Here is a 57671-nt window from a genome sequence, read left to right on the forward strand (position 1 = left end):
CCCGCTTTCTGTTGTTCCTCTTGGTGTGAGTGTGCTTGTGTTTGCCTTTGGCGGCGAAGAGTACTTTGTGCCAATTGCTATGATCATCCTCGCCATAACCGTTGGCTCCTGGGGGGCGATTGCCTCTGCTGTTTTGGCAGAACTTTATGGAACAGCTCATCTGGGGTCTATCCGTGCAGTGTATTCGGCGATGATGGTCTTCGCATCCGCGCTGGCTCCCGGACTGATGGGCGTTCTTCTGGATAACGGTATTGAGCTGGACACTCAGTTTGCATTCTCCAGCCTTTATTGCTTCGGCCTGGGCTTGGTTTTGTTTGCTGTAAAGCCACAGCTGATGCTGGTTCGTTCTCCAGCTTGAATTCAGCAAAAGCCGGTAACAGAACCTAAAACCCGAGATATTCCGTAGGTATCGGAGATTGGCTGGTTGACCCGTACCGGCCAACGCGATACCCGAGTGTCAAACTTGTTTATTGATGAGAAGGCTCAGCCATGAGTGTTACTGTTCGCTTCGCGCCATCTCCGACTGGTCACATCCATATCGGCAATGTGCGCCCGGCGCTTTTCAACTATCTCTTTGCTAAGAAGCAGGGCGGCAATTTCGTTCTGCGCTATGACGATACTGACGTGCAACGCTCTAAAGAAGAGTATGCAGTTGGTATTGCTGAAGACTTGAAGTGGCTGGGTATCAACCCTGATCGCGTGGAAAAACAATCCGAGCGTTTTGCATTGTATGATGCAGCAGCTGCCAAGCTGAAAGACGCAGGCCTCCTTTACCCATGCTATGAAACGCCGGAAGAGCTGGAACGCCGCCGTAACCGTGCGCGTGCTCTGGGTCGTCCTCCTGTTTATGACCGTGCGGGCCTGAAGCTTACTGATGAGCAGATTGCTGCATATGAAGCAGAAGGCCGCAAACCACACTGGCGCTTCAAACTGCCAAACCACGCAGAAGGCGATGCGTTCTCCACTGTCAGAACAGACGTGCATTGGAATGATGTGATCCGTGGTCGTCAGACCGTTGATCTTGCCTCCCTGTCTGATCCTGTGCTGATCCGTGCAGATGGCACGTACCTCTACACGCTGCCATCCATCGTGGATGATGCGGATATGGGCATCACGCACGTCATTCGCGGGGAAGACCACATTGCCAACACTGGTGTTCAGATTGCCATATTCCAGGCATTGGGGGCACAAGTTCCTGAGTTTGGTCACCATAACCTGCTGACCACTGCATCAGGTGAGGGGCTTTCCAAACGCTCTGGCGCCCTGTCTATCCGCTCACTGCGGGAAGAAGGCTATGAGCCAATGGCAGTCTGCTCCCTTGCAGTGCTGACAGGTACAAGTCACGCAGTTGAACCAGCTCCAACCATGGAAGCTCTGGCAGACATGCTCGACTTCTCCGGCATCTCCAAGTCTGCTGCAAAGTTTGACCCGGAAGATGTGGGCCACCTGACTGCAAAACTCGTCCATGCCATGAGCTTTGCCGATGTCGCCGACCGCCTGAAAGCAGATGGCGTTGAAGGGGATGAAGCGTTCTGGACTGCGATTAAAGAAAATTGCTCCACCGTAAGCGATGCGAAAACATGGTGGGAGCTGATCGTTGGGTCTGCCACGCCAGACATTGCCGAGGAAGACAAGGACTTCATCACTCAGGCCACAGCTCTGCTTCCGCAAGAGCCATGGACCGAGGAAACATGGGGCGAGTGGACCAAAGCTGTCAAAGCTGAAACAGGCCGCAAAGGCAAAGGTCTGTTCATGCCACTGCGCAAAGCAATTACAGGTCTGGCACACGGTCCAGACCTGAAGAACATGCTACCTCTTATCGGTCGGGAAAAAACTTTGGCCCGACTTTCCTGATAGGGCCTGTGCGGGGTTCAACCTCGCGCGGCACAAATTTCTTCTGAACAAGTGGAGGCTCAGAGATATCACTCTGGGCCTCTGTTGCATCTACGGTCTGACGCAGCTCACTCTGGTTCGGAATGGCAGGGTAGGTCGCTGTTGCGCCCGGTGTCAGATCTTCCAGCTGATTACCCGGAAGGGCCTGCTCCAGAGGTGGGATCGCAGGTGATGGCTCCAGATTGCCAAGCTGTCCACCTGCTGCATCACAGGAACAAGCCGGGTTGTTCTGCTGTCTGAACAGATAGGCATTGGCAAGGGACGTATAAGGCGCACCAGACAACGAGCGCATCTGCGCAGGTGTTTCCTGAGGAACCTGGAAGACATAAAGCTCAGTGTCCTGACTTGGACACAGCGCCTGACAAATCTCTCCATCTTCCGTCAGATCTTCTGCACTAGAATTCGGATTGATCGGGAAGTAGTAGCCATCACACTTGCGCACACACATGGTCGCATATTGCTGACCACCGGAGGAGAAACCAGCGGTAGAACGTGGCTCCAGCTGCAAAGGCTGATTGGCCTGTGCCGGCGTCAGTGGCTGGACTCGCTGGTCAGAACGATCTGAACAGTTCAGATCAACCAGCGCCTGCTTCACTTCAGTAAGCCGGTCCTGCAACACGCTGGAATACAGTTCCTGTTGTCTCTGACTGTCCAGATAGGTCAGATTCTCATTCATCTGCTGCAAAGAAGAGCTCAGTTGCTGGCACTGTGGAGGGCCAAAGGAACCATCACAGCCAAAATTGGACATCTGAGACTGTACGTTGCGGATATGAACCAGCTGCTCTTCATAGGCTGTTTGCCAACTGTTAGAGCTGCCATTGCTTTCGACCTGCTCAGAAAGCTCGATAAACTCCGTCTCAAGCCTGTCGCACACCTGAGGGCGCGCAAACGCACTCCCGGTCCAAATAAGGGAGGCGCCAAGGGCAAGAGCCACGGCTGCGCATGAGTGCGCGAAGGGGAGTCTGGAAATGGTCATAGCCCGCAATACTGGTTTCCTCAGAGAAGTCTTAGAGATAAGCTATTCTATGGCCTTATTGGGGCAAAACCAACGGATTCCGGTAGGTTTTACAAAAATCTCTGGTTCTCTTGCTGGTAGTTGCCAAAAAACCTCCTATATCGGGAGTGATTTGATTTGTTCTTTTGAAAATGGAGGGGAGCCGTGCAGATCTCTGCGCTTGGAAAAACAGTCCTGAAAATAGTGAGCAACGTGACTGTGGTACTTGGAGTAACGCTGGGGATGCTTGGCACCACTGCGCAGGCACAGGAGCCGGACCTGATCTTCAAGAAGTCAACCGTCTGGAAGCTCTTGAGCCCGGACCACAAGCTGGCGACCTATGCACTGGATGACCCGGAAGTCGAAGGCGTTGCCTGTCACTTCACAGTGCCTGAAAAAGGTGGCATCTCTGGATGGCTCGGACTGGAAGAAGAAACCTCCGATGTCTCATTGGCTTGTCGTCAGGTTGGACCCATCAAGTTCAAAAGCAAGTTTGAGCAAGGCGATGAAGTCTACCGCCAGAGCCGCTCCCTGTTCTTCAAAAAAATGCGCATCGTCCGTGGCTGTGATGCAAAGCGGAACGTGCTGGTCTATCTGGTGTACTCCGACAAGCTCGTAGAAGGCAGCCCGAAGAACTCGACGTCTACCGTGCCGATCATGCCGTGGGGCGATCAGGTTCCGGAAAAGTGTGCTGACTATCTGGATGACTAAAGCCTGTTCCTGAAAAGTGGCTCCGGTTTTCGGATAAGAATACGCGTAGATTTGACATCTGCGCCTCAAGCACTTTGAGCACCGCTGGGCTATCCCGGCGGTGTTTGTGTTTGAGGATCCCGTTTAACGGGTGGAGCAAGGCGAACAGGCTTTGCCTGCGCTACTTGTAAATAATGTTTCTTCGGCAATGGCTGCTCGCCTCGCCCGGGCCTTTTATCATGAACGCGCGGGCTCCTTCTCGGACAGACGTGAATGACACGTCCCCGTGTCACTGACAGGTTTCCCTGTCATCGACAATTTCTTGTCACCACCGGACGCCCTCCGGAACGACCCCAAACTCCCTATACCACTGTGGCCTCAAAAGGGTATGGCGCTTCACCGGACCTCCCGACACAATACGTTACCTCATGCCGGCAGCCCAACCCCACCCACGCCGCGGAATGGACGGTCCACTCCTGCCCGAATGCGTGGGCACAAGACACAGAGTAAGGCAGCTTTTAGGTGAGGGGGATAAGTTTTGTAAGGCGTAGGCGGTTACCCCAAGTCGTCATCCCGTGCAAGCGAAGCGCGATGCGGGAACCAGCTTCCCACCTCGTCACGTATAGCACTGAATACCGGATCTCCGCGTCGCTCCATCCGGCATGACGGCAAGAGGCACTGCCGCTTGAAGTGCTGCCCCACAGAACCGCCACCGTCATCCCAACATCACCTTGCCAAAAACACAAAACGACCAGCTTGCCGATTTAACTCTTTTAGATGAGTGATATTCACGCAAAGAAAAAGGCAGCGCGAAACGCTGCCCTAAGATTCTCGGGAACTCTCAATTTTGTCAGCACCATCTGAAGAGATGGCTTTGAACTCATGCAGAGTTCATAAACAGGTAAACCGCAAGGAAAATGATCGGGCTTGAGATAGCACTTGCCACAATCATTGCACCCATAGCCTGCTTCAGCATAATCAACCCCCGTTTGAATTATGAAATGCAGCTCTATCGGGGATATGTTAGCACAGCTAATTCAAATATGCACTATTAACCATATCCCTCATAAGAAGCGTGGCAATTTGTGCAGATTTGTCAGGTCAGTAGGTTGAGGCTATCTTTATCTTGAAGGCATCCTGAGAGGTAAGCAGAGCCTCCAGAATCGCTTTGTCCTGCTTGTAAATGTCTTCCCGGAACTGAAGTTCCCCATCATCTCCGGCAAAAGCTGTGTAGTAGCGCAGATGCACTGGCACGGTCTCTTTCAGTTTCAGGCGAACGGTTTTGCCCCGGGCGCGCAGCTTTTCCATTTTGGCGCGGCTGTGGCCGGAACCGGAGAGCAGCACTTCCCCGAATGTAAATGGATCCTGCACCCGGATGCAGCCATGGCTAAACGCACGCTGATCCTTGTTAAACAAGCGCTTGGACGGTGTGTCGTGCAGGTAGATATTATGCTTGTTCGGGAACATGTACTTCACCGCACCGAGAGCGTTTTTCCGCCCAGCCTTCTGGCGGAGTTGATACCCGAACCTGCGTTTGCTGACAGCATTCCAGTTGATCGCCGTCGGATCGACCCGCCGACCATTCTTGTAAACGTTGATCCCGCTGCCAGACAAGGCAGAAGCATTCTTGCGCAGCTTGGGCAGATACTCGTTGGTGGCAATGGACCATGGCACCCCCCAGGTGGGATTGATCTCTGCATACTCAAAAGTGTCAGAGAACAAAGGCGTGGCATGGCGAGGCTTACCTACCACCGTGCGGGTCTCATAAAGCACGTTCGTGCCTTCCATCACCCGCACAATCTGTTCAGCCACGTTGACTTTCACATAGCGGCCAGAAGGAAGCGGATCATCCCAGCGCATGCGTTCCAGATTAACTAGGATTTGATCGCGGCGGTCTGTGAGTGAGGCATTCAGCGCTGCCCGGGTCTTCTTGCCAACAACGCCGTCCACGCTCAAACCATGACGTTTCTGGAAGCTTTTTACGAGCGCAACCATATCCTCATTGTAAAAGGCGGGCGCCACGTCTTGCTCTGTGGTGCCGGAGTATCCGGAATAATAGGGCGCATAGCCCTCGGCTTGTAGGCGTTTCTCCAGCTGCGAAATCCGTGCGCCTGTGTCACCGGGCCGGATGCTCGGGCCATCTTCGATGTAGACAGGGTAATCAGAGGTGAGGGCCGCGTTATATCGGGCCAGCTGGTCTTTCAAAAGATCGTAGGACGGGGCCTCTGGCTCAAGGCTGGCAAACAACTGCTCAACAGACCGGGTTTCTTCCAGCTGAGTAAGCATGTCATTCAGCTTTGGAACCTGCGGGGTGATAAATACATTCTTCAGCACCTTAGTCGGGCGCACAACGCCGCCAGCAAGGTGGGCGCCGTAACTGGCAAAAACGTGGGTCAGCTGCAGTTCAACAACAGCGATCTCACGTAAAGTGGCCGTTGCGTTGGACGCTTCCATCACATCCAGAATGGAAGCCAGCTGCCGGACACCATAGGCTTGCGGATCAAGCCCATGGGTTGGGGCCTTGCGAATCTCGTCAATCAAACGGTTGGCAAGCGGCGTCAAAGACTGGTCTTCAAACCAGACAGGGCGGAAGTTGCGTAAGGAGTAAGCCTCTGCCAGGGCATCCACTTGCCGCGAACTAAAACCAGCTTGCTCGATTTCATCTTCAGAAAAGATCAGATCCCGGATGGTTTGCTCCAACTCAGACAGCTCTGACAGGGATGGATCCAGAACCTGTCCGGCAGGTCCGGTGAGATCCGGAGCTTGCAGCTCGTTTTCTGGCAGGACTAAGGGATCAATATCTGGCAGCACAAGGCCGTCCGGGGAAGGCGTGTCAGCTGATGGTGAGGCCGCAGTCTCATTAAAATTCAACGGGTCTATAGGGTTCACAGAGGAGGTGGCATTACCGGTCGCACTTGAAGGCGAACTCATTCCAATCAGACTTGCAGCGACAACGGTGGCACAGATACTCTTGTGAGACACGTTTTACTTCCCTGTTTTTTCTTGGCTTTCCCTTAGAATTGCATCTTCGGGTAGAAATTTTGTATTTAACTTAGTTAGAAATGTGGGTGATCTGGTGAGACTAAGACTTGACCTGTAAGCAACAATCAGCGAAAAGCAACATATGAAAACGGCGATGCACACTTCTTCTTGCACCATCATTATTTGCAGCTAGCGACAACGCTGGCTGTGGCCGTTCTATCCTGCCTTGATTCTGCGTGAGATGAACGCCCGGCCAGCTGGCCAGGAGACGAACCATTATGAGCGCAGACACAGCCCAGGGCGGCAAGGGACTTCTGCTCACCAATACTTTGACACGCACAAAAGAAGCTTTTGTGCCAATGGATGCGTCCAACGTGCGCATGTATGTGTGTGGTCCCACCGTTTATGACTACGCCCATATTGGTAATGCGCGCCCAGTCGTAGTTTTTGACGTTTTGGCCAGATTGCTGCGTCAACTCTATGGCAAAGAGCATGTCACATATGTGCGAAACATCACAGACGTTGAAGATAAAATCAACGAGCGCGCAGCAAACGAAGGTATTTCCATTCGCGAGCTGACCAACAAAACCGCAGCGCAATATCAGGCTGATATGGCTGCGCTGGGGGCACAAACGCCGGATATTGAGCCGCGGGCGACCGAGCACATCGAAGAGATGAAAACGATGATTGAGACACTCGTCGACAAAGGCCATGCCTATGTCGCGGACGAGCATGTCCTCTTCAATGTGCCAAGCATGCCCGAGTACGGCAAACTCTCCAACCGCACACTGGACGAGATGATCGCCGGTGCGCGTGTGGAAGTCGCATCCTACAAAAAAGACCCGACCGACTTCGTGCTTTGGAAGCCATCCAAAGCGGGTGAACCGGGTTGGGAAAGCCCATGCGGCATCAAAACACCAGGTCGTCCGGGCTGGCACATCGAATGTTCCGCAATGTCTGAAAAGCATCTGGGCAAGACCTTTGATATTCATGGCGGCGGTGTCGATCTGACGTTCCCGCATCATGAAAACGAGATTGCACAGTCCAGATGTGCTCACGGCACGAATGCCATGGCAAATGTGTGGATGCACAACGGCTTCCTGCAGGTGGAAGGCGAGAAGATGTCCAAGTCTCTGGGCAACTTCTTCACCGTCCACCAGCTGCTGGACACGGAAGAAGGCGATGGACGCAAATGGTCTGGTCAGGCCATCCGTTATGCTCTGCTTCAAACACAGTATCGTCAGCCAATCGACTTTACATTCAAAAGTCTGGCAGAAGGCGAAAAGCAGCTCACCCGCTGGATTGAGCTGATGAAGAAGCACGGTGTCACAGCACAGGAAAATGGCGCACTGGATGAAGGTGTTCTGGAAGGCCTGAAAGACGACCTGAACACACCACGCGCCTTTGCCGCTCTTCACAAACTGGCCCGCGATGCACGCGGGGGAGATGCAGACGCAGCACAGAAATTAGCTAATTCTATCAAGTTCTTGGGCTTTGATCTTGAATCATTTTCCAAAGTACAGGAAGAAGAAAAAGCTGAAGCAGATGCCTCTCCGGAGCTGAAGGCCAAAGTGGAAGAGCTGATTGCAAAACGTCTGGATGCCCGCAAGGCAAAAGACTTTGCTGAAAGCGACCGCATCCGCGATGAGCTGGCAGCCGACGGCATTGTGCTCAAAGACATGAAAAACAAGGAAACAGGTGAGATCGAGACCACCTGGTCCTGCGCTTAACGGCAACTAAGGCCATGGACTACGCAGATACCACAAGGAAACTTGAAGTCTGCTCCATGGTTCTGTTCGGGATAACCCGTTAGGCTTGCTAAGTTTTCTCAAGGCGCCTGCAATACGTGCCTTGAGAAATCCTACGGAGATAAAAGGGAAACCTCCGTCACATGAGGGGAGCCTGAGGTTGAACTCAGGACAATAAGCAGGGTAGGCATACTATGACGAAAGAGCGTCTGTATCTTTTCGACACGACATTGCGCGATGGGGCTCAGACCTCCGGCATTGATTTCTCCGTGGACGAAAAAATTGCCATTACCGACTTATTGGAGAGACTGGGTGTCGACTATATTGAAGGCGGTTACCCAGGTGCAAACCCAACAGATACAAAGTTCTTCTCCGAAAAAAGAACAAAGAAAGCGACCTTCACCGCGTTCGGCATGACCAAGCGCGCTGGGCGCTCTGTCAGCAATGACCCAGGCGTTCAGATGGTCCTCCAGTCCGCTGCGGATGCCACATGTTATGTGGCAAAAAGCTGGGATTACCACGTTGATGTTGCCCTGAAGTGTACCAACGAGGAAAATCTGGAAAGCATCGCAGACACGGTCAAAGCCTCCGTTGAGGCGGGCAAAGAAGCCATGATCGACTGTGAGCACTTCTTTGACGGTTACAAAGCAAATCCAGACTACGCTCTGGCCTGCGCACAAACTGCTTTTGAAGCTGGTGCGCGCTGGGTGGTTCTGTGCGACACCAATGGTGGCACGCTTCCACACGAAGTCACGCAGATCGTCAATGCAGTGATGCAAGTGGTGCCGGGCAGCAATCTGGGCATCCACGCCCATGATGACACCGGCCACGCTGTCGCAAACACACTGGCTGCTGTTGTTGCGGGTGTCCGTCAGGTGCAGGGAACGCTCAACGGCATCGGTGAGCGCTGCGGCAATGCCAATATCATCACTCTGATCCCGAATATGCTGCTGAAGAAGCCGTATCGTGATCTGGTTGAACTTGGCATCCAAGTTGAAGACCTGACAGAATTAACTGCAATATCAAGGAGTTTTGACGAGATCTTGAATCGATCTTCCAACGTCCACGCTCCTTATGTCGGCGCCAATGCCTTCGCCACCAAAGCAGGCATTCACGCCTCTGCCATCCTCAAGAATCCAGATACCTACGAGCACATCCCGCCAGAAATGGTCGGCAATCAGCGCCGTGTACTTGTCTCCGATCAGGCTGGAAAGTCCAACCTGCTTAACGAGCTGAAACGCCTCGGCGTTGAAGCTGACAAAGCCGATCCACGTCTCGATCGTCTGTTGGCTGAAGTGAAAGAACTGGAAGCTCAGGGCTTTGCCTATGAAGCCGCAGACGCCTCCTTCGAGCTGCTTGCCCGCAGACGACTGCATTCCGTGCCAGACTACTTCGACGTCCTGTCCTTCCGCACTGGCGTCGAGCGCCGTTATAATGCGCTGGGCGAGCGTGTCACCGTCTCTGAAGCGGTCGTGAAGGTGGAAGTGGATGGTGAGAATTTCATGTCTGTCGCAGAGGGTAATGGTCCGGTCAACGCGCTCGACCTGTCGCTGCGCAAGGACCTTGGCAAATACCAAAGCCTGATAGCTGACCTTGAGCTAATAGACTATAAAGTGCGAATATTGAACGGTGGCACCAGCGCGATTACACGTGTTCTCATAGAAAGCCAGAACAAGAAAACCGGCAAACGCTGGTTCACAGTCGGCGTCTCTGAAAACATCGTAGATGCATCCTTCCAGGCTCTGGTCGATTCCGTTCGTTATTGCATTTTCAAAGCGAATGAGCTGGAAACAGTCTGATAAAGACTGCCAAAGGCTTTTGAGCACGAAACGATTTGTGGTCGCGGATGCGCGGCCACGCCTTCCTTTTTTAACTGGCGTCAGGATCTCTGGCGCCTGTTTACGTTGTAATATGAGGGTTGAATGAGCCAGTCAGCGTCCGCTGCTGATCCGCTAAGCACGCCAGAAGCGTTCAAGGCTGGACTGATCGCAGCAGTATCTGCTTATCTCATGTGGGGCTTTGCTCCCATGTATTACAAGCTCACAGCAGACATGCCGGCGATCATCGTGATCTGCTATCGCGTGATTGGCTCCGTGCTGTTTCTTGGCGCCTTTCTGGTCATGAGCAAACTGCGTAAGGAGATCCTGGCGATCTTCTGCGACTTCTCTCGCCTGCGATACCTGCTGGTCTCGGCCTCAGTCATCAGCATCAACTGGACCATCTTTATCTGGTCGGTGGAAACGGGCAGGGTGCTGGATGCCAGCCTCGGCTACTTCATCAATCCGCTCGTCAGCGTAGGCCTGGGCGTTGTGCTGTTGTCCGAGCGCTTGTCCAAAGCACAGCTTGCAGCGCTGGCGATCACCATCTTTGCCGTGCTCTACAAAACCTTTGAGGTGGGTGAACTGCCGTGGGTGTCTGTTGTGTTGGCCCTCAGCTTTGCGCTCTACGGCTATGTGCGCAAGCAAGCACCTGTAAGCGCTGTGGCTGGCCAGTTGGTGGAAGTTCTGCTCGTCCTGCCATTTGCACTTGTCGGCATCTGGTACTTCGCGCAGGCTGGCACCGGTGGCATCTATCCAGCAATTCCAGTGGAGCACCCGTGGTTCTTGTCTCTGCTGCTGTTCACAGGCGTGATCACAGCAGTCCCATTGGTGGTCTTCGCCTTTTCAGCGCGCCGCTTGCCTATGATTTACATTGGCTTCTTGCAATACATAGCGCCATCCATCCACTTCCTCAGCGCCATTTGGTTGTTTGGTGAAGAGCTGTCGATTGAGGGCTTGTTTGCGTTTGGAATGATCTGGTTCTCACTCGTCATCTTCTCGGTCGACGGTGTGATGGCAAGGCGCCGCGTTGCGAAGCTGGCGTAACAGTGAGTTGGACAATAATTAAAAAAGGCCGCTGAATACTCAGCGGCCTTTTTGTTACATATCCTTCAAATCAGGATGTTCAACTTTGCAGCCCTCAATGGCCTTGCAAAGAATATCGACGCTTTGACCAACATCCTCGGTGATCTCGTAGGTGATGTCGCTGTCCGGGCGAATAAAGCCAAGACTACGCATGTGGTCGAGCAATTCCACCAAAGGCGTCCAGAACTGGTCAAGATTGAGAAGCAGCATGGGCTTGTCATGGCGGCCAAGCTGAGCCCAGGTCAGCATCTCCACAAGTTCCTCAAGAGTGCCGATCCCACCGGGCAGCGCGATAAACGCATCAGCTTTTTCAAACATGGTGCGTTTGCGCTCATGCATGTCCTGAGTAACGATCAGCTCATGAGCATCTTCCAGCATCACCTCTCGTTCCATCAGGAACTTGGGAATGACACCGGTGACTTCTCCGCCATTTTCAAGAACAGTTTTCGCAACAGCTCCCATAAGTCCAATGGATCCGCCACCATAAACGAGTCGAATCCCTTCACGGGCTAATAATTCACCAAGCTGAATCGCCGCTTTTTCAAACAGCGGCTGACTTCCAGCATTGGAGCCGCAATATACGCAGATGCTTTTCAAGGTTTTCATAGGTATTCTGTCGCATTAGGCTAGGGGGAACGTCAAGCAAGGCTCGTAAAATGAGGTTAACTTCACCATATGCGCAACTTGCCTGACATGGTGCACCTTGCCCCTCGGGTTAAACATGTATAACAAACACGATTAAAGTCTGTCCTTTTTGCCTAAAGCTAAGGAAAAGAGACAGCCGGATAAACTGATATCCGGACAATCTGATATAATGTCAAAGCATACCATGTCGAGTGAACTATGGTCTGCTTGAGGAGCAATTGAGAACCATGTCGAAATCGGGGATGAACTGGTTGCTGACAGTTGCTGTGGCTGTTGCTGCAGGCGCAATCGGTGCGGGGGCGTACTACCTGAGCAAGGAAGATACTTCGGTTGTTGCAGAAGCTGAAAAGGCTGTTGCAAAGCTGGAGGCTGCTGCAAATGGCAAAGTACAGCTCAACTCGTCGGGCACTCAGACGGACAAGGCAGAAGCTGGCAAAGCCCCTGAAGTGACCACTCAGCTGGATACCGCCGCTGTTACCACCGACAATGTTCCAAGTTTTGATGTGATGCGCGTTGAGCCGTCAGGCGATGCCGTTGTCGCTGGCCGTGCTGAAGCTGGTTCCATTGTTGCACTCATCTCCAACGGGGATGTGGTCGGCAAAGGCATTGCGAACAACAGCGGTGAATTTGCAATTGTTCTGGAAAGACCGCTGAAGCCGGGTGACCACGATGTCAGCCTTGAAGCGACCAATCAGGAAACTCAGGAAAAGAGCGGCTCGCAGCAACACATCGCAGTATCTGTGCCTGAAGACGAAAGCGGTGAGGTTCTGGTTGTTCTGAATGAACCAGACGCACCATCGAAAATTCTCCAGCTGCCAGAAACACCTGTGACTGCAGAGCCCGTTGCAACAGCGAATGCAGATTCACCTGAAACGACTGCTCCTGCTGACGTTGCAGCTGCACAGAGCCCTGGCGCAAAGGAAAAAGCACCAGCTCCGGTTAATGCAGCGGCTGAAACGCCAGCACAGGCACCTGCTAATACTGAAGTTGCCGTCACTGAGACGCCTGCACCTGTAAATACAACATCTGCACCAGCAGCAGAAGCAGCCACACAGACCGCTGACGCACCTGTTGAAGTTGCAGCGCAAACTCCGGCGCCTGCAGAAACACCTGCAGCACCGGTTGCAGCGGCAACTGAAGAGCCGCAGCTGACTGTCAAAGCCGTTGAAACTGAGAAAGGTAAGGTCTTCGTTGCTGGCGAAAGTGAGCCAGGCGCGCAAGTTCGTGTTTATGTAGGCGAAGAGTTTGTTGGCGAAGCACAGGCAGGCACCGAAGGTCGCTGGCTCGTGGAAGCTGAAAAAACAATCCCTGCTGGCAATGTGGAAGTCAGAGCTGACAAAGTCGAGAACACCAACGGTAAAGTGGAAGCCCGTGCACAGGTCGTCTTCACCAAAGGTGAAAATGACGTTGCCATGATCCCGGTTCGCCTTGTTGCGGAAGGGTCTGGTTCAAAAGGAGCCTCTGCTACCGTTGGCATTGGCGAATTGCCGAACGTTATCATCCGCCGCGGTGATAACCTTTGGACCATTTCCCGTCGTCTCTATGGCAAGGGCACACGCTACACCACCATCTATCAGGCCAACAGCCAGCAGATCCAAAATCCGGATATGATCTTCCCGGGGCAGGTGTTCATGTTGCCTGTGGCTGACCTGAATTGGAAAACAATTAATAACTGATCTGGATTCTTCTCTTCGAACGTCCTATTTAAGAAGAGAAAGCTTTCCAGATTGATCTTTAGGAAAGCGCTGGATGAGCAATCCAGCGCTTTCTCTGGTTTGCGATCCTACTGCGTACTCCCGAAAAGTGGTTCCGGTTTTCGGATAAGGGTACGCTCCAAAAGAGGGCGAAAGACTCTCTCCAATCTGATGGCAATGAACGCGTTCTGGATCATTGCTCTTCTGATATGACATTCCAAATTCGCCAACCGCTTCTGCGTTTTAAGAAGCGCGCCGGGCAACAAGGCACTAGCATGACTGCAACAAGCAAAAAACAGCAGGCAAAATCCGCCCCTGCTTTGGATGCAGACGATAAAGGCTTGCTTCGTTCACTGAAAACTCTTTGGGTTTACATGTGGCCAGATGCAAGGCCGGAGCTTAAAAAGCGTGTCGTTCTGGCCCTCGCGGCGTTGATTGTCGCAAAAATTATTACCGTTTTCGCACCCTATCTTTATGCATGGGCAACAGATGCCCTGACTGACGCCAGCGTTTTGCCAAAATGGTTGCCGCCAATTCTTGTCGCGCCAATCATGTTGGTCCTGGCCTACAACGTCGCCAGAACAATGGCTGTCGGGTTTAACCAGATCCGTGATGCGATTTTTTCAAGCGTTGGCCTCCACGCCGTTCGCGAACTCGCCAATCTGACCTTCCAGCACCTTCACGCCTTGTCTCTCCGCTATCACCTGTCACGCCGCACTGGTGGCCTGACACGTGTGATCGACCGCGGAGTGAAGGGGATTGAAGGCATCGTTCGTTTCACGATCCTGAGCGGTATTCCGACGGTCGTCGAATTCGCGATGATGGCTGTTGTAATCTGGTTCCAGTTTGGCCTTTGGTATGTTCTGGTCGTCGGCGCAACGGTCTTTGCCTACGTCTATTACACAGTCGTCGCCTCCGATAAGCGTATCCAGATCCGCCGTGACATGAACAACGCGGACAATGATGCAAACAGCAAGTCCGTTGACAGCCTCCTGAACTTCGAAACCGTCAAGTATTTCGGCAACGAGGAAATGGAACGTGGCCGTTTTGATAAGGCAATGCGCGGGTATGAGCGCGCTGCAATCAAAACATGGACTTCGCTCTCCTGGCTCAACTTCGGGCAGGCGCTGATCCTCGGTGCAGGTATGACCACATGTATGGTTATGTCCGCCATGGCAATTCAGCGCGGTGAGCAGACCATCGGTGATTTTGTCATGATCAACGCGCTGCTCATGCAGCTGTCGGTTCCGCTTAACTTCATTGGCTTCATCTATCGCGAAATCCGTCAGGGCATTGCTGATCTGGAAGCCATGTTCTCCGTACTGGCCGTAGAACCTGAAATTCAGGATGAGCCGCTTGCGGAGAACCTGAAGGTCAAAGAAGCCACCATCAAGTTCGAGGACGTGCACTTCCACTACGACGAAGAGCGCCCGATCCTGAAAGGCGTGAACTTCGAAGTGCCTGCAGGCAGCACCATCGCGATTGTTGGTCCATCTGGTGCGGGCAAGTCCACGATTTCCCGTCTGCTGTTCCGTTTCTATGATGTCACCTCGGGCCGCATCACCATTGATGGCAAGGATGTCCGCGAAGTGACGCAGAAATCCCTGCGCGATCACATTGGTATGGTTCCTCAGGATACGGTTCTGTTCAACGACAACATCGCCTACAACATCGGCTATGGCCGCGTAGGGGCATCAGAGGAAGAAGTGAAAGAGGCAGCTCGGCTGGCTCAGATCGATCACTTCATCGAAGCTCTGCCACATGGCTATGAAAGTGAAGTGGGCGAACGTGGCCTGAAGCTTTCAGGTGGTGAAAAGCAGCGCGTCGCGATTGCAAGGACCATCCTGAAAAGCCCGCCAATCCTCATTCTTGATGAAGCAACCTCGGCATTGGATACGCACACGGAGCAGGAAATTCAGTCGGCTCTGGATATTGTCTCCAAAGACCGGACCACGCTTGTCATCGCCCACCGTCTCTCCACCGTGGTGAACGCAGATCAAATCCTCGTTTTGAAGGCTGGCGAAGCGGTTGAGCAGGGGACGCATGCTGAACTGATGGCAAATGACGGTCTCTACGCTTCCATGTGGAGCCGCCAGCGTGAAGTCAGTGAAGCGGAAGCGCGTCTTGCGCAGATGCGTGAAGATGATCAGGGTTTCATTTCCAGGGGCAAAAGTGCTGAGGAAAGCCTAATTGAGGGCATAACTGATAAGAAATAGTGGGTTCAAGTGATTGCTCCGCGCGCAATCAGGGGAATCTCTGTTTAAATAAGCTAGAGTTGCTTGCACAGATCTCTCTGAGTTGCTCTATGAGCAGAAACTTAACGTCTGAGGGGTTCAATAGCTGAACCCCTCACTCTAGCAAAGGTGGTAAAGATGTCTTTGGCGGACAGCATTTCCAAGACACTGGTTCCTATTCATAAAGAAGGCTACCCGTTTATCGCCATTGCAGCTGTCCTGACCATCATTTTAGGATGGTTCTGGTCGCCCCTTTTCTGGATCGGCCTTTTCCTGACTGGATGGGTCTGTTACTTCTTCCGCGATCCGCCGCGCGTCACTCCCGTTAAAGACGGTCTGATTGTTTCCCCCGCAGACGGAACTGTGTGCCTGATGGGGTCCGTTATCCCGCCACGGGAGCTGGATCTGGGCGATCAGCCGATGATGCGTGTGTGCATCTTCATGAACGTCTTTAACTGTCACGTAAATCGTGCGCCAATGGCAGGCCGCATCACGCGCGTGGCTTACAAGGCCGGAAAGTTCCTGAATGCGGAACTGGACAAGGCAAGTGAGCACAATGAGCGCAATGGCCTGATCATTGAAAACGACAATGCCCGCATCGGCGTTGTGCAAATCGCTGGCCTCGTAGCACGCCGTATTGTGTGCTTTGTGAAAGAAGGCGAAAACATTTCTGCAGGTGATCGCTTCGGTCTGATCCGCTTTGGATCCCGTCTTGATGTTTACCTGCCTCAGGGGACAAAGCCACAAGTTGCCCTTGGCCAGACCATGATTGCCGGTGAGAGTATTCTGGCAAATCTGAAAGATGAAGAAGCAGGCGACATCGTTGCCCGCGTTTCTTAAGGTAGTATAGCGTGTCAAATCCATTTCCTCCCTATGAACCGGGAGGTCAAACCACCAATGCGAAAGGGTCAACGCGCAAGCGTATTCCGCTTCGTATTGTTTTACCAAACGTCGTCACCTTGCTGGCGCTATGTTCCGGCCTGACAGCCATTCGCATGGCCATGGAAGACAGGTGGGATATGGCGATTGCAGCCATCTTCCTCGCCGCCATTCTGGATGCTTTGGACGGACGTGTCGCACGCATGCTCAAAGGGTCCACCAAGTTTGGCGCTGAGCTGGATTCGCTCGCCGACTTCGTGAACTTTGGTGTCGCCCCGGGGATTATCCTTTACGCATGGATGCTGGAAGATGCCAGCTCTCTCGGCTGGATCGCCTCTCTGCTGTTCTCCATCTGCATGGCATTGCGACTGGCGCGGTTTAACGTGGCGCTGGACGATCCGAATAAACCAAAGTGGGCCAGCAAGTTCTTTACCGGTGTTCCCGCTCCAGCTGGCGCGCTGACAGTTCTGCTGCCGATTTATCTGGAACGTCTGGGCGTGCCGCATTGGAACGAGCTGGCTCTGCCGGTTGCGCTCTACACCATGTTCGTCGGCCTCCTGATGGTCAGTCAGTTGCCAACCTTCTCCGGCAAACAGATCGGCACCCACATTCGCCGCGAATGGGTTTTACCGCTGTTTGTTGTCGCTGTCGGTATCATTGCACTTGGTGCAAGCTATCCGTTCGAGTGCCTGACCGTGATCAGCTCCGGCTACCTCATCTCCATCCCATTCGCATGGCGCTCCTATAAGATTCACTGTGTGAACGGCAAGGGCAGTCACGCCGATTGTGATGTGGTGACCACCGAGATCGAAGAGGAAAGCGTTTCTGAAGACAAGACGTCTTTGAAAGTCAGCCTCGAAGATATCGCGAAAGCTGGCGTCCCTGATCCCAAACAGGACAAGGAAAAAAGCAGCGAGTAGCTTTGCTCTGCTATTTTATTTTAAAAGGCTGCGGATCATTCCGCGGCCTTTTTTGTGAGCTCTGCGAGTGGGAAAGGGGAAGCTGGCTTAGGTGCGAGGAACGCGAAGAATGGACAGATGACCACGAGCGCGTCGATTGATTTCCTATAGCAGGCATTAAAAAGGCTGCCGAAGCAGCCTCTTTCGTGTTTGTCATGAGTGAAAGTCTCACTCAGCAGCTTCAGGAACCCGCTTGACCTCTTCAGAAGCATCATCTCCCAAGCCAGGCTCTTTCACATCCAGATTACCGTTTGCAAGGGCATATGGGTCAAGAACCACACTTCCGCGGCGACGTTTCAAGATGCCGTTTTTAATACCGTTCTCGATATGCATTGGCATTACCAGAGAAATCGGGATCACAATCAGCGTCAACATTGTAGAGAACGCCAGGCCGGAGATCACCGCTGTTGAGAGCTGCACCCACCAACTTGCAGTGACGCTGCCAAAGGTCGTGACCTGATTAGCAAAGTCAAAGCTGATCTGCGTCGCCATTGGAATGAGGCCCGCAATCGTGGTGATTGTGGTCAGCATCACCGGACGGACACGCTGAGCGCTTGTACGCAAGGCGGCATCTACCGGGCTCTGCCCGTCTTCACGGAAACGATTGTAGGTATCAATAAGCACGATCGCGTTGTTCACCACGATACCTGCCAGCGCCACAATACCCGTACCGGTCATGATGATTGAGAACTTCTGCCCCGTCACCAACATGCCAAGCAGCACACCAAACACACTCATAACCACAGTCGAGAGCGTCAGGAAGCTCTGGTAGAAGCTGTTGTACTGGGTCAGCAGAATGATGAACATCAGGAACAGCGCACCAATCATTGCTTTCATCAGGAAGGCCTGAGATTTGGCTTGCTCTTCATTTGCCCCGCGGAACTTGATGAACACACCGTCCGGCCATTGCTGAGCATCGATCCATTCCTGAATCTCTGCCTCTTTCTCGGTCACGAGGAAGCGATCTTTATCAACACCAGCTTTAACGTCCAGAGAGAACATGCCATTGCGGCGTGTAATGCTGGAAACCTTCTGCTTTGGCGTCCGCTCCACAAAGTTGGAGAGGGGGATCTGACCCAGTTGAGTGCGAAGACGCAGCTCATCAAACTTGTCCAAAGTCCGCTCGCTCTCAGGAAGGCGAACACGAATGTCCACTTCATCCTCAGAGTCAGACGGACGATAGTCACCAATCAAAACACCGTTGGTTACAAGCTGAACCATAGCGCCCACAGCCGCAATATCAGCCTTATAACGAGCTGCTTTTTCGCGATTGATGGTCAGTTCCCAGTCGATCCCCGGTAAAGGACGGCTGTCTTCCTGGTCACGCAAGCCATCAACAGTGTCGATGTGATTACGAACACGATTTGCCGCAGCAACAGCTGCTTCGTAATTGTTTGAGTTAATCTGCAACTGGATGTCTTTACCAGTTGGAGGGCCACCTTCAACCTGTCGGGATTCAACCTTGATACCTGGAAGCAGAGAGGTTTTCTCACGAACGCTGTTAAAGATTTCCTTTGCCGATGGGCGGCAGCAGAAGTCAGCAAACTCAATGTCGATGGAGCCAATCAGATCTGCTGGAGCGTTGTTGCCACCACCACCGCGTACGCCAACAGGGAAGGCGCGGGTTACGACATTTTCAATGCCCGGCTCAGCCAGAATGATGCTGTCAACTTCCCGAACCAGTTCAAGGGCCTCAAGAGCAGACATGTTACCGCGAGCGGTCACATAAAACTTACCCTGCTCAGGCTCTTCATCCACGAAGAACTCTGTGCCTGCATTGTTGCTCATAAAGGTCATGAAGATGCTGCCACAAAGAACCAGCATCGCGACGATCGCCAACGTGCCAGCCCACCACTTGCGGACCAGAAATTCCAGTACGGCAATATAGGCACGTGTAATGCCGCGCAGTTTTGACGTGTCAAACGGACCATGTCCGGAGAACACTTTTGCGGCTGCCAACTCTTCCGTTTTCCGGCGTTCAGCACGCGCACGAGAATAGTTGAGGATTGGTTTGAACACTTTCATCAACGGCAAGAAAGCCACGATGACAACAGCAGCACCAAGCAGTTTTGATGCAGGACCAAGGACCGCAACAATTGGTGTCAGGCTAGAAATGATGGCACCCAGCGCCACAGCCACAATAAACGCAAGAAGATGTTCTCCATACTTGCTCATAAACGCAAACACAGAGGCTAGAATGCCACCTGTAACCGGCAGGAACACCATTGCTGTCAGCAAAGAGCCGGACAGAACGATGATCACCATGATTGGCAGGTAGCTCATGAACTCGCCCGGTACGCCCGGCCACAGCAACATTGGCAGGAAGGCTGCCAGCGTTGTCGCCGTGGAAGAAACAATTGGCCAGAACATCAGCTTTGCAGCGCGGATGTAAGCATCCCGTGGAGACATGCCTTCAGCTGCCTTACGGTCTGCGTACTCCACCATCACAATCGCGCCGTCAACCAACATACCAACAGTCAGCACCAGGCCGAACATCACCATGGTGTTCACGGTCATGCCGATGGTTGTGAGTGTCAGGAAGCCCAACATGAAGCTTGTTGGAATGGCCAGGCCAACCAAGATGGCAGATCGCAGACCAAGAGCAGCAATAACAACAATCATCACGAGGAAAATTGCTGTCATGATGGAAGATTCAAGAGAGTTTAAGGTCTGAAAAATGTTGTCTGATACATCGAGCATATAGCTCACAGATACTGTACTTGGCAGGTCTGCAGTAACCTCTTCGACAACAGCGCGAACAGCAGCGTTATTCTCGATGATGTTTTCGCCGATACGCTTGATCACATCCAGAGAAACAGCAGGCTGACCATTCACGAGCGTAAAGGTGCTCGGATCTTTGAACGTACGCTTGATGGTGGCGATATCGCCAAGTGTAACAACACCCTCGCCAGATTGTTTCACCGGCAAGGAGTAAACATCATCCGCATCAAGGATAAGACCCGGCACCTTGATGTTGAAGCGGCCAGCGCCTCCATCAATAAAGCCGGCAGCAATCAGCTGATTGTTCAGCTGAAGTGCGTTGATCAGTTCGCTCTGGCTGATGGAGTAACTTTCCATCTTGAGCGTATCGATGATCACTTCGAGCAGCTCATCACGCTGACCTGTCAGCTCAACCTCTTTCACGGACGCAATGGACTCGATCTCGTCTTTCAGACGATCAGCAAGGCGGTACAGCGTACGGGCAGGAACATCACCGGAAAGGGCAATGGTCATGGTTGGCTGAAGCGCCATATTGTGTGTGCTGACTGTAGGTTCTTTGGCGTCTTCAGGGATCTTGGTCTTCGCCGTATCAACCTTCTCGCGAACATCCGTCAGCGCTTTGTCTTTGTCGACATTGATGTCGAACTCCAACAAAATGCCTACATGCCCTTCGGCGGCAATCGTCGTGATCTCCTTCAACCCCTCAAGGCCGCGGAGTTCAGTCTCCATCGGTTGACCGATCAGACGGGTCCCATCTTCAGGAGAAATACCGGACTGGCTGACAGAAACATAAAAGAATGGAACATCAATATCTGGCGCAGCTTCTTTGGGGATCGCAATGTAGGACATAATGCCTGCGATCACCATGAAGAGCATCATCACAAAAACTGTTTTAGGGCGTTGGAGCACCCCTTCCAGCATGGATATCATTGTGAAACCTCCGCGGTTTCAAAAACGGGATGAACAACACGGCCTTCTTTAACGAAGTCCTGACCGACAGTAATAACGGTCACTTCTTCAGGCAGCCCTTTGAGCCAGACACCCTGTGTATCTCCGCCGATCATTTCAACAGGGTAGAAAATAACCTTGTTGTCTGCATCAACGCCGCGCAGGCCAATATCCCCGTTGTCAGCAAGGGTTAGGATGCCAGGCGATACAAAGTGTGCTTTTTCGTTGGCAAGTTGCAGCTGAGTGCTGGTTGTAACGCCGTCTTTCAAATCAAAGTCCGAATTCGGCAATTCAACTTCCACACGGAAAGTGCGTGTGTCCGGATCAGCAGAGCTTGCAATGTAGCTGACTTTTCCTTCAACGGATTGGCCGGTCACCAGATTCACAACAGCGGTCTGGCCAACCTTTACAGATTGGATGTTGGATTCTGAAACTGCGCCAATTGCAAGCATTGGGTCCGGCGCCATAATTGTCGCGCAGACTTTGCCAACACCCAGCATCGCGCCCACTTCTGTCAGCGGCGTTTCGATAATCCCGTCAATAGGTGCGCGGATTGCAGTACGTTCCAATTCCAGTTCAGTTTCTTGCAACTGGGCTTTAGCCGCATCGCGTGTAGCTTTAAGCGCAATCACACGGTTTGCAGCAGAAAAACCTCTGTTGTTCAGCTTGCTGGCAGCTTCATAATCAATATTGGCTTGTGCCAGCGCTGCATTCGCTTGAAGAACGCGCGCTTCGCGCGCTCCGCGGTCGAGGGAGCAAAGCAGGTCACCTTTACGAACGAACATGCCTTCAGTTGCCGGGCGTTTGCGCACCACGCCAGCTGTTTCTGAATGCACTTCAACACGCGTATCTGCCTGCGTCCGTCCCCGCATTTCCAAAAATGGAGTCCGTACAGTCGCTTCAAGGGTTTGCACTTTAACAGCAAAGGGAACAGAGCCTAGAGCTTTCACTCTCTCGGCTGGCGGTGGAGTTGAACCCTCGCCCGTACCCTGACCCATAACAACAGAAGTGCCGGTCGCCATCCAGATACCAATTCCGGCGGTAAGCCCCAAAGCCAGAACATGTGAAAATCGAATTGCCATTTTTCTCTCCGCCGGTTCTAGGCGATTATTCAGCTGCTTGAGCGTGGGAGACACGCTCGCTGGCGATGCGCTCAAGCTTGCTTCGGTTCATTTTCATGTAATTAAGGGAGGCACTCAGTGTGGTAATGCCGTATTCCAGTGTCCACGCACTCGCCGGATCATCACAAATCTCAAGCTCGTGGTTCATGCCCCCGATCTTGAGCTCCAGATGCTCGATGCGGCGGTCAATCTCCTTGGAGATAAATTCGCCACCAACCCAACGGCTATAAAGGGCAAGAAGAAGAAACGGGGATCTGAACAAATCTTCGACAGGGGTCTCGGACAGCTCTTGTACAAAAGCGTCACGACCCGCCGGAGTGATAGAATAGATTTTCCGCGAAGGTTTGCCTGAAGATGTTTCTTCGCGCCACGTCACAAGACCTTCCTGTTCCATCTTGGCAAGCGACGGATAAATTGATCCGTAACTGGCTTCAATGAAATGACTGAAATGCCCTTCTTGCGCAGTCTTGCGAATTTCATACCCAGTGGCATCCCCGCTGGATAATATGGCAAGACAAAATTTACGTGTGCTCATTCCCCACCACATAGCACTGAGTTTTAAAAGAGACCTCATACAGATGTGAGGTCGAGTAACTTGTTGAACTTAAAAGACTAAATTTCGATTAGAGCTAAAGTCTGGTCACGTTCGATATATATCGACTAGATATATGCTAAACTTTTTACTGAAAGCTCTAAACACTGTCAAATGTAGAAATGTAACAGGATGTCCCGGTCGCGCTACATAGGGTTCAAATTGTTCTCACGCTCGAAATTTCAATGGTTATCCATCAATTTTAATAAAGATTCTGCAAAAGAATGTGTTTGCCATCACAGGTTGAGCCAGTTTTCTTGAGTTTAAGAAGAGTTGTGCATTGGATTTCTGCACAAACCTACTTGTCTTGTCTTGCTGTTTTGAGGTGAAGTGTCTCCAACAAACGTACAAAGGTATTTCATGATGGATTATGCACGCGATATGATTGGGTATGGCAGAAACACGCCGGACCCTAAATGGCCAGACAATGCGAAAATCGCGGTTCAGTTTGTCATCAACTACGAAGAAGGTGGTGAAAACAACATCCTTCATGGAGATGCCGGCTCCGAAGCTTTCCTTTCTGAGATCGTTGGGGCGCAACCATGGCTGAACCAGCGGCACATGAATATGGAGTCAATGTATGAGTACGGCTCGCGTGCTGGCTTCTGGCGTCTGTGGCGTTTGTTCCGCAAACATGGGCTTCCGGTAACGTGTTATGGCGTGGCCACCGCATTGGAGCGAAATCCCGAAGCTGTTGCAGCTATGAAAGAGGCTGATTGGGAAATTGCGTCGCATGGCCTCAAGTGGATCGAGTACAAAGACTTCTCTGCCGATGAAGAGCGCTGGCACCTCCAGCAGGCAATCAAGAGTCATATGGAGACGACTGGAGAGCGCCCTTACGGGTGGTACACAGGCAGAAGCTCCGTCAACACTCTGCCATTGGTAATGGAAGAAGGTGGCTTCCTTTACAGCTCAGACAGCTATGCAGACGATCTGCCTTATTGGGTTGAAGGTCCAAACGGCCCGCACTTGATCATCCCTTACACGCTGGACGCCAATGATATGCGGTTTGCGACACCGCAAGGCTTTAACAGTGGTGACCAATTCTTTACCTACCTGAAAGATAGCTTCGACATGCTTTACGCAGAAGGAGAAGATGGAGCGGCCAAAATGATGTCTGTCGGCCTGCATTGCCGCCTTGCCGGACGTCCCGGCAGAACAGCAGCTCTTGCCCGTTTCTTGGATTATGTCTCCCAAAAGCAGGATGTCTGGGTGCCACGCCGCATCGACATTGCACGTCATTGGCATGAACATCACAAACCCTAACTGCTTCAAAAACTGAGGTCTTTGCCACTCTTGCTTCAGGTGAGAGAGGTTTCCTCAACATCTGTAGAAAAGCCATCTTGTTCTTGAACTGGCCGCAATCCAGCCATTTGCAGGCCAGACACACCCATTAAGGCCTTGATGGTCGCACCCTTTGAATCCACATAGTGAATTGTGCATAGGTTCAAATTGTCGTGACCATCTGTCTTCCTCAATTAGTTATTGATAGAGACAAGTTAGAAACGCAAATCGGCTGTGCGATATGCTTATTGCAACATGCTCGGCAATCTAACTTAAGGAACAATAATAGGGTGACCATGAGCTTTTTAAGTACAACTGCCGAGAAGGCGAGGCATTGTAACAAAGGTAGTTTGTCCAGACGTGGTTTTGTAATCGGAACAGCAGCCCTCGCTTTGGCAGGCTGTCAGACAACCGGTGCTCCAAAACGCAAGACTGTGGCCGACCTTCGCCAGGATCCGTACTACAAGGCTGTTTATGGCCCGATGCCGGAAGAAAAATTCCCCATCCCTGCAGTCAATCTCAACCAGATCCCAGACGGCAAGTACCTCCGTCAGGTGGTGAACTACACCGGTCCGGAAGTTGGCGGCACGCTTGTTGTCGACCCATCCAACCGCTTCCTCTATCTGGTGCGCGGTGATGGCACTGCCATGCGCTACGGTGTTGGTGTGGGCCGTGCTGGCTTCAGCTGGAATGGCGATGCTGTCATCCAGTACAAGCGCCAGTGGCCAAAATGGACACCGCCAGCAGAGATGATCGCACGCCAGCCAGAGCTTGAAGAATTCCGCTATGGTATGGCGCCAGGCATCGAAAATCCGCTGGGCGCCCGCGCGCTTTACCTGTTCCAGAATGGCAAAGACACGCTGTACCGCCTGCATGGAACCAACGAACACTGGTCTATCGGCAAAAACGTATCAAGCGGCTGTATTCGCTTGCTGAACCAGGATGTGATTGACCTGTATAACCGCGTGCCAGACGGCTCGCGCGTTGTGGTGCGTCCGGCAAGTAACCCGGTGGAACCACTCAGCGTCTAGTTAAACGCGGCATCGTGAAAATGACTGAAAGGCCTGATATCACTGTCAGGCCTTTTGTGCATCTGCCTCTGGAAAACGCGGTGGTAGATCAATGAAAGTGTAACGAACTGTAGCAAAACGCCAGTTCAGGCAATGTCATTACGTTTTTACAAACTTCAAAATGCACATGTCTCACAAAAGCAATGTAAAACACTCTCAACTAAAGTGTTCTTTCATGCATACTTGAATCGCCAAGAGGCTCCTCATTGATCCAGTGAGCCTGAATAGCCGTAAGTACTGCAAATTCTGGTAGGAGTTGGGTGTTTATGTCCCGTTCTAGACAGGCTGTAAAAGTTGGTCTGATCGCCGTAGTAGTTGGCGTTGCAGGATTATATATCGGCAAACCGGCTCTGTTCTCCAAGCCGGTCCCATTGCTCAGTTCCGTTGGACTAACGCTCTGGCCAGTTGAGACGGCTGATGTCGCCGTAAAGGGCTCAGGCAATAAGCAACAGGGCAAGCGTGGCGGCGGAAAACGGGGCGGTGGCAGTCAGGAAATTCTGGCCCGTGCTCGCAATGTGACCACAGGCGTAACGGACACGTTCGTCCGTGCAATTGGTACGGGTCGTGCGGCCAAGATGACAGACCTTTATCCGGAAAGCTCCGGACGTATTCAAGAGCTACCCTTCAAGGCAGGAACGCGAGTCTCTACAGGGGATGTGGTTTTACGTCTGGATGATGCGGAAGAGAAGCTTGCGGTCAATCGTGCCAAACTCGCGCTGAAAGACGCCGAGGAGCAGGTTGAGCGATACGAAAAACTCATGTCCTCGCAGACCATTTCAACGGTCCAGATGCAAAATGCTCTGCTGGCAACCAATCAGGCCCGGCTGGATTTGGACAAAGCCAGCATCGACCTTGATCGCAGACTGGTGAGAGCTCCGTTTGAAGGTATTCTCGGCATTATGGATGTCGAAATTGGTGACTATGTAACGCAATCCTCTCGCATCACAGGTCTGGATGATCGCTCCAGCATTTTGGTCGAGTTTGTTGTACCGGAACGGTTTGCAAACAAGGTCAAACGCGGAGATACGGTGGAACTGCGCACAGAAGCTATGCCGGGACATACGTTCAGTGGCGAGCTGACAGCTCTGGAAAACCGCGTTAATTCCGAATCCCGTACATTGAAAGTTCAGGCAACAGTTGCAAATCCTAACGATCTCCTCCGATCTGGGATCGCTTTTGATGCTCGTGTCCAATTGGAAGGGGATGAATGGCCATCCGTTCCGTCCATCGCGCTCAAATGGGATCGGTCCGGCCCACATGTCTGGCTAGCGGAAAATGGCGAAGCTTTGCGAACTGACGTAACCGTCATTGAACGCAGCGCTGACCGGGTATTGATAGAAGGCGAGGTAGAGCCGGGTGATATCGTGATTACAGAGTCAGTTCGCGACTTGCGCCCAGGCACGAAAGTCACGCTTCAGGCTGAGCCGGGCTTTACTCTAACCAAACCCGAGGGTGTAAACGCGCCGCTCGTGAGTGAGACGCAGACCCCAGGTGAAAACGCTGGTGCACAGCGCAAAGGGAAGGGAAACGGGCAAGGCAAGAATAAGCCAGACACAGGCCAAACCGATAAGAGCGAACCAGTTAAAAGCTCCGGTTCTCAATCTGGAATATCGGCTGATAGCACGACTAAATCCAGCTCCTGAATGACTGACCCCAAGGTGTTTCTATGACAACCGACAAAAATTCTACACGGGAAAGTCATCTGAGCGGATTGTATGCGCTGTGTGTACGGCGCCCCGTTCTGGCGATTACCCTAAATCTCCTGATTATCGTAGCAGGTATTGCAGCGCTGCTAGGTGTTGAAGTGCGCGAAATGCCCAATGTGGATCGACCCGTTGTGACGGTCACGACCACATATTCAGGTGCTCCGCCAGAAGTTACGGATGCCGAGATAACCAGTGTGCTGGAAAAAGCGATCTCGCGCACCGCAGGCATTGAATCCATTTCTTCCAACTCAAAATATGGCCGCAGCCGGATTACTGTCGAGTTCAATGACAGTGTCGATGTCAGTGAAGCAGCCAATGACATTCGTGATGCCGTAAGCGGAGCAGGGCGTAACCTGCCCGAAGATGCTGATACACCGGTTGTCGTAAAGGCCGACGCGGATGCAGATCCCGTTATGCGCGTTGTCGTAACTTCTGATGAAATGCGTATTGAGGAACTCAGCAAGTTTGTTGATGATGAGATTGTTGACCGCATCACATCCGTGCCTGGCGTTGCCAGTGTTGATTTGTATGGTTCTCAAACACCAGTCTTCAAAATCGCGATCAACGTGCAGGCTATGTCCTCTCGTGGCCTGACACCGGACAATCTTCGCTCTGTCTTGGAGGAACTCGCGCTTGATACCTCCGGCGGTTCACTGGAAACAGGTGATCAGGAGCTCTTTGTTCGCGCGAATTCCGATGTGAAAACAGCCGAGCAAATCGGCATGGTCAAGCTCAATGAGACCACCAGAATTCGCGATATTGCCTTTGTGAGTTATGGCCCGGAACGCGCATCCTCTGGCGCATTTTATAACGGTAAACGTGCCGTCGGAATGGGCATTATTCGCTCGGCAAATTCAAACACGATCGATATCTCCAACGATGTTCGCGCTGAAATAGAGCGTATGCAGGATCAGCTTCCAAACGATGTGGAAGTCAACGTCAGTAGTGATGATGCCACGTTCATCGGTGGTGCAATCAAGGAAGTCGTATTTTCGCTGTTCCTCTCCACCAGCATTGTGATTGGTGTGATGCTGTTGTTCCTTGGTTCCATCCGCGTCACGCTTATTCCAGCCGTAACTGTTCCTGTCGCTTTGATTGGTGCATTGGTTGGCATCTGGCTGGCGGGGTTCTCCGCAAATGTGTTGACGCTTCTGGCACTGTTGTTGGCAACCGGTATGGTGGTTGATGATGCAATTGTGGTTCTGGAAAATATCTCTAAACGCGTTCACAAAGGGCAGGGGCCGCGTGCTGCTGCGATCCTTGGTACGCGTGAGGTCTTCTTCGCAGTTATCACCACAACGGCAACTCTGGCTGCTGTGTTTATTCCAATTTCATTCCTACCAGGCAGTGTCGGCAAGCTCTTCTCTGAGTTTGGCTTTGTGCTTGCAATCAGCGTGATGCTGTCCTCCTTCGTTGCGCTGACACTCGCGCCGATGATGGCATCCCGTCTGCTGCGTACGAAAAATTATGAGGACACGCACAAACCCTCTGCAGCTTGGGTTGTGATCTCCAATATGGGGACTGCCATTGAGCGCTGGTACTCCAGCACGTTGGATTGGACATTACGTCGGCCATTCATACTACTGGGCGCCGCAACTCTCTTTGTAATAGCGGGAGCGTCCCAGTATACCTCACTGCCACGTCAGCTCACTCCAACAGAGGACAGGTCTGTAATTTTCATGATCGCGTCCACTCCTCAAGGGGCAAGTCTGGACTACACCGCAGGCAAAATGAGTGAGCTGGAGTATATCGCTCAACCCTACGTCGATAATGGCGAGGCACGCAGCATCATGAGCCTTGTTGGTATGGGCGGGCAGATCAATCGCGGTTTCCTTGTTATGTCTTTGAAGGACTGGGCGGAGCGCGATCGCAGTCAGCAGGAAATCGTCAATGAGCTACAGCGTAAGACCGCAAAAATCCCGGGTCTGAAGGTGCGTGTTGCTCAACCAAATACAATCGGAATCCGCGGTGCCGGGCAGGGCCTTCGCTTTGCAGTGACCGGTACTAATTATAATGAACTGGCTGAAAATGCAGATGATATTGTAGCTGAGATGCAGGCCCGCTACGGCGACAAAGTTGGCTTTGCCTCTGTGTCTTATGAGACGACACAGCCGCAGTTGCTGGTGAGTGTAGACAGAGAACGTGCAAACGATCTGGGTCTGTCTTCTGACCGGATTGCCTCCAACTTGCGTATGCTGCTCGATGGCTCATCTGTTGCAGACCTCTTCGTAGAAGATGACGGCATTCCGATGGTGATGGAAGCTGGTGGCCTGCCATTGCAGTCTACACGCGATCTTGAAAACATCTTCATCAAGAGCAAAGACGGCACCATGCTGCCTATGTCTTCTATTGTTTCCATTGAAGAAGAGGCTGTAGCGCCGAGCTTGACGCGTGAAGAACAACAAAGGGCAGTCCCTGTCACTATCTCCATTAATGATGGTTACGACCTTGCTCAGGCAATCTCTGATATGAAGGAAGTTGCAGCCGAGGTCTTGCCAGAAGGCACCAACGTCACGCTTTTGAGTGAAGCAGCCGTTTTGGAGAAAACCACGTCCAACGTCTACATGACGTTCCTCTTTGCAATCCTCGTGGTCTTCCTTGTGCTCGCTGCGCAGTTTGAAAGCTTCATGAGTGCGTTTGTCATTCTCTGTACTGTGCCCTTTGGCATTTCAGCGGCGATCATCTCCATCGGCCTGACGGGAGGGTCGATCAATGTCTACTCCCAGATCGGCATCATCTTGCTTGTCGGTTTGATGGCCAAAAATGGCATTCTCATTGTCGAGTTTGCAAATACATTGCGGGAAGAGGGGCGTTCAGTCTTTGAAGCGATCCACGATGCATGCCTCATCCGCTTCCGTCCAGTTGTCATGACAGTAGTCTCAACCGTCCTTGGTGGCGTGCCGTTGGTCATGGCTTTTGGAGCAGGGGCAGAAGCGCGCATTGAGATGGGGTGGGTGATCGTTGGTGGTTTGGGTTTTGCGACACTTTCCACGCTCTTCGTAACACCAGCTGCCTACCTATTGCTGATGCGCTATACGACACCACGCAAAGCCAGCGAGGAAAAGCTGCACAGCGAGCTTGATAAGGCGCTGGGCACCACAAACACACCAGCTGAATGATGCGATTATGGACAGGCCGAGATGATAACAATGCTTGCATTGCCTTCGTCTCGGCACTTCTGCGCAAGATAAAAGATATCTAGCCTCAATGTGACCAAGTGAGAGTTTGCACCCGGTTCGGTCGTCTCACTCACGCGGTGACCAAGATCTTGAGAGAGCTCCAACTCAAAGAACGCTTCACTCTGAGAAAAATAGGAGAGCAGTAAATCCAGATCGAGCGCTTCATTGCCGGCAGCGTCAATGACACGCGTCTGGCGAAGCTTGTCGCGCCACATAAGCTCTCCGCAATTATCAAGAAATTGCTCGCAGGAGACCAGCTCGTCAAACAGTTGATGAACACAAGAACGAAGCATCTAATCTATACCCAGCCTTTCAGATGCAAATTGCAGAGCGAATTATAGCCCAAAGATCTGATTTCCCCTCAAAACCAAATGATAAAATTGAAGGCATGAGCCGTTTGAGTGAACAGCAGCAGATCAATTAGGTTCACAACACCCCTCAATTGTCACAGAAATGCAATAAAGCGCATTGAGTGCGCTTTATTTGTGATATGCTTTGATTTTCCCTCATGGAACTAAAGGTGCGACCACGGAGAGAAATGATGCGCTCACTCAAGTTTTTGATGGTGATATTGACAGGTCTGTCGACAATGCTGATGTCAGTTTCGGTAAGCAATGCCTTAGGCATCCAGCAATTAACAGAAGTGAGCGGACGAGCGGAAGTTGTCGATAAACGCCAGCTCGATATCTATCATCCTTATGGGATTATACGCGTTGGCCTGATGTGGCCTGCAGAAAATCATTACTCTTTGCGCCGTCAATTGGCGACCGCTATCAAAGTGAAATGCCTGATGTTTGGATCAGAAACATCTGCCAGCTGTGTTGCAATTGATAAGTTCGGGTCACGCTGGATGCTCGGCAATGCCAATCAGATGGCATTCACAAAGTAAGGTGTTTAAAAGCGCCGACAGCCCAATGCTCTCGGCGCTTTCTGATTTTACTTATTGCTGGCGAACGTCTTCATCATGATATCAACGAAGAGCGCAGCATTCGCGTCAAAGGCCACTTTACAATTGGCTTGTTTGGTGCCGCGATGGTTCTTGTCAACAATTGTGCGCCCAACAGTCAGCGCCCCTTGAGTTTCAATGTCGACCGGATATTCTTCCAGTGTAATTACGTCTGGCTGAATGAGGTGCGCAATACAAAGTGCATCATGCACGGGTGCACTGTGCTCAACATCCATCTTCTGGATCTTGTCGTGAATGCCAATGCGGTGACCAGTGCAAGCCGCCATTGCCTTACCTGCAGGTGTACCCAGTTCATCAAACTGACGACACTGTGTCGCTGTCACCAAAGCTTTGTGTGTTGCGTCCAACGGCACCATGGTCAACTTTTCAAAGCCAGCGTTGAAGACTGCATAAGCAGCTTCAGGGTCAGCCCAGATGTTGAACTCCGCAGCAGGAGTCACATTACCAACGTCATGACCACCACCCATGATCACGACTTCAGGAATAAGGTCCACCAGCTTCGGCTCAACAGCCAGCGCTGCTGCAATGTTCGTAAGCGGTGCAACTGGGACAAGCGTGATTGGATCAGTTGCACTGCGGTAGGTCTCTACTAGATACTCAACCGCATGCTGCTTTTGTGCTTTTAAAGCAGTTTCCGGCAGAGGAAGATGCTTGCCATGGATCTTCTCAGTCAGATCATTCTTCGTGCGCGGCGTCGGAAAGTCATTTCGTACCAGAGGCTTGTGACAGCCAGCATAAACCGGGATCTCAGGCTTACCGATATAATCGAGTACGCGAAGGGAATTATCTGTGCAGTAATGCAGCTCAGCATTCCCGTTCACGGTGGTTACGCCAATCAGGTCAAGATCTTCATGCAAAGCAGCCAGCATAATGGCAACAGCATCATCCGTGCCGGTGTCCACATCTAGTATCAGTTTTCTTTTCATTATTCGCTCCCGGGAAGCTGATCGCTGCTAACTCTATGGGCGCGCAGCGGCAGCCTGATCTGAAGACGCATCATCGCAATTGATTGAAAACTTGCATGTGATGCGAGAAAAAAGAGATAAGGAACAACAGACTAGATTATTCTTTCTGGGTCAATTAGGTGTGTAATTTAACCGCCGATATATCACAGCTTCATCCCGTTATTTGAAGAGTACACAATGCCTGCAAATCCCATTTTCTCTGAGGACTATTTCCAAGCTCAACAGCGTTTCATGGACCTGGCCAGTCGACTTGGATTTGAGACAGAGGTCATCCCGCACCCAACCTTCAAGAGTGAGGAGGGGCCTGTGCAGATGACTGTTGCTTTGCAAGGCAAACCTGACAGTGAGCATGTGGTGTTCATTACTTCAGGCGTGCACGGAACAGAACTTACAGCTGGCTCTGGAATTCAGCTGGACTTGATGCAGCGCTATTTGGAGCAGCTCCCAGACAATACAAAAGTAGTCTGGGTGCATGCAGTCAACCCAGCTGGCTGCGCGATCTTCACGCGGACAGATGAGAACAACGTAGACAACAACCGCAACTCGATTAGCTTTGATGGAGATCTTCCTCAAAACCCTGACTACGAAGAGCTGCACACCGCCATTTGTGCGCCTCAGATCGCGGGAGAGGAGTGGGAGACTGCCAACACCGCAATTAAAACCTATACCGAAAAGAACGGAGCTGGCGCTCTGACGCAAAAAGTGCTGAAAGGGCAATACTCAGTCCCAATGGGGCTGTTTTACGGCGGGGAGGAAACATCCTGGTCCACCAAAACCCTAAAGCAAGTCATTGTCTGTTATGGACAAGGCGCAAAGCGCGCAACGATCATTGATCTGCACACAGGTGTCGGTCCTTGCGGCTTTTGCGAGGTGATGGACCTCAGTTCAAAGCCCGGCGAAGAAGCGGAATGGAGCCTCATAGGCGGTTTCATGTGCGATACTTTGGACAGTGTGGATCTGGAGGTCCCACCAACCAAGCTAATCTTGGAGTTTGGCACCGTCCCATTTGAACAGGTGCTGGACGCTCATCGCCGCGACAACTGGCTGAAACGCAATCGGGATACTGTTGCTCCAGAACTAGCCGCTGAAATCCGACAGGAACTCAAAGATGCACTCTTTGTCGATACACAAGAATGGTGCGATGCGCTTCTGACTCAAAGCCGCGATGTTTTTGAGCAGTATGTTCTGAAAGCCACAGCAGAAGCTTGATGATCTATCAGGGAGCGATCTCAGTCCCGTCATAGGCTAGGCATTTGCCAGTTTGGGACTGGTCAACCTCAGTGATCACATCCAGCAGCATTGCAGCGGATTTCTCAGGCTGCATCAATTGCCCTTCTGGCATGCCGCGTTGAAACGGTTTGGAGAGTGAGCTGTCCACCGTGCCCGGGTGCATTCCGATAATGACCGAACTTTGATGCGTGCGCTGCATTTCAATCGCAGCGCACCTGATAAGCATGTTGAGCGCAGCTTTTGAGGCGCGGTACGAATACCACCCGCCCAGATAGTTATCGGAAATGCTGCCAACGCGTGCTGAGATCGCAGCAAAAACAGCCTTTTTGTGTTTGGGCAAAAGCGGCAGAAAGTGCTTCATGATCAAGCTGGGGAGAATGGTATTTGTATGAAATGTCTCCTCCATACCCGCCGCTGTGAGTGAGCGGATACTCTTCTCCGGCTTTGAGGTGTCGCTGTGAAGTTGTCCAGTTGCCACGAAAATCAGATCAAGTCCCCCAGCTGCCTTAATCGCATCTTCACTGGCGTTAAGCCCCTCCGTATCCTCTAGCGAGAAGGTGTGGTTCTCAACGCGCTCATGGACCGGAATGCGTACTGGAGAGCGGGCAAAACAAAACATATCCGCTGTGTCATAGCGATCAAGACACTCATGCACAAAAGCAGACCCAATTGCGCCGCTTGCGCCAAAAACAGCAATCCGTTTGGGGGAGAAGGGCATGATACAACCTCTGCAAGCGTAAATGTTGCAAGAAGTGTTCTTGAGGCGCACGAAACCGTCAATTAGCGGAATATCGGAGCCGCTCAATCAATCTGTTCAGTTTTGATTTATGGAAGAAAATGGCTGGGGATCCTGGACTCGAACCAGGACCGACGGAGTCAGAGTCCGCTGTTCTACCATTAAACTAATCCCCAGCAGAACAGGAGGGAAGTGTTCCCTACCAAGCAGTTGAAGCATTTGATACGTGAGTAATTGGCTGGGGATCCTGGACTCGAACCAGGACCGACGGAGTCAGAGTCCGCTGTTCTACCATTAAACTAATCCCCAGCAATAACAGCACGTTAGCTACTGCCAACCAACAAAGTGAAACAAGGTGTTCAATTCGTCGGTGAGAGGGCTTTTAGTGTTCGGACCGGACCTTGTCAACTTGGTTCTCGTGAGTTTTAACAAAATCAGTGGGCTAAGAGGATTTCAGGCCCTTCTCTTGTGAATAAGGACATGGATCTGCGCATTTATGCGCAAGTGTGTTCTGGCAAGCGTGTCACGCTGCCAGCGCCTGTCAACGACTCCAAAATCGTAAGCCTCTGGAGTTTCCTGCAATTTGAGAGAATTCGTTTAAATTTAGGACTGTACCATTCAAATGGGGCGATTGCTGTTTGCCATGAAACTGTTACAATGTTGCCAACTTAAAATGACTTCAGTCCAGATCGCATTTAGATGCCTCATGGACTGCACAAAGGCATAGCACTTGAAGAAAACGGGTGAGCGGTCCTCTTCGGATGGAGCGAGAACGCCCGGCGTCCCGGGAAGCTCAAAAAAGGGCAGACGGAAGCAACGCCATAGAAAGCGCCAGGGTGGAGACGCCAAAAATGCGTCTTTGCACCGCGCTGAAGCTGGTCATTCTGCTGGGATTGCGGAAGAGGCTGGCAGTTCTCGTCCTGAAGGCGCCAAGCGGCAGAGGAAAGCACGTCGCGCAAAGCCTAATCGGGCAGAAAGACGTGCGCTCCTAAACCAAAAACTACATGCGCCCGTTGTCAATATTGATCCGGGCGGCACATCAGTAGAAGTTATACAACCTGCTCCTGCACCTAAGGAGGAGGTTAAAACGCATGGGTCAACGCAAGTCAGACAGTCTGGGCCTGCAGAGCAACATGCTCCGCGTCCTTCTCAAGGCTACAGATCCCGCGAAAATGATGCAAACCGACGTCGTCATCCCGCGGATATGCGTGGTGATGGGACGCATCGTTTTCCGTCGCGCCACAGACATCAGGCGACAGGGTCTCAGGAGCTCTACGCAGCTTTGGACCTCGGTACCAACAATTGCCGTTTGCTGATAGCCAGACCAGAGCAGCGCGGGTTTCGTGTTGTCGATGCCTACTCCAAGATCGTACGCTTGGGGGAGGGTGTCGGGCGTAATCGGAAACTCTCCGATGATGCCATTTCACGAGCCATCGAGGCCTTGCAAGTTTGTCAGCAAAAGATTTCCGAGCGCGGCGTTCAGCGGGCACGGCTCATTGCGACAGAGGCCTGCCGGGCAGCTGAAAATGGCGAGGAGTTTGTCAGCCGTGCCAAGAAAGAAGCGGGACTGGAACTTGAGATCGTCAGTCAGGAGACTGAAGCACGCTTAGCCGTTGCTGGGTGCGTTTCTCTGGTCGATCCTGAGGCCGATGGTGTTCTGCTTTTCGATATTGGAGGCGGATCCTCTGAGATTGTCTGGCTCGATCTGCGCAACAGATATGGTGCGCGTGGGTATGCACTGACCCGCTTTGTCCGAACATGGACGTCTCTGCCTTTGGGCGTTGTAAATCTGGCGGAAAGTCACGGAGGTGTGCACGTCACACCAGATGTTTTTGAAGCTATGGTTGGTGATGTCTCGCAGAGATTGGAGAATTTCCCTCTTGGCAATGAACTCTCCCGTGCTATAGAGCGCGGAAATGTCCATATGCTGGGAACATCCGGGACGGTGACTACATTGGCCGGGGTCCACTTGGGCCTTAAGCGCTATGATCGCCGCCGCGTTGATGGAGCATGGATGGAACAGGAAGATGTTTCAGCCATGATTAACCAGCTTTTGAATATGTCCTATCAAGAACGGGTAGAAAACCCTTGTATTGGTGAGGACCGAGCCGATTTGGTGCTAGCAGGTTGCGCAATTTTGGAAGGAATACGCCGCAGATGGCCTTGTCAGCGTTTACGTGTGGCTGACAGAGGACTGCGGGAAGGTATTTTGATGGAGATGATGGCTGCAGACAAAGTCTGGAGCAACTCCAACCATAAGCGCCGGCGCACCCCTAGAAAGGAATATAACAGATGAGCGGCAACTCTAGTGGTCGTGGATCAGGTGATCGGGGCATGTTTCAGCGCGTGAAAACTGCGCGTAAACGGTCCAACTCCTCAACACTCTGGCTGCAACGCCAGCTGAATGATCCATACGTCCGCCGTGCCAAGGTCGATGGCTATCGCTCCAGGGCGGCCTACAAGCTGATCGAGATCAACGAGAAGCATGAAATCCTGAAGCCGGGTATGCGTGTGGTCGATTTGGGATGTGCTCCAGGCGGCTGGTCGCAGCTGACGGCGCCGATCGTTGGCTCAGTGGATGATGAGCCATTAGTGGTTGGGATTGATTATCTCGAAGTTGAACCGATCCCAGGTGTTGTGATCCTTCAAAAAGACTTTCTGGATGATGATGCTCCTGATGAGCTGATGAAAGCGCTCGGCGGGCATCGCCCAGATCTGGTGATGTCTGACATGGCTGCACCAACAACAGGCCATCGTCAAACAGACCACCTGCGCACGACTTATTTGTTCGAGATCGCAATCGATTTTGCGCGTCAGAACCTGAATGAAGGTGGTGCATTCCTCTCAAAAGTGTTTGCCGGTGGTGCTGAGGCAAAGTTGCTTCAGGATCTGAAGAAGGAATTTAAGTCTGTGGTGCATATCAAACCACCAGCGAGCCGCAAAGGCAGCCCCGAGATGTTCATTCTCGCCAAGGGCTACAGAGGCTCTAAATAATGTTCAGAAAGGCTGGTTTCGACCAGCCTTTTTTATTGATGTAAATGTGCTTGTTCATCCACTTTGTTCTTGCCGAGATTAACGGGCAGAAACCAGAAAAACAGCACGGGCAGCAAGGCAAATAAACCAGTGCAAACGGAAAGCCAGATAAAATCAGGCCCGGTGAGCATGTGCTCTTCTGTGATGTTCTGCCGAACATGCAAAACGGCAGCAGCAAAGCCAACCGCCAGTGAAATGGATAGTTGCTGAACCAGTCCTGCAAAGCTCACACCCTGATTAACAAGACACCTGGTCAGATCCGCATAGCTTGCTGTGTTGGCAGATGTGAATACAAGGCTTCGTGTGAAGCCTGTGAGCAGGATGAGGAGCGCGACTGCTGCAAGTGACTTGGTAAGCCAGACAAAGCCCACAGCCAGTGTTAAAACGGCAAGAACAATGGTGCAGGGCAGCAAGACGCCGCGAAAGCCGAATGTTTTGATCAATCGGTGAGCGACCACGCGTGAAAGCAGGGCTCCAATGGCTGCGGCGCCCATAAGGAGTCCTGTTGTCAGACTATCAAGGCCCATGGGAATTTGCAGCATGAGCGGCATGACAAACGCAAAGGAAGCGACGCCGATGCGCAAAGGGACAGCCGCATAGGTCGAGACACGATAGCTGAGATTTGCGAAGAGCTTCAGGTCAATCACTGGATGGGGAGCGCGCCGTGCATGCCATATAAAAACCAGGGCGAATGATAAACTTGCTGCAAAAAGGCCAAGGGGAATAAATGCATCGCCTGTGATCTTTGTTAGATTAGCAATCCCAGCCAGGAGCGATGCGGCAGTACTCCCTAGCAAAATGAACCCCGGAAAATCGAAGGGCACCTTGTTCTTCCGTCTGTAATTGCGAAAGTAAAAGCTGCTCATAGTGCCAACGGCAACGCAAACCGGCACATTGATCAAAAAAATCCAGCGCCAATTGAGATAGTGGACAATAATGCCGCCCAGAAAGGGGCCAAAGGCAATTCCGAATGCAGCGGGCGTGACGACCCAAACCATCGCTTGCACAAGGTTCTTCGTGCCTGCCATGCGGATGACTGTCAGACGTCCAATCGGCATTAGAAAGGCTCCGGCAAACCCCTGAATTGCCCGGGCAATCAAAAGATGGGTCAGATTGCTAGAAAGGGCGCATGCCACTGACATGCTCATAAACAGGAGCGCTGCGCCAACGAACAAACGTTTTGACCCGAACCGGTCAGCTGCCCATCCCGATATGGGAATAAACACCGCCAATGTGAGCTGATAGAGCGATATGGTCATATGTAATGAAAGTGGATTAATTTTAAGATCATGAGCGATAGTGGGGATCGCAACTCCAAGCACTGTGGCATCCAACTGCACCAGCAAAAGCGTCATGCCAACGATCACTGTTGTCATGCGGAGGCGGTACGGCATGCTCGGAGCTTTCCGGTCTGAAATCACTCAGGAGTGTCGGCGAAGACCTCTGAGTATCCCTGAAGGTGTTTGTTCTCGGAAGCTGACCTTAAAGGAACTCGGTCTATCAACGCTCATCGACGATACTTGCAATTTAGTAAAATCGATGGGGTGAGGAGCAAATATGCATTCCGGAGCCTAAATCTGATAAATGCCCCTTTTCAAATCGCAAAAGCCGTGGTAGTGACCCGCGTCAACTTCTCTATATTTTCAGACAACTCTGCAGTCAAATCCACTTGAGCAGGGAGTGGGTCAGGGCGGTCTATATTCATCCGAAGGGAATTTGGCAATGCCTACATTTTACGAACCATCTTCAGGTCACGAAGCGCTGACTTTTGATGATGTTCTGCTCCTTCCAGGGCATTCTGAGATCATGCCAGCGCAGGTCGAACTGCACTCAAGAATCTCTCGCAATCTTCGTTTGCACTTGCCTATCCTCTCTTCCGCAATGGACACAGTGACAGAAGCACGCCTCGCGATTGCTATGGCACAGGCTGGCGGCCTCGGCATCATCCACAAGAACATGACACCAGAGCGTCAGGCTGAAGAAGTCCGTCAGGTGAAGAAATTCGAGAGCGGCATGGTCGTCAATCCATTGGTGATTGGCCCTGATGCAACTCTCAAAGACGCACTCAACCTGATGGAAGCGCACAAGATCTCCGGTGTGCCAGTGGTTGAAAACGGTGGTCGCGGCGGTACTGCCACAGGTCGTCTCGTTGGTATTCTGACCAACCGCGACGTACGCTTTGCCTCAAACCCTGAGCAGCTGGTCTGCGAACTGATGACCCGCGACAACCTGATCACAGTTCGCGATAACGTTCGTCAGGATGAAGCCAAGCGTCTATTGCACCAACACCGTATCGAAAAGCTTCTGGTGGTTGATGAGAACCAGTCCTGTGTTGGCCTTATCACTGTTAAGGATATGGAAAAGGCGCAGCTCAACCCGAATGCATCTAAGGATGCGCAGGGGCGCCTTCTGTCTGGTGCAGCAACCAGCGTGGGCGAAGATGGCATGCGTCGTGCGGAGGCCCTGATTGAGGTCGACGTGGACCTGCTGGTCGTAGATACCGCGCATGGCCATTCACAGGCTGTAATTGATCAGGTAGCTGCAATCAAGAAGCGCTTCCCGAGTGTAGAGCTGGTGGCTGGCAACGTAGCAACTCCAGCGGCGACAAAAGCACTGATCGAAGCTGGTGCTGACGCCGTGAAGGTGGGTATCGGACCGGGTTCTATCTGTACAACACGCATTGTTGCTGGTGTCGGTGTTCCTCAGCTCACAGCGATCCTTGAGTGCGCAGCCGAGGCTGCTAAGGCTGATGTTCCAATCATTGCAGATGGTGGCATCAAGTTCTCCGGCGATATGGCAAAAGCATTCGCAGCAGGCGCAGGCTCCTGCATGGTGGGTTCACTGCTGGCTGGTACCGAAGAAAGCCCAGGCGAGGTTTACCTGCATCAGGGCCGTTCCTACAAAGCTTACCGTGGTATGGGGTCTGTCGGTGCTATGGCACGTGGTTCCGCAGATCGTTACTTCCAGGCAGAAGTCTCTGATAAGCTGAAGCTGGTTCCAGAAGGTATTGAAGGGCAGGTGCCCTACAAAGGTCCGCTCTCTTCCGTTCTGCACCAGCTCGCAGGCGGTGTCCGTGCATCCATGGGCTATGTCGGCGCACCAAACCTGCCAGAGTACAAAGACCGCGCAACCTTCGTCCGCATCTCCGGCGCCTCCCTTCGCGAAAGCCACGCCCACGACGTCACGATTACAAGAGAGAGCCCGAATTACCCCGGTGCAGTCTGAGCAGCACAACTAGTCTGAGTGAATTTTAATTTGATAATCGCGGTTATTGGATCCTCCAGTAACCGCGATTTTTTTATGTGAAGTCAGATCACTTGGACTCATGAGAGCTGCGTATCAACCTTTTCTGCTCCACCCTTTCCTTCGAAGGCAGGTAAATGATCTGGCCTACAGGAGGGTGTGCGCTTCGTGACCTAGCGCTGTAAAGGCGCGCAAGTAAGCTAATAAATTGGATTAAATTTTGCTGGCAAAGTAATTCCAAGTATTGAATGGAGTGCCTTAGTTGTTTTTCTGAATATGTGATGCATGCATATTAAATATAAATATTCATCTATATCCGAGGTGATCTCACTTAGAAAACTTTAGTTTTGTATATTAGTCAGTTATTCGATTGAAGAAATTAATTTAGATTATGCAATAAGTTAGGTGAATTGTAATTGTATGCGTCAAAATGTATTACTAGATTTTCTTTGAAAAGCACTAGACTTAAGTTGCAATTAATTTTTCAGGGATAGAGAGGTTTAGAATAAATTGAACTAATTCAATGGAAAATAATCATGTCACTGCGCCTAAGGATATTCGCCGCTGCGAATGCCGTTTTTTTGCTTGGCTTTATTGCACTTATCACAGTTGTTTCCGTCCTTATGTCCAATTCCTCAGAAGAGGCCGGTCAGGAATTACTTATTGAGAATGCCCAGGTTCAAGCAGATCTGGCCAATCAAACAATTAGCGAAGCACAAATCATCACGTCAAGTTTTGCAGACCAACTCGAACAAACATTGCGCCATGCCGATCTAACTCGTGAGCAGATCGCCCAGATCGCCCGAGACTTCTTTGCCAACAATCCGTCCATTGATGGCCTGACCACCTCCTTCGAGCCAAATATGATTGGCGAAGATGCTAGCCACGCTGGTCAGGACTACTCTGGGAAAACCGGCCGTTTCTCACCTTACTTCTCTCGCAAGGATGGCAAGGTTGGGTGGCGTATTGCGGGTGCGGACGAAGCTGATGCAGATAGCTGGTATGGTCTTCCTCTCAGGCTGGGGCATGACGTTGTCACACCGCCGTACAGCTTTGAATCACAAGGTGACACCGTAATGGCTGTCTCCATGTCGTCACCTGTCTTCAATGGCAATGGTAATGCAATTGGTGTCATCACTGGCGACGTGTTCCTTAACGGCTTGATCGCAAGTCTGGAAGCTTCCAGAAAATTCAAAAGTGGGTTTGTCGGCCTCGTTAGCAACGATAGCAAATGGGTAGCTCACTCCAATTCGGAGTTGAAAGGCGAAGAAATTCCAGCAGAGATAGCTCAACTTCTCACTGAGGCAGGTACGCAGCCAACTGTTGTTGAGCTTGGTGATAAGGAAATAGCGACCTATCCGCTGACACTGCGTGGTACAGAGCAGGTCTGGTCCGCAATTGTCTCCGTGGATAAGTCAGAACTGCTCGCAGCTGCCAACGCAACACGAAACAACGCTATCATTACGGCGCTTATCTGTCTTGCCTTTGGTGTCGTCGTTCTCTGGTTTGTTGGCTCCTCCATTGCAAGACCTGTTGTCGGTATCACTGCACGGATGAACTCTCTGACAAAGGGCAATGTAGATGAGCCTGTTGCCTTCACTGGCCGTAAAGACGAGATCGGACAGATGGCGAAGGCTTTGGAAGTCTTTGTCAGCAATGCAGTTGAGCGCATGAATCTGCAAAGTGAATCCGAACAGGAGCAGGAAGCTCGAGCGCTTCGCCAGAAACATATTGATGAGCTCATTACAGACTTTGATGAAACCATTCAGGAAAGTCTGACGACAGTCGCGGATAACTCAACTGAAATGGAAGTCTCTGCCAAGGCACTGACCGGCATCGCTGAGCATGCCACTGAGCAATCAACAACGGCTGCCGCCTCTTCTGAGGAAGCGTCTACCAATGTACAAACGGTAGCGTCGGCAGCAGAAGAGCTGGCCGCATCCATTGATGAGATCAGCAGACAAGTTGGCCAAACTCAAAAAGTTGTCGCAGACGCTACATCTACAGCCCAGGTCACAAATGATAAAGTCTCCAGTCTGGATAGTGCTGCGCAGCGTATTGGCGAAGTGGTCACACTCATCCAAGCGATCGCAGAGCAAACCAACTTGTTGGCTCTGAATGCGACCATTGAGGCAGCTCGTGCCGGCGAAGCTGGCAAGGGCTTTGCTGTTGTTGCAGCTGAAGTGAAAGAGTTGGCCAATCAGACCTCAAAGGCGACCGAAGAAATCTCCAGCCAGATTGTAGGCATTCAGAATTCGTCTCAGGAAGCCGTTGGCGCAATCAGTGCAATCACCAAAACCATGTCTGACGTCAATGATATCACAGCAACTATCGCAGCTGCTGTTGAGCAGCAGGGGGCAGCAACCACTGAGATTAGTGAGAACGTGCAGCAAGCAGCTGTAGGCACTCAAAATGTTGCTGAAAGCATGGCGGGTGTATCATCTGCCGCATCAGAAACCAGCGCAACTGCAAGTCAGGTTCTGTCATCCTCTCAGATCCTGAATAAACAGGCAGACCTGTTGCGGGACAATATTGCAAGCTTCTTGCGCAATGTAAAAAGCGCCTGATAACAATCAAATGCTAATATTTAGATGGCTCATTCCGGTTTCGGGTGAGCCATTTTTTTATGTCGCAGCTAACGGTGAATTCTGAGAGTGAAGAAGCTCAGGATGCTTAAATATGTCAAAAGGCACACCACTGAGTAATACCATGTTGCCGAGACAGAAAATGCCAGTTCCAGAAGAGCAAGGCATCCCAGTGTCAGGACCGAAGAGAGCAATGCATCCATTGTAAATGCGCCTGCTGCAAATACGTAGTGGTTCTGCTTCAAACCAACTGATGAGTTGGATGCAATCGAAGCACCGATGAGGTCTGCTTTCAGGAAATACAATATTGCATTGCCAAGTAGAAATATGGAGATCTGATAAAACATGAAACGCAACACGCATTGTTTACAGTGATCTGATGAGTTGCGAGGCAGGATCTACGTTTTTATTAAAATGCGCTATGTGTCATGAGGTAGCGGAAGCAGGTCGTAAATATCTGTATTTTTACTGTTATCTGCTAAATTCAGCATATATGAGTTATGCAACACCCAAGAAATTGTTGAATGAGTTGATGTGAGGTTTGCCTCACACATGCTATGCACTATTGAAAAGCCTTGAGTATTGGCATACACGCTGCAAAGCCAAACAAATAAATCGTAAAATAGAATTCACGGAATTAAGGATCATTCATGCGCGACGGTGGACGAATTGCGGCTGCAATTGAAGTGCTGACAGAGATTAATGAGCGCCGCCGTCCTGTGCAGGAAGCCCTGAAGGACTGGGGCAACAAGCATAGGTTTGCAGGATCCGGAGATCGGGTTGCTATCGGCAATCTGGTATTTGATGCGCTGCGCCACAAACTCTCCCATGCTCAGGCGATGGGATCTGACAGTGCGCGCGCGCTTGTTTTGGCAACCTACATCTGGGGCTGGGGCAATCAGGTGGAAAAGCTGGAGCAGGTGATGGAAGAAGACCGTCACGCACCAGAACCGCTATCAGACACTGAACGTGACGCATTGATTGAAAACAAGCAAGTCGGCGATAACGACCAGATCTCAGCAAATGTTCCGGAATGGCTCTGGTCGCACTTTCAGGATAACTTTGGTGACGAGACGCTGGCAGTTGGGCGTTCTCTTTCTGAACGTGCGCCGATTGATATGCGCGTGAACACGGTCAAAAGCTCGCAGGAAAAAGTCCTCAAGCGTTTGTCTCACCTTAATCCAGAAGTAAGTGGCTTGTCTCCTGTAGGCGTTCGTCTTGAACCTGTAATTGGGCCGCGCAAATCACCTCACGTTCAGGCCGAAGAGAGCTTTCGCAAAGGCTGGTTTGAATTGCAGGATGAGGCCTCTCAGATCGCATCTATCCTGTCAGGCGCTCAGCCGGGTGAACAGGTTTTGGATCTATGTGCAGGTGGGGGCGGTAAAAGCCTCGCTTTGGCTGCGCAGATGCAGAACAAAGGACAGATCTACGCTTATGATGCCCATAAGACGCGTCTAGCGCCACTTTATGACCGTATGGCCCGCGCAGGGGTGCGAAATATCCAGACGATTGACCCGCAAACCGGCTCTCTTGATATCTGCGAAGGCAAGATGGATCGCGTGTTCGTGGATGCGCCTTGTTCAGGTACTGGTGTATGGCGTCGTCGTCCAGATACCAAGTGGCGTGTAACAGAAAACGCTCTGAATGGACGTGTTGAAGATCAAGCTCAGGTTCTGGAAACTGCGACACGCTTTGTGCGTTCAGGTGGCAAGCTGATTTATGCAACTTGCTCTTTGGTGCCAGCGGAAAATCAGCTGCAAGTCAAAGCGTTCCTTGAAAAGAACGCTGACTTCAAGCTTGTTGATCTTGCGCCGGTTTGGGAAGAGCATTTTGGTGCAATAGCATCCCGTCGTCCACTGTTTAAGGATGGCGGTATGATCACTCTGACGCCTTATCATACCGGTACTGATGGTTTCTTCATCGCGATGATGGAACGTATTTGATATCAGCACCTTGGCTTTAATAAAAAAGCATGTCGCATATGAAATGCGACATGCTTCGAAACGGCAAACAAACCATGGGATTAGCTGGAGGCTTTCTCTTCAAGCTCATCAGGTACCTCAGATTTACCCTTGACGACATCTTCCGCCAGCTCTTCAGGAGCAGCATCTTCACTCTGTGCCTTAAATACGCTTTCACCGGCCTCTTCCAAAGCTCTGGCTTCTATGCTTTTGCTGTGCTCTGAAGGCTCAGGTGCAACTTTTTCCTCACGAACAGGCCGCTCATAACCTTGCTCAGCAAGATATTCGACCTCTTTGATCGCTGCTTCGGTTGCCTCCAAAAACTGACTGTTTCTGGATGAAGACGTCAAGACATCACGAGCGGCATCAGTGGCACCAGCTGCGGCAAGAGCTGCGCCAAGTGCGTTGCTGACTTGCTTATTGCCTGGTGCAAGCCGCCATGCGGCAGCCGCGTGATAAACTCCGGCATAAACAAGACCAAGTTTGCGCTTGCCAATGCTCAGATGAACGAGCGCAGCCGCGTTCTCAGGCTCACACGCATGAGCCAGTTCAAAGCTCTCTACAGCACTGGAGGTGTTTTCTTCCAGCAAGTAAGCGTGCCCCATTGCGAAAAGCACTTCGACATTGCGGGGCTGCAGGTCATGAGCCTTGTCCAGATGCGCCAGTGCTTCCTCACTCTTTTTGCGAATGATGAGCAGCTTTGCGAGGCCAACCAGAGCAGGAACATATTGTGAGTCAACTCTGAGTGCTGCCCGATAGTTCAGGGTTGCCGCTTCCGCCTTGGTCTCCGCACTCAAAGCATCGCCAAGAAGTGAAAGAGCAGGGGCGCTGTTTGGAATCAGTTGTACAAGGCATCGGGCATACGGTTCTGCTTCCGCGTGCCCATGCATTTTGATCAAAATGGTTGCGAGCCCATAAAGCGCATTCCGGTTCTCCGGCTCAGCTTCCACCACCGCATCAAAGGCTTCTTTAGCTTGTTCCAGATACCCCAGCAAAAGCAGCGCATTGCCCATGTTGGAGCGTGCAGCCAAGTGTTCTGGTTTCATGAACAATACTTTACGCAAATGGGCGACGGATTCCCTCAAATCTCCATTGCGCAACATAATCGTTGCCATCTTGAAAAGAAGCTCGACATCATCAGGGTAGCGTCCAACAAGATCCTGATAGACTGGGATCACTTCATCAAAGCGCTCGTCCTGTTCCAGGTAGGCAATAGCATCAAGTGCAGCATTGATTTTTTCTTGCCGGGCGTTAGTGTCCGGTATACCGCGCAGTGTCTCTGTCATCTTTTACGGACCCCCTCGTTGGGCAGTGCCGCCCGTAGATCCATTCGGATGGATCTGCTGACAGGCAATTCTGCGAATCAAATTCGTATCTATGCACGATGAAGCCTAAGCGGTTGGCAAATCAGCGTCAAAGGTGGAACGGGTTGATCCTGAAGGAAGGCGTGGATAGATGATATTGAACGCATCAAAACCACATTCAGGGGCTAGTGCCTGGGAAAAATCACCAATATTCAAGACAGCTTAACCATTTTCCGTTTTCTTATCGGTCAATGGAATGAAGCAAAGCATCCGACGCAGGGCAAAGGGTTATGGCGGAGAAATACCGTGCGAAAATAACGACACAGGCAAGTTTGTTTGAAGACGAACATAACGTCGAGTTGTTGAACTATTTGCCTCTGCGCATCATCGCGACTGGCCGCTTTATTGAGCGCCGGCTTTCCGAGCATTTACAGAAGCAATATGGTTTATCGCTTCCCTCGTGGCTCGTGTTGAGTGCACTGGAGCGGATGGGTGCTGTGTCTGTACGGGAGTTGGGGCCAGTTATTGGATTGGATACGGTGGCTGTATCGCGTGCTGTAAAGCGCCTGTCAGAAGCAAATCTTATAAAAAAACATGAGCACCCTCGAGACCGTCGCCTTGTCCGTTTGAACTTGGCAGAAGATGGACGCGTTGTTTTACGAGCTCTTGAGGCCCAACTTGAACAGCTTGAGAAGAATCTACTGCCGCAGTTAGATGTGCAGGAGCGCATCAGATTGGGGCAAATGATGAGCCGTATCGAAGAACACGAGCAGTCGATATTGTAGCTGACTGGACCTTCGGACAAAGCACACAGAAAAACATCATCTGCCCTTAACGGAACCGCGATTTTTCCGCGTAAAAGACCTTTCCAAATCAATGCGCACAGAGTAGAAGCTGCGCATGACAGACCGCATCCTCATTATTGATTTTGGTTCTCAGGTCACTCAGCTGATCGCGCGCCGTGTGCGCGAGTCTGGTGTGTACTCCGAGATCGTTCCGTTCCAGTCTGCAGAAGCTGCTTTTAAGGAGATGAATCCAAAGGCGGTGATCCTGTCAGGTGGTCCGGCATCCACGACTGAAATGGGGAGCCCACGCGCACCCCAGATCGTATTTGAGGCTGGTATTCCTGTCCTCGGAATTTGTTATGGTCAGATGACCCTTTGTGTCCAGAATGGCGGCAAAGCGGAAGGCTCTGATCATCGCGAGTTTGGCCGCGCCTTCCTTGAAATTAAAGGGAAAAGCCCACTATTTGATGGGGTTTGGGACGAAATTGGCTCCAAACATCAGGTTTGGATGAGCCATGGTGACCGTGTTGTCGAGCTGCCCGAAGGTTTTGAGGCAATTGCAACCTCTGAAGGTGCACCATTTGCTGCTTATGCAAATGAAGCCAAAAAGCAATACGGTGTTATGTTCCACCCAGAAGTGGTTCACACTCCCGATGGTGCGAAGCTCATCGAGAACTTTACGCATAAGATTGCAGGCTGTTCAGGCGACTGGACAATGGCTGAGTACCGCCAGCAGGCGGTAGAGAGTATTCGTCAGCAAGTTGGCGACAAAAAAGTCATCTGCGGCCTGTCCGGTGGCGTTGACAGTTCTGTTGCTGCAGTGCTGATCCATGAAGCAATCGGCGACCAGCTCACTTGTATCTATGTTGATCACGGTTTGATGCGCATGGGTGAAACGGAGCAGGTCCTGTCCATGTTCCGTGATCACTACAACATCCCGTTGGTGCACGTGGATGCTGCTGATCTGTTCATTGGTCAGCTGGAAGGCGAGAGCGATCCGGAAGTCAAACGCAAAACCATCGGCAGGCTCTTCATTGAAGTTTTCGAAGAAGAAGCGAAAAAACTTGGCGGCGCAGACTTCCTCGCACAGGGCACGTTGTACCCTGACGTGATTGAGAGTGTTTCCTTCACGGGCGGTCCATCCGTCACCATCAAATCTCACCACAACGTGGGAGGCTTGCCAGAGCGCATGAATATGCAGCTGGTTGAGCCACTTCGTGAACTGTTCAAAGATGAAGTTCGTGACCTTGGTCGCGAATTGGGTTTGCCAGACAGCTTCATTGGACGGCACCCATTCCCAGGTCCGGGTCTTGCGATCCGCTGTCCGGGCGGTATCACGCGTGAGAAACTGGATATCCTGCGTCAGGCAGATGCCATCTATCTGGATGAAATCCGCAAAGCTGGTCTCTATGATGCCATCTGGCAGGCATTCGCTGTTCTGCTGCCGGTCCAAACCGTTGGTGTTATGGGCGATGGCCGCACCTACGAGTTCGTCTGCGCCCTGCGCGCAGTAACTTCAGTAGATGGCATGACTGCTGATTTCTATCACTACGACATGGAATTCCTAGGCCGGGCGGCAACCCGCATCATTAACGAAGTCCGCGGCATCAACCGCGTCGTTTATGATGTGACCTCAAAGCCTCCGGGAACCATTGAGTGGGAATAAACTAATCAAAACCGGGGAGGGCAACTTCCCCGGTTTTTTCTTGTTCAGTGATCAATGCCACGTCCAATTTTGCACGGATTTCTAATTAGCCCAGTTGGTTCATACTGCCTGATGTTTTGGGATGTGGAGTCAGTCACCAAAGGATTTACCTGATGCAGAGTTGTATCTAACTGAGCAACACAGAGAACTCTTGCTTTGCCAACGGACGGATCTGATCGGCAAAGGTGAAGATGCAGTCCTGCGTCTATATCGAAAACACATCGCCAAAGCTGTCCGAGTGTTGAAGGATCACGTCTTGGACCTTGCTGCGAAAGGTCGATTTCTGGATATTGGCTGCGGTCTCGGATTTGGCCTGCTCGTTTAAAAGGGGTTATATGGGGCGGATCATTGTTTTGTCGGCTTGGATAAAAATGGCAAAGACAAGGAAATTAAATACGGATTTCAGCCTGATGCAGCGATCTATAATGATCTGGCACGCACAGCCGAAAATTTACAGCTCAATGGAATCGCATCTGAAAACCTCAGTCTTATCAATCTGGATCATGATGCGTTTCCTGATGACACGTTTGATGTCGTTGTGTCTTTTCTTGCTTATGGCTGGCATTTTCCGATTTCAACGTATTTTGAGACACTGAAGCAAGTCATCAGAAAAAAGAGCATCATCTACCTCGACCTGCGCCGTAGGACAGATGGCATCTCGATGATGGCTTCAGAATTTGATCTCGTCTGGGCAAGAGAAAATAAGAAGGGTGTCAGTACAATTTGGAGAGCGCGTTAGAGCGAATTTCAAACGTAGTTATCTACCCAAACAACTTTGCGCAGCTTATGCAATAAAGAGCGGCTGGGTCTACGCGCAGTCGGGCTTCCGGAATATCATCTCCGCATTCAAGGCAGAAGCCGTATTCGTCCTCTTTGATCCGCTGCAGAGCGCTGTCGATCCGTTGAAGTTCTCTGGCGCGTTGGCGGTCATTGGCTTGAGCCATCGCTTGCCGTTGCATAGCGTCCATGCGGGAGAGGCGGCCAACGGACTGTTGGTCAAGCGCAACCGTTGCACGGTCTCCCTCAGAGATAGCAGTGAGTTCTGTCAGTTCTGCCTTTCGTGCAAGAAGTAACTTCTCTGCATCATTGAGAGCCAGTGTCATCAGATCATCTCCCGCCCAAACCGTCAGGTAGTCAGTATGAGCGCGAATTGAGAAACTGTGCAAGCAAAACAAAACGCCCAACATAGCGGGCGTTTAAGGGAGTGGACTAGATTTTCATCAGGCTGGAAACGGTTTCTTTTTCGCCCACAAACTCTACGCCCAGTGTATCTGCTGTTCTCCAGCGGACTTCGGTTTGCACGCGCTGGCGCAGATGAACCAGATAGAGTGTAAACTCATCGGGAATATCGATCGTTGTTTCCATCTTCAAGCGGGCACCAAAATCGGACAAATCTCGAATAACACAGTCGAAAACCATCGACTGGCTCGCAAAAACAATGCGCCCTTCTTTAAGCGTACGCCGACGGCGAACGCGGCGACGTTCACTAGTTTCTGTTGCACTGTCACTTTCGGACATAGAACTTTCCAGGCACTGTTTCTGTTTGTGAAACCTTAGATCTTGCGCAAATATAGGAGTCAAACAGTCAAGTTATGATATATGCAGATAAACAACTCACCCTGATTTAGCGAGAAAAGCAGCATGAGCTCAAGGGTTCTGCGAAAAAGAATTGGGTAAATGTATAAAACACCTTACGCAGGGACGATCAGGCTTGTTGATATTTCACTGCGTATGGTCACAGTGCACAAGCCTATCTAGGGGCTTTAACGTAAAATACAAATCTAAAGGGTCACTCGATGACGCTGTTATTAGTTGGGCTATTCATCTTTCTGGGAATTCACTTCGTCCCATCTTTTCCTGGGTTTCGTGACTCAGTCGTTCAGCGCATAGGACTGAATCCATACCGGGCGATCTACTCACTGATCGTGCTGACAGGCCTTTTCTCCATGATCTACGGCTTCGTTCTGGCGCGTGAGGAAGACCTGTTTCCGCTGTACGTAACGCCATTCTGGCTACGTCATCTGGCTATGACATTGCTCTTACCAGTATTCATTCTGGTTTTTGCGAAGTTTATTCGCGGTAATATCGCCAAGTGGACCAAAGACCCCGTTATTCTGGCGGTAAAGATCTGGGCAATCTCTCACTTATTGGTCAATGGTGAGCCATACTCTGTTGCACTGTTCGGTGGTTTTCTTGTCTGGGCGATCTTGGCGCGGATTTCTCTGAAGAAGTTTGATCGCAAAAACACCGCAGTTGAAGAGTTCCCACACGCTCTGCGTAATGACATCATCAGCGTTGTGTTGGGCATGCTCCTCTACGGTTTGTTTGTCTGGAAACTACATGCGCTGCTGATCGGTATGCCGATCCTGACTTAAGCAAACTCTCAAATCGCGAGTGTTTCAGCAAAACCGGGTGCGTGACTGATCAGTTGCGCACCCGGTTTTGCTTTAAGCTGAGGAATTTGGCTGATCCAAAGATTGTTTTGCAATTAAGCACTCTGTGAAATACCTTTGCCCTCAATTGATCTTGGGGGAGAACAATTTATGGCATTATTGATTTCAGGCCTCACCGCATTTTTTGCGGTGCATTTGATCCCGTCGTTCTCGGCGCTTCGGGACACGTTGGTTCAACGTCTGTCGTTCAACGGATATCGCGGACTGTACACGCTCATTTCATTGGGTGCTCTGGTCGCAATCGTCTATGGCTTCGGTGCCGCCTGGAATGGTGATTATGCGCCATGGTATGTCGCACCAAGCTGGGGTCGTCACGTCACCATGCTGTTGATGCTGCCTGTTTTTCCGCTCTTCTTTGCCTCTCAATTGAAGGGTAATATCACACGCGTCACCAAGCACCCGTTGATCAACGCAACAAAGCTTTGGGCTGTGGCTCACCTGTTTGCAAACGGTGAACCTTACTCTGTGCTGTTGTTTGGCTCATTTTTGATCTGGGCAATTCTTGTAAGAATTACCATTGCCCGCCGCGAGCGTATCAATCCACCAAGCCGGGAATACCCAAACGCAACGCGAAATGATGTGATTTCCGTAGGCCTCGGTTTGATTTTCTACGGCCTGTTCGTGTGGAAACTACATGCAATTTTGATCGGGGTATCGATCATAGCTTGACCTTTTGCATGGGGTAAGGTTTCAAGACAGACATCAAAGTGGTCTCTCTCGGCAATTACACTTGTAAATGTTGGCAGGGAAAACTCTTTCATTGCCCTAATAAAGCCACTAATCGGTTGAAAGAGGTAGAGAAAGAGGTTTGCCTGCGGCTCTCTTAGTTTTAATGTGACGCCGCCCATTGAGATACCACGAACCTAAGAATCGTTGCTGCAGGAACATTTGAAGTTATGTCCGACATTTTTCGCGAAGTCGATGAAGAAGTAAGAAGCGACCAGTTTTCAAAGCTTTGGAAGCGCTTTGCTCCGGTTGTATACCTGACAGCAGGTCTTATCGTTGTAGGTACCGCAGGTTTTCGCGGCTATGAGTACTGGCAGAACAAACAGTCTCAGGCTGCGGGCACTGAATTTCTGGAAGCTATCAAGCTTTCAGACGCAGGCAACTACACCGAAGCACAGGCAGCTTTCGTTTCCATGGAAGGCAGCATTGGCGGTTATCCTATGATGGCCAAGATGCGCATTGGAACCGAGTTGGCACTGGAAGGTAAACCTGACGAAGCCATCAAGGCTTTTGAAGCGGTCGCCGCTGACAGTGCCACACCAATCATTTACAAGGGCCTCGCCAATATCCGCGCTGCTTATCTGCTGCTGGATAACGGCGACCTTGCCGCGGTGAAAAAACACACAGAAGTCCTGGCTGTTGCTGGTAACACATGGCGTTTTTCTGCTTTGGAAATTCTGGGCGCTGCTGAGTACAAGGCTGGTAATCTGGATGCGGCTCGCACGCGCTTCAGCGAAATAGTGAATGATGCAGCTGCTCCGTCAGATGTTTCCGGGCGCGCACAAATTTATCTTGAACTAATTACCTCTGCATTGGGCAAAGACGAAAAGGGGACTGAATAAGTGAGCGAGACCAAAAGAAAGTCTTGGAAGGCTTTGATTGGAACCGGCGCGCTTGCGCTGACGCTGGCTGGTTGTTCTTCTCTTTCCAGTCTAAATCCATTCGGCGGCGATGATGAGTTTCTTGAAGGAGACCGTCAGCCACTGTATCAAGGCGCATTAAAGCCATCTGCAACAGGTGGAGATGCCAAGATCGGTGCGGCGACAGGTGGGTCAACCTGGCCAACAGCTGCTGGTCCTAAGAGCAATGATCCGGGCAACATCGCAATCAATGTGAGCGGTGGTGTTGCATGGTCTTCGAGCATCGGTCAGGTCCGTTCTCCGGGCTTCTTTGGTATTGGCTCCAGTAACCCGCGTACCGCAGCGCGTCCGGTTTCTGATGGCCAGCGCATCTACGTCTATAAGTCAGATGGAAACCTCGTTGCTCTGACAACAGGTGGCGCCAAGGTCTTCACAAAGAACCTGGGGCTGGAAGGCGAGAACGAAGTTGCCGCAGGTGGTGGTGTCGTGCTTGACGGAGGCAAGATCTTTGTCGCAACCGCATACCGCAATGTTTATGCACTTGATAAAGGTGGCAACGTCCTTTGGACCAAGCAACTGGAAACACCGGTTCGCGGTGCGCCAGCAGCGGCCAATGGCAAAGTTGTCGTTGTAACACAAGACAATGAAGTGATCGGCCTCAACCAGTCAGATGGGGAACAGGCATGGTCATTCGCTGGCATCGCAGAACAAGCAGGCCTGCTTTCCTCTGCAAATCCGGCAATTTCGGGCAGCACTGTTGTCGTTCCGTTTTCCTCAGGTGAGGTTATGGCACTTGACATTAACAGCGGTGAGCCTAAATGGATCGATACCGTTGCACGGTCCTTCCGTACACGCGCGCTCTCTGGCCTGACAGATGTTTCTGCAAGCCCAATCATTGAAGGCAACAAGGTTATTGCAACCTCCGTTGCTGGACGCACACTGGGCATTGCTTTGAAAGATGGCGAGCGTTTGTGGGAGGCTGATTTTGGTGCTGTACATACTCCGGTTGTTTCCGGTGGTACGGTATTCCTGATCGGCTTGGATGACAAATTGCATGCAATCTCAAGCAAGACCGGCAACCTTATCTGGAGTGCCAAGTTGCCAACTGGCGAAAGTGACGCCAAGAATGTCAACTGGGCAGGGCCAATTTTGGCCAACGGCCAGCTGATCGCCATGTCCAGCAACGGTTATCTTGCATCTGTGAATGCAAAAACCGGTCAGGCATCCGCATCGCGGAAAGTGACCAGTGGCGTATTTGTATCACCAATTGTTGCTGGTGGACGTATGGTCGTCCTTACCAGTGACGGAGCGGTTGCAGCGCTGAACTAAACGTGTCCTCCGGAAAGTGGATACCGGTTTTCGAAACTGGGATACGTTAAAAAATAAAAGCTTAGAGTAGGGCGCATAAGGCGAACTACTCTAAATGCTGCATACCATACGAGGAGTATTCGCGTGACTGCGACAGTCGCCATTATTGGCAGACCTAATGTTGGCAAGTCGACGCTCTTCAATCGCCTTGTAGGCAAGCGCTTAGCGCTTGTTGATGATACCCCAGGTGTGACCCGTGACCGTCGGTCCGGTGATGCACGCTTGGGCGATCTGCGATTCAAGATCGTTGATACTGCCGGCCTAGAAGAAGCAGAGGCAGCAAGCCTCGAAGGGCGTATGCGCGCTCAAACAGAAGAAGCAATCCGGGATGCGGATGCATGCTTATTCCTTATTGATGCACGCGCTGGCTTGATGCCGCTTGATGAGCACTTTGCGAACCTTCTTCGCCGTGCCGACACCCCTGTAATTCTTTGCGCCAACAAGGCGGAAGGCAAAGCAGGCGATGGCGGTCTCTATGATGCGTTCACGCTTGGGTTGGGTGATCCTGTTCCTCTTTCTGCGGAACACGGAGAAGGTCTGTCCGAGCTATATGATTTTCTGCGCCCGATTGTAGATGCTGCAGACGAGATGGAAGATTCTTCCGAATTTACTGAAGCACGTACAGATGTTGATGTAGAGGACGAAGAGATCGACGAGCCAGTTGGCACGCTCGAACGTCCTTTGCGCATGGCAATTGTTGGCCGTCCAAATGCAGGCAAGTCTACTCTCATCAACCAAATGTTGGGTGAAGAGCGCCTTCTGACCGGACCTGAAGCTGGCATCACTCGCGACAGTATCTCTGTTGAGTGGGAATGGCAGGATCACCATGTGAAGGTGTTCGACACTGCAGGTATCCGCAAGAAGGCACGGGTGCAGGAAAAGCTGGAAAAGCTCTCCGTTGCGGACGCCCTTCGTGCAATTAAGTTCGCTGAAGTTGTTGTTGTAACGCTCGACGCCACCATCTCCTTTGAGAAGCAGGATCTGCAGATCATTGATTTGTGTGCCCGTGAAGGTCGCGCAATCGTTATTGCTCTCAATAAGTGGGACTTGATTGAGGATCGCGAGGATGCTTGGGGTCACATCAAGGATTCACAAGCACGCTATCTGAATCAGCTACGTGGTGTTGAGATTGTCACCATGTCCGGTATCAACGGGCAGGGCCTTGATAAGCTCATGCAGGCTGTTTTCCGGGCTTACGAGATGTGGAACAAGCGCGTTGGTACCTCTGGCCTCAACCGCTGGCTGGAAGGTGTTCTGATCCACCACCCGCCGCCAGCTGTGTCAGGACGTCGTGTTCGCTTGCGTTTCATGACACAGCCAAAGACACGTCCACCGCATTTTGTGGTGTTCAGCTCCAAGCCAGACAATCTGCCAGAGAGCTACACTCGCTATCTTGTGAATGGTATTCGTGAGCGTTTTGACATCAAAGGAACGCCCATTCGTCTGTCCTATAGAAAGGGCGACAATCCATATCACAAGAAGAGAAGGTGATTTCGCTTTCACTTGATTTCATAAAAGGGTAGCACTCAGCTACCCTTTTATTTTGCCAAATCCCAGAGAACCGGGAACGCTCAGGGTTCTGACCACTGTCGCGTACTTGAATTTTTCTCTAGAAGTATCAGTCAGTGCCGCTAATAAGTTGCAATTCTTCCTGAAACTGCTTTTAATCGCGCTCTCTTTCCGCATTCCCTACATTTAATAGGATTATCATGTCACAAGACCGTTTTACGTTCGCCAACGCTCTGGTTAAGCGCGCTGGTGCCTATGCGCACGAATATTTTACGCGTTTGGACACCCTCAATATTGAAAGTAAAGGTCATCAGGACATGGTTTCTGAGGCTGATCGCGACACTGAAATCCTTGTCCGCAAAGCTATTGCCGAAGCTTTCCCAGATGACAGTATCGTGGGAGAAGAGGGTGATCCCAAACCAGGTACCTCTGAGTACACCTGGATTATCGACCCGATTGACGGTACCGCGAACTTTGTCTCCGGCATTCCACAGTGGTGTGTGATCATTGCTTGCGTCAAAAACGGCGAGAAATACATTGGCGTCACTTTTGATCCGTGTGCTGATGAACTGTTTGCAGCTGAAAAAGGCAAAGGGGCAACACTCAACGGTACGCCAATGAAAGTGTCCACGAGCGATTCATTGTCAAATGGGTCCATCGGTCTGGGCTTCAGTGCACGCGGGCGTAATCAGGCAGTTAAAGATGCAGTTGATGCACTGCTTGATGAGGGTGGCATCTTCTTCCGTAACGCATCTGGCGGATTAATGCTTGCTTATGCGGCTTCTGGCCGTCTCATCGGCTACATTGAAGAGCACATGAACTCCTGGGACTGCATGGCCGGTCTCCTCCTCATGGAAGAGGCAGGCGGGATCTGCCAGGACATCAATGTTGCAGATGCTGTCATGAATGGTTGCAAGGTCGTCGCGGCCGCCCCAAACGTGTATGGACAGGTTAAAAAGCTCACTGATAAGTGCTTCATTTAAAGCAATCCAAACAATCTAATAAAAAAGCCCCGGCACATGACCGGGGCTTTTTGTGTTCTTGGATCTAGTTCGTCTAGCTTGTCAGCTGAACAAAATCGCGCAGTTCCTTGCCTGGGAAATCATAGAGCCGACCGTTCTCGATACTTTCTGGCAAGCAGAAGCGTACGATGTCCTCAGAGATCTCCGAAGGATGCGGCAAGGTCATCGGGTCCTCTCCTGGCATTGCTTTCGCACGCATACCTGTCCGCATCGGGCCTGGATTGACAAGCATGGACTGAACGCTGGTCTTTTGCGTTTCGTTCACATAAGTGCGTACAAGCGCCTCCAGAGCCGCTTTTGACATGGAGTAAGGTCCCCAATAGGCACGGCACTTGTGCGGAGCTCCTGAGGTCAGGAAGACCGTACGGCCCGCATCAGACTGACGCAGCAACGGATCTAGCGAACGAATAAGACGCCAGTTCGCAGTCACGTTGATCTTCATGACGTCATCGAACTTCTTCGGATCCACATGACCCAGCGGAGACGTCGGGCCAAGGATACCAGCATTACCAACGAGAATATCGAGCTTCTTCCAGCGTTCGAAGATCGCAGCGCCCAAACGGTCAATCGCGTCGAAGTCAGTCAGGTCTACTGGTACAAGCGTAGCGGAGCTGCCAGCCTTCTGGATTTCGTCATCCAGTTCTTCCAGTCCGCCTACAGTACGTGCGATCGCAACAATATGCGCACCTTCTTCAGCAAGCTTTTTTGCAGCAAAATAGCCAATGCCACGGGAAGCCCCTGTGACAACAGCAACACGACCTTCAAGTCTTTTCGAACTCATTGAACTTAACCAGTTTCTACAAGGCGGGGAGCCTGACGTGTGTCCACATCGTCAGACAAATCTGTAAGCGGGGTCGGATAGTCCCCGGTAAAGCAGTGATCAGTGAACTGTGGGTTCTCGTTGTCACGGCCATTCTCATGACCCATGGCACGGTAGACACCGTCAATGCTCAGGAAGGCAAGGGTATCTGCACCAA

Annotated in this window: 47 protein-coding genes and 2 tRNA genes (2 of these 49 running past the window's edge); 31 read left to right on the forward strand and 18 right to left on the reverse strand. The window is 51.5% G+C overall.

The genetic code is table 11. The annotated features are described in order from the left end of the window. Positions 1-358: the 3' end of an MFS transporter gene (locus PsAD26_RS13300; RefSeq protein ID WP_063310809.1), read on the forward strand. Its footprint begins 863 nt before the window's first position; 358 of the gene's 1221 nt are visible here — the last part of the coding sequence; its start codon lies beyond the left edge, outside the window; its stop codon occupies positions 356-358. Positions 359-489: 131 nt separating this feature from the next. Then, positions 490-1854 carry a glutamate--tRNA ligase gene (gltX, locus tag PsAD26_RS13305; protein ID WP_063310810.1) on the forward strand — a complete coding sequence of 455 codons (1365 nt, stop codon included), beginning with the start codon at positions 490-492 and terminating at the stop codon, positions 1852-1854. Here gltX and PsAD26_RS13310 read toward each other — a convergent pair. Continuing rightward, entirely contained in the window at positions 1817-2869 is a 1053-nt protein-coding gene (locus PsAD26_RS13310) for a DUF2865 domain-containing protein (protein WP_063310811.1), read from the reverse strand. The genes gltX and PsAD26_RS13310 overlap by 38 nt on opposite strands. 261 nt (positions 2870-3130) lie before the next feature. On the opposite strand from PsAD26_RS13310, the gene PsAD26_RS13315 reads away from it, so the two are divergent. Further along, positions 3131-3598, forward strand: coding sequence for a CreA family protein (locus PsAD26_RS13315; RefSeq protein WP_208985685.1), 468 nt, complete (start codon positions 3131-3133; stop codon positions 3596-3598). Positions 3599-4678: 1080 nt separating this feature from the next. Here PsAD26_RS13315 and PsAD26_RS13320 read toward each other — a convergent pair. Continuing rightward, positions 4679-6559 carry a L,D-transpeptidase family protein gene (locus PsAD26_RS13320; RefSeq protein WP_063310812.1) on the reverse strand — a complete coding sequence of 627 codons (1881 nt, stop codon included), beginning with the start codon at positions 6557-6559 and terminating at the stop codon, positions 4679-4681. 278 nt (positions 6560-6837) lie between these two features. On the opposite strand from PsAD26_RS13320, the gene cysS reads away from it, so the two are divergent. The 3 genes from cysS to rarD all read left to right on the forward strand — a co-directional run bounded on the left by cysS (position 6838) and on the right by rarD (position 11171). Beyond that, on the forward strand, positions 6838-8289 hold the full coding sequence (cysS, locus tag PsAD26_RS13325; RefSeq protein ID WP_063310813.1) for a cysteine--tRNA ligase: 1452 nt from the start codon (positions 6838-6840) through the stop codon (positions 8287-8289). A gap of 212 nt (positions 8290-8501) precedes the next feature. After that, a complete protein-coding gene (cimA, locus tag PsAD26_RS13330; protein WP_063310814.1) occupies positions 8502-10106 on the forward strand; it encodes a citramalate synthase in 1605 nt (534 codons plus the stop codon). A 123-nt stretch (positions 10107-10229) separates the two neighbouring features. Continuing rightward, positions 10230-11171, forward strand: a complete 942-nt coding sequence (gene rarD, locus PsAD26_RS13335; protein WP_057466058.1) for an EamA family transporter RarD — start codon at positions 10230-10232, stop codon at positions 11169-11171. Between the two features lie 54 nt (positions 11172-11225). Here rarD and PsAD26_RS13340 read toward each other — a convergent pair whose 3' ends face one another. Further along, the gene (locus tag PsAD26_RS13340) at positions 11226-11816 is read right to left on the reverse strand and encodes a TIGR00730 family Rossman fold protein (protein ID WP_063293117.1); all 591 of its coding nucleotides are present in this window, start codon (positions 11814-11816) and stop codon (positions 11226-11228) included. Positions 11817-12082: 266 nt separating this feature from the next. Between PsAD26_RS13340 and PsAD26_RS13345 the strand changes: the two genes are divergently transcribed. The 4 genes from PsAD26_RS13345 (at position 12083) to pssA (ending at position 17582) form a co-directional block, all read left to right on the forward strand. After that, positions 12083-13531: an Ig-like domain-containing protein gene (locus PsAD26_RS13345; protein ID WP_208985676.1), complete on the forward strand. Its 1449-nt coding sequence runs from the start codon at positions 12083-12085 to the stop codon at positions 13529-13531. Between the two features lie 293 nt (positions 13532-13824). Next, the gene (locus tag PsAD26_RS13350) at positions 13825-15765 is read left to right on the forward strand and encodes an ABC transporter ATP-binding protein/permease (protein ID WP_057466188.1); all 1941 of its coding nucleotides are present in this window, start codon (positions 13825-13827) and stop codon (positions 15763-15765) included. Positions 15766-15921: 156 nt separating this feature from the next. Next, positions 15922-16623 (forward strand): phosphatidylserine decarboxylase, encoded by a 702-nt coding sequence (locus tag PsAD26_RS13355; protein WP_057466061.1) that lies wholly within the window; start codon positions 15922-15924, stop codon positions 16621-16623. Positions 16624-16634: 11 nt separating this feature from the next. After that, positions 16635-17582, forward strand: a complete 948-nt coding sequence (gene pssA / locus PsAD26_RS13360; protein ID WP_063293115.1) for a CDP-diacylglycerol--serine O-phosphatidyltransferase — start codon at positions 16635-16637, stop codon at positions 17580-17582. 207 nt (positions 17583-17789) lie between these two features. On the opposite strand, the gene PsAD26_RS13365 is transcribed toward pssA, so the two are convergent. The 3 genes from PsAD26_RS13365 to PsAD26_RS13375 are packed head-to-tail and all read right to left on the reverse strand — an operon-like array spanning position 17790 to position 22946. Next, on the reverse strand, positions 17790-21272 hold the full coding sequence (locus PsAD26_RS13365) for an efflux RND transporter permease subunit (protein ID WP_063310816.1): 3483 nt from the start codon (positions 21270-21272) through the stop codon (positions 17790-17792). Then, the gene (locus PsAD26_RS13370) at positions 21269-22372 is read right to left on the reverse strand and encodes an efflux RND transporter periplasmic adaptor subunit (protein ID WP_063310817.1); all 1104 of its coding nucleotides are present in this window, start codon (positions 22370-22372) and stop codon (positions 21269-21271) included. The genes PsAD26_RS13365 and PsAD26_RS13370 overlap by 4 nt, the downstream gene beginning before the upstream one ends. A gap of 25 nt (positions 22373-22397) precedes the next feature. Beyond that, complete coding sequence (locus PsAD26_RS13375; protein WP_063310818.1) at positions 22398-22946, reverse strand: PadR family transcriptional regulator; 549 nt, start codon at positions 22944-22946, stop codon at positions 22398-22400. A 417-nt stretch (positions 22947-23363) separates the two neighbouring features. Here PsAD26_RS13375 and puuE point away from each other — a divergent pair, with 417 nt between their 5' ends. From puuE to PsAD26_RS13395, 4 genes are all read left to right on the forward strand, one after another. Further along, on the forward strand, positions 23364-24269 hold the full coding sequence (gene puuE / locus PsAD26_RS13380) for an allantoinase PuuE (RefSeq protein ID WP_063310819.1): 906 nt from the start codon (positions 23364-23366) through the stop codon (positions 24267-24269). 314 nt (positions 24270-24583) lie between these two features. Beyond that, complete coding sequence (locus tag PsAD26_RS13385) at positions 24584-25318, forward strand: L,D-transpeptidase (protein ID WP_208860381.1); 735 nt, start codon at positions 24584-24586, stop codon at positions 25316-25318. Between the two features lie 305 nt (positions 25319-25623). Then, positions 25624-27000, forward strand: a complete 1377-nt coding sequence (locus PsAD26_RS13390; RefSeq protein WP_063310820.1) for an efflux RND transporter periplasmic adaptor subunit — start codon at positions 25624-25626, stop codon at positions 26998-27000. 23 nt (positions 27001-27023) lie between these two features. After that, on the forward strand, positions 27024-30182 hold the full coding sequence (locus PsAD26_RS13395; RefSeq protein ID WP_063310821.1) for an efflux RND transporter permease subunit: 3159 nt from the start codon (positions 27024-27026) through the stop codon (positions 30180-30182). A 5-nt stretch (positions 30183-30187) separates the two neighbouring features. On the opposite strand, the gene PsAD26_RS13400 is transcribed toward PsAD26_RS13395, so the two are convergent. Then, complete coding sequence (locus tag PsAD26_RS13400; RefSeq protein ID WP_063300067.1) at positions 30188-30535, reverse strand: hypothetical protein; 348 nt, start codon at positions 30533-30535, stop codon at positions 30188-30190. 245 nt (positions 30536-30780) lie between these two features. On the opposite strand from PsAD26_RS13400, the gene PsAD26_RS13405 reads away from it, so the two are divergent. Continuing rightward, on the forward strand, positions 30781-31131 hold the full coding sequence (locus tag PsAD26_RS13405) for a hypothetical protein (protein ID WP_208985677.1): 351 nt from the start codon (positions 30781-30783) through the stop codon (positions 31129-31131). A gap of 47 nt (positions 31132-31178) precedes the next feature. On the opposite strand, the gene PsAD26_RS13410 is transcribed toward PsAD26_RS13405, so the two are convergent. Continuing rightward, positions 31179-32135 (reverse strand): nucleoside hydrolase, encoded by a 957-nt coding sequence (locus PsAD26_RS13410; protein ID WP_063310823.1) that lies wholly within the window; start codon positions 32133-32135, stop codon positions 31179-31181. A gap of 216 nt (positions 32136-32351) precedes the next feature. Between PsAD26_RS13410 and PsAD26_RS13415 the strand changes: the two genes are divergently transcribed. Beyond that, positions 32352-33383 carry a DUF2817 domain-containing protein gene (locus PsAD26_RS13415; protein ID WP_084403671.1) on the forward strand — a complete coding sequence of 344 codons (1032 nt, stop codon included), beginning with the start codon at positions 32352-32354 and terminating at the stop codon, positions 33381-33383. 7 nt (positions 33384-33390) lie between these two features. On the opposite strand, the gene PsAD26_RS13420 is transcribed toward PsAD26_RS13415, so the two are convergent. From PsAD26_RS13420 to PsAD26_RS13430, 3 genes are all read right to left on the reverse strand, one after another. Further along, on the reverse strand, positions 33391-34122 hold the full coding sequence (locus tag PsAD26_RS13420) for an SDR family NAD(P)-dependent oxidoreductase (protein ID WP_063310824.1): 732 nt from the start codon (positions 34120-34122) through the stop codon (positions 33391-33393). A gap of 120 nt (positions 34123-34242) precedes the next feature. Next, positions 34243-34316 (reverse strand) — tRNA-Gln (locus PsAD26_RS13425). Between the two features lie 59 nt (positions 34317-34375). Continuing rightward, positions 34376-34449: transfer RNA gene (locus PsAD26_RS13430), tRNA-Gln, on the reverse strand. Between the two features lie 550 nt (positions 34450-34999). Here PsAD26_RS13430 and PsAD26_RS13435 point away from each other — a divergent pair. Together PsAD26_RS13435 and PsAD26_RS13440 are read left to right on the forward strand one after the other, a co-directional pair. Then, complete coding sequence (locus PsAD26_RS13435) at positions 35000-36436, forward strand: Ppx/GppA phosphatase family protein (RefSeq protein ID WP_063310825.1); 1437 nt, start codon at positions 35000-35002, stop codon at positions 36434-36436. After that, on the forward strand, positions 36433-37134 hold the full coding sequence (locus PsAD26_RS13440; RefSeq protein WP_063310826.1) for an RlmE family RNA methyltransferase: 702 nt from the start codon (positions 36433-36435) through the stop codon (positions 37132-37134). Before PsAD26_RS13435 ends, PsAD26_RS13440 begins: the two co-directional genes overlap by 4 nt. Before the next feature lie 32 nt (positions 37135-37166). Here PsAD26_RS13440 and PsAD26_RS13445 read toward each other — a convergent pair whose 3' ends face one another. After that, positions 37167-38567: an MFS transporter gene (locus tag PsAD26_RS13445; protein WP_063310827.1), complete on the reverse strand. Its 1401-nt coding sequence runs from the start codon at positions 38565-38567 to the stop codon at positions 37167-37169. Positions 38568-38895: 328 nt separating this feature from the next. Here PsAD26_RS13445 and guaB point away from each other — a divergent pair, with 328 nt between their 5' ends. Together guaB and PsAD26_RS13455 are read left to right on the forward strand one after the other, a co-directional pair. Then, positions 38896-40398: an IMP dehydrogenase gene (guaB, locus tag PsAD26_RS13450; RefSeq protein WP_063310828.1), complete on the forward strand. Its 1503-nt coding sequence runs from the start codon at positions 38896-38898 to the stop codon at positions 40396-40398. Between the two features lie 554 nt (positions 40399-40952). After that, entirely contained in the window at positions 40953-42983 is a 2031-nt protein-coding gene (locus tag PsAD26_RS13455; protein WP_063310829.1) for a methyl-accepting chemotaxis protein, read from the forward strand. Positions 42984-43051: 68 nt separating this feature from the next. On the opposite strand, the gene PsAD26_RS13460 is transcribed toward PsAD26_RS13455, so the two are convergent. Next, a complete protein-coding gene (locus PsAD26_RS13460; protein WP_063310830.1) occupies positions 43052-43348 on the reverse strand; it encodes a hypothetical protein in 297 nt (98 codons plus the stop codon). Positions 43349-43651: 303 nt separating this feature from the next. On the opposite strand from PsAD26_RS13460, the gene PsAD26_RS13465 reads away from it, so the two are divergent. Beyond that, positions 43652-44944, forward strand: a complete 1293-nt coding sequence (locus tag PsAD26_RS13465) for an RsmB/NOP family class I SAM-dependent RNA methyltransferase (RefSeq protein ID WP_063310831.1) — start codon at positions 43652-43654, stop codon at positions 44942-44944. Positions 44945-45024: 80 nt separating this feature from the next. Here PsAD26_RS13465 and PsAD26_RS13470 read toward each other — a convergent pair whose 3' ends face one another. Continuing rightward, positions 45025-46248 (reverse strand): tetratricopeptide repeat protein, encoded by a 1224-nt coding sequence (locus PsAD26_RS13470; RefSeq protein ID WP_063310832.1) that lies wholly within the window; start codon positions 46246-46248, stop codon positions 45025-45027. 308 nt (positions 46249-46556) lie between these two features. Here PsAD26_RS13470 and PsAD26_RS13475 point away from each other — a divergent pair, with 308 nt between their 5' ends. From PsAD26_RS13475 to PsAD26_RS13485, 4 genes are all read left to right on the forward strand, one after another. Continuing rightward, the gene (locus PsAD26_RS13475; protein WP_057460936.1) at positions 46557-47051 is read left to right on the forward strand and encodes a MarR family transcriptional regulator; all 495 of its coding nucleotides are present in this window, start codon (positions 46557-46559) and stop codon (positions 47049-47051) included. A 115-nt stretch (positions 47052-47166) separates the two neighbouring features. After that, positions 47167-48717 (forward strand): glutamine-hydrolyzing GMP synthase, encoded by a 1551-nt coding sequence (gene guaA / locus PsAD26_RS13480; protein ID WP_057460937.1) that lies wholly within the window; start codon positions 47167-47169, stop codon positions 48715-48717. Between the two features lie 190 nt (positions 48718-48907). Next, positions 48908-49081, forward strand: a complete 174-nt coding sequence (locus tag PsAD26_RS29700) for a hypothetical protein (RefSeq protein WP_193758291.1) — start codon at positions 48908-48910, stop codon at positions 49079-49081. A 36-nt stretch (positions 49082-49117) separates the two neighbouring features. Beyond that, positions 49118-49495 (forward strand): class I SAM-dependent methyltransferase, encoded by a 378-nt coding sequence (locus tag PsAD26_RS13485; protein ID WP_063310833.1) that lies wholly within the window; start codon positions 49118-49120, stop codon positions 49493-49495. A gap of 22 nt (positions 49496-49517) precedes the next feature. Here the strand turns inward: PsAD26_RS13485 and PsAD26_RS13490 are convergent, their stop codons facing one another. Both PsAD26_RS13490 and PsAD26_RS13495 read right to left on the reverse strand, forming a co-directional pair. Next, positions 49518-49859 carry a TraR/DksA family transcriptional regulator gene (locus PsAD26_RS13490; RefSeq protein WP_063310915.1) on the reverse strand — a complete coding sequence of 114 codons (342 nt, stop codon included), beginning with the start codon at positions 49857-49859 and terminating at the stop codon, positions 49518-49520. 106 nt (positions 49860-49965) lie between these two features. Next, positions 49966-50274 carry a PilZ domain-containing protein gene (locus tag PsAD26_RS13495; protein WP_057460940.1) on the reverse strand — a complete coding sequence of 103 codons (309 nt, stop codon included), beginning with the start codon at positions 50272-50274 and terminating at the stop codon, positions 49966-49968. Positions 50275-50552: 278 nt separating this feature from the next. Between PsAD26_RS13495 and PsAD26_RS13500 the strand changes: the two genes are divergently transcribed. From PsAD26_RS13500 to PsAD26_RS13525, 6 genes are all read left to right on the forward strand, one after another. Continuing rightward, positions 50553-51131: an NnrU family protein gene (locus tag PsAD26_RS13500; protein ID WP_063310834.1), complete on the forward strand. Its 579-nt coding sequence runs from the start codon at positions 50553-50555 to the stop codon at positions 51129-51131. 168 nt (positions 51132-51299) lie between these two features. Continuing rightward, entirely contained in the window at positions 51300-51878 is a 579-nt protein-coding gene (locus tag PsAD26_RS13505; RefSeq protein WP_063310835.1) for an NnrU family protein, read from the forward strand. A gap of 227 nt (positions 51879-52105) precedes the next feature. Then, entirely contained in the window at positions 52106-52777 is a 672-nt protein-coding gene (locus tag PsAD26_RS13510) for a tetratricopeptide repeat protein (protein WP_063291845.1), read from the forward strand. Next, complete coding sequence (locus PsAD26_RS13515; RefSeq protein ID WP_063310836.1) at positions 52778-54124, forward strand: PQQ-binding-like beta-propeller repeat protein; 1347 nt, start codon at positions 52778-52780, stop codon at positions 54122-54124. Positions 54125-54247: 123 nt separating this feature from the next. Further along, the gene (der, locus tag PsAD26_RS13520) at positions 54248-55654 is read left to right on the forward strand and encodes a ribosome biogenesis GTPase Der (RefSeq protein WP_063310837.1); all 1407 of its coding nucleotides are present in this window, start codon (positions 54248-54250) and stop codon (positions 55652-55654) included. A gap of 218 nt (positions 55655-55872) precedes the next feature. Next, positions 55873-56655, forward strand: coding sequence for an inositol monophosphatase family protein (locus PsAD26_RS13525; RefSeq protein ID WP_063310838.1), 783 nt, complete (start codon positions 55873-55875; stop codon positions 56653-56655). Between the two features lie 73 nt (positions 56656-56728). Here PsAD26_RS13525 and PsAD26_RS13530 read toward each other — a convergent pair whose 3' ends face one another. Both PsAD26_RS13530 and purF read right to left on the reverse strand, forming a co-directional pair. Further along, positions 56729-57475, reverse strand: coding sequence for an SDR family NAD(P)-dependent oxidoreductase (locus tag PsAD26_RS13530; RefSeq protein ID WP_063310839.1), 747 nt, complete (start codon positions 57473-57475; stop codon positions 56729-56731). Between the two features lie 5 nt (positions 57476-57480). Next, a protein-coding gene (purF, locus tag PsAD26_RS13535; RefSeq protein WP_063310840.1) for an amidophosphoribosyltransferase crosses the window boundary here: on the reverse strand, positions 57481-57671 show its 3' portion. Its footprint extends 1303 nt past the window's final position; only the last 191 of its 1494 coding nucleotides appear in the window; the start codon falls outside the window, past its right edge — the gene reads right to left on this strand; its stop codon occupies positions 57481-57483.

Source organism: Pseudovibrio sp. Ad26 (assembly GCF_001623285.1).
In the GTDB taxonomy this organism is placed as follows: Bacteria; Pseudomonadota; Alphaproteobacteria; order Rhizobiales; family Stappiaceae; genus Pseudovibrio; species Pseudovibrio ascidiaceicola.

What these genes read in the sequence shown, in the direction of transcription:
- gltX (WP_063310810.1), top strand. Translation starts at nt 490, where the DNA reads ATGAGTGTTACTGTTCGCTTCGCGCCATCTCCGACTGGTCACATCCAT.
- PsAD26_RS13310 (WP_063310811.1), bottom strand. Translation starts at nt 2,869, where the DNA reads ATGACCATTTCCAGACTCCCCTTCGCGCACTCATGCGCAGCCGTGGCT.
- PsAD26_RS13315 (WP_208985685.1), top strand. Translation starts at nt 3,131, where the DNA reads ATGCTTGGCACCACTGCGCAGGCACAGGAGCCGGACCTGATCTTCAAG.
- cysS (WP_063310813.1), top strand. Translation starts at nt 6,838, where the DNA reads ATGAGCGCAGACACAGCCCAGGGCGGCAAGGGACTTCTGCTCACCAAT.
- cimA (WP_063310814.1), top strand. Translation starts at nt 8,502, where the DNA reads ATGACGAAAGAGCGTCTGTATCTTTTCGACACGACATTGCGCGATGGG.
- rarD (WP_057466058.1), top strand. Translation starts at nt 10,230, where the DNA reads ATGAGCCAGTCAGCGTCCGCTGCTGATCCGCTAAGCACGCCAGAAGCG.
- PsAD26_RS13340 (WP_063293117.1), bottom strand. Translation starts at nt 11,816, where the DNA reads ATGAAAACCTTGAAAAGCATCTGCGTATATTGCGGCTCCAATGCTGGA.
- PsAD26_RS13345 (WP_208985676.1), top strand. Translation starts at nt 12,083, where the DNA reads ATGTCGAAATCGGGGATGAACTGGTTGCTGACAGTTGCTGTGGCTGTT.
- PsAD26_RS13350 (WP_057466188.1), top strand. Translation starts at nt 13,825, where the DNA reads ATGACTGCAACAAGCAAAAAACAGCAGGCAAAATCCGCCCCTGCTTTG.
- PsAD26_RS13355 (WP_057466061.1), top strand. Translation starts at nt 15,922, where the DNA reads ATGTCTTTGGCGGACAGCATTTCCAAGACACTGGTTCCTATTCATAAA.
- PsAD26_RS13365 (WP_063310816.1), bottom strand. Translation starts at nt 21,272, where the DNA reads ATGATATCCATGCTGGAAGGGGTGCTCCAACGCCCTAAAACAGTTTTT.
- PsAD26_RS13370 (WP_063310817.1), bottom strand. Translation starts at nt 22,372, where the DNA reads ATGGCAATTCGATTTTCACATGTTCTGGCTTTGGGGCTTACCGCCGGA.
- PsAD26_RS13375 (WP_063310818.1), bottom strand. Translation starts at nt 22,946, where the DNA reads ATGAGCACACGTAAATTTTGTCTTGCCATATTATCCAGCGGGGATGCC.
- puuE (WP_063310819.1), top strand. Translation starts at nt 23,364, where the DNA reads ATGATGGATTATGCACGCGATATGATTGGGTATGGCAGAAACACGCCG.
- PsAD26_RS13385 (WP_208860381.1), top strand. Translation starts at nt 24,584, where the DNA reads ATGAGCTTTTTAAGTACAACTGCCGAGAAGGCGAGGCATTGTAACAAA.
- PsAD26_RS13390 (WP_063310820.1), top strand. Translation starts at nt 25,624, where the DNA reads ATGTCCCGTTCTAGACAGGCTGTAAAAGTTGGTCTGATCGCCGTAGTA.
- PsAD26_RS13395 (WP_063310821.1), top strand. Translation starts at nt 27,024, where the DNA reads ATGACAACCGACAAAAATTCTACACGGGAAAGTCATCTGAGCGGATTG.
- PsAD26_RS13400 (WP_063300067.1), bottom strand. Translation starts at nt 30,535, where the DNA reads ATGCTTCGTTCTTGTGTTCATCAACTGTTTGACGAGCTGGTCTCCTGC.
- PsAD26_RS13405 (WP_208985677.1), top strand. Translation starts at nt 30,781, where the DNA reads ATGATGCGCTCACTCAAGTTTTTGATGGTGATATTGACAGGTCTGTCG.
- PsAD26_RS13410 (WP_063310823.1), bottom strand. Translation starts at nt 32,135, where the DNA reads ATGAAAAGAAAACTGATACTAGATGTGGACACCGGCACGGATGATGCT.
- PsAD26_RS13415 (WP_084403671.1), top strand. Translation starts at nt 32,352, where the DNA reads ATGCCTGCAAATCCCATTTTCTCTGAGGACTATTTCCAAGCTCAACAG.
- PsAD26_RS13420 (WP_063310824.1), bottom strand. Translation starts at nt 34,122, where the DNA reads ATGCCCTTCTCCCCCAAACGGATTGCTGTTTTTGGCGCAAGCGGCGCA.
- PsAD26_RS13440 (WP_063310826.1), top strand. Translation starts at nt 36,433, where the DNA reads ATGAGCGGCAACTCTAGTGGTCGTGGATCAGGTGATCGGGGCATGTTT.
- PsAD26_RS13445 (WP_063310827.1), bottom strand. Translation starts at nt 38,567, where the DNA reads ATGCCGTACCGCCTCCGCATGACAACAGTGATCGTTGGCATGACGCTT.
- guaB (WP_063310828.1), top strand. Translation starts at nt 38,896, where the DNA reads ATGCCTACATTTTACGAACCATCTTCAGGTCACGAAGCGCTGACTTTT.
- PsAD26_RS13455 (WP_063310829.1), top strand. Translation starts at nt 40,953, where the DNA reads ATGTCACTGCGCCTAAGGATATTCGCCGCTGCGAATGCCGTTTTTTTG.
- PsAD26_RS13460 (WP_063310830.1), bottom strand. Translation starts at nt 43,348, where the DNA reads ATGTTTTATCAGATCTCCATATTTCTACTTGGCAATGCAATATTGTAT.
- PsAD26_RS13465 (WP_063310831.1), top strand. Translation starts at nt 43,652, where the DNA reads ATGCGCGACGGTGGACGAATTGCGGCTGCAATTGAAGTGCTGACAGAG.
- PsAD26_RS13470 (WP_063310832.1), bottom strand. Translation starts at nt 46,248, where the DNA reads ATGACAGAGACACTGCGCGGTATACCGGACACTAACGCCCGGCAAGAA.
- PsAD26_RS13475 (WP_057460936.1), top strand. Translation starts at nt 46,557, where the DNA reads ATGGCGGAGAAATACCGTGCGAAAATAACGACACAGGCAAGTTTGTTT.
- guaA (WP_057460937.1), top strand. Translation starts at nt 47,167, where the DNA reads ATGACAGACCGCATCCTCATTATTGATTTTGGTTCTCAGGTCACTCAG.
- PsAD26_RS13490 (WP_063310915.1), bottom strand. Translation starts at nt 49,859, where the DNA reads ATGACACTGGCTCTCAATGATGCAGAGAAGTTACTTCTTGCACGAAAG.
- PsAD26_RS13495 (WP_057460940.1), bottom strand. Translation starts at nt 50,274, where the DNA reads ATGTCCGAAAGTGACAGTGCAACAGAAACTAGTGAACGTCGCCGCGTT.
- PsAD26_RS13500 (WP_063310834.1), top strand. Translation starts at nt 50,553, where the DNA reads ATGACGCTGTTATTAGTTGGGCTATTCATCTTTCTGGGAATTCACTTC.
- PsAD26_RS13505 (WP_063310835.1), top strand. Translation starts at nt 51,300, where the DNA reads ATGGCATTATTGATTTCAGGCCTCACCGCATTTTTTGCGGTGCATTTG.
- PsAD26_RS13510 (WP_063291845.1), top strand. Translation starts at nt 52,106, where the DNA reads ATGTCCGACATTTTTCGCGAAGTCGATGAAGAAGTAAGAAGCGACCAG.
- PsAD26_RS13525 (WP_063310838.1), top strand. Translation starts at nt 55,873, where the DNA reads ATGTCACAAGACCGTTTTACGTTCGCCAACGCTCTGGTTAAGCGCGCT.
- PsAD26_RS13530 (WP_063310839.1), bottom strand. Translation starts at nt 57,475, where the DNA reads ATGAGTTCGAAAAGACTTGAAGGTCGTGTTGCTGTTGTCACAGGGGCT.